The organism is Pseudomonas sp. ES3-33, assembly GCF_000952175.1.
GTDB lineage: Bacteria > Pseudomonadota > Gammaproteobacteria > Pseudomonadales > Pseudomonadaceae > Aquipseudomonas > Aquipseudomonas gregormendelii.
In genome coordinates this window covers 57,672-115,342 of record NZ_JZRI01000066.1, presented here as the reverse complement: position 1 = coordinate 115,342, position 57,671 = coordinate 57,672, and the positions used below count along the sequence as shown (strand labels likewise).

The window sequence follows — 57,671 nt, the reverse complement described above, 5'->3', positions numbered from 1 at the left end:
TCGGCGCCAGGTCGTCCACCCGCGCCACACCGCGCTCGATTCCCTGGCGGGCCAGGCCCTTGGGCAACTGGACAATTGCCGGAACACTGATGCCTCCTTCGGCGGTGGTGCCTTTGAACAGGTGAAACGGAGCGGCACTGACTTCAGCCCAACGCAGGCCGTAGTCAATCTGCGAGCCCGGCTGCCCCAGGTTGGCGAAGCTGTTATCGGTGTGCGCTCCAGGCGGATAAAACTGCGCGTGATTCTCCGCTGCCGCGCCGTTGTCGGACATGAACACGATCAGGGTGTTGTCGTACTGGCCGCTTTGACGCAGGTATTGCACCAGGCGACCAATGTTGTGATCGAGGTTATCGACCATGGCGGCGTAGATTTCCATCTTGCGCGCTTCGACCTTCTGTTGTTCCGGGGTCAACTGGTCCCACCCCGGCAGCTTCGGGTTGACCGGTAGCGGCTGTGCTGGCTGGACCTCACTGGCGAGCACACCGAGTTTTTTCATACGCTCCAGACGCGACAGGCGGACACTGTCGTAGCCTTGGTCAAAACGTCCGCGGTATTTGTCCAGGTACTCTTTAGGCGCTTGCAACGGCCAGTGTGGCGCGGTGTAGGCGGCGTAGGCGAAAAACGGCTTGCCGTCCTTCTGGCTGTTTTGCAGGTAGCTGATCAGCTTGTCGGTGTAGAAGTCCGTGGAATAGAAGTTCGCCGGCAGCTCCACTGGCTGGCCATTTTCACGGTAATGCACCTGCTCGATTTTGCCTGGGTTGGTCGTCGCAGGCTTGAAGTGCGTCGCGCCGCCCTCCAACAAGGTGAAAGATTGCTCGAAGCCGCGCTGGTCCGGGCCCTGATCCGCTTCCAGACCCAGGTGCCATTTGCCGACCATCAGCGTGTTGTAGCCGCCGGTCTTGAGCAATTCGGCAACCGAATACGCCCGCTGGTTCAGGTAGCCCTCGTAGCCTGGCTTGCCCCGTTGGAACGGTTGCAGGGCTTCGGCCATGGTACCGAGCCCGGCCAGGTGGTTATCGGTGCCCGACATGAGCATGGAGCGCGTGATCGAACAGGTCGGCGCGGCGTACATGCTGGTGAACTGCAGGCCTTGACTGGCCAACTGATCCAGCGTCGGGGTCTGGATATCGCCGCCATAACTGCCCAGGTCGGAATAACCCAGGTCGTCGGCCAGAATCAGCAGGATATTGGGTTGCCTTGCCTCACCCGTGGCCGCCATGGCCAGGCCGCTACCCAGTGACAGCGCGCAAAAAAGTGCCGCCGGCGGCATCCGCAAAAGACCCATAAATCCTCTCTTATCGTGTTTGACCAACGTTGATTGATACCGCGGCTTACTCTTCGAAAATCGCCACCGCCCGCACGAATCCTGCCGAGGCGTGCCGGATCTTGTAGGGGAAGCAAGACACCACAAAACCCTTGTTCGGCAGGGTTTCCAGGTTGGCGAGTTTTTCCATTTGCCCGTAACCGATGTCTCGCCCGGCCTTGTGCCCTTCCCAGATGATGGCCGCGTCGCCGTCGGCTGCGAAGCGCTCGCGAGTGTATTTGAACGGCGCATCCCAGCTCCAGGCATCGGTGCCGACCACCCGCACTCCGCGCTCCAGCAAATACAAGGTGGCCTCGCGCCCCATGCCGATGCCGGCATCCAGGTAACCCGGCTGGCCGAACAGTGCACCGGCGCGGGTATTGACCAGCACGATATCCAGCGGCTGCAGCAAGTGCTCAATGCGCGCCAGTTCGGCGGCGACCTCGTCGGCCGTCACCACATGCCCATCGGCCATGTGCCGAAAGTCCAGCTTCACACCCGGTTGCAGGCACCAGTCCAGGGGTAATTCGTCGATGCCAAATGCCGGTTGGCCGCCATCGGTGGTGGATGCGTAATGCCAGGGCGCATCCATGTGCGTGCCGCTGTGCGTGGTGATTTGCAGGCGCTCTGCCGCCCAGGATTCGTTGCCGGGCATCTGCTCCAGTTGCAATCCGGGGAACATGGCAGCCATTTCCGGCCAACCCTGTTGATGGTCCATGTAGTCGATCCTGGGCAATAGCGGAGGCGGATCGGTGTAGGGATTGTTGTCGAGGGTGACCGACAGGTCGACGAGGCGACGTTCAGGCTTCATGAAGGGTCTCTCCGGTGAGCGGTAAGTGCCTGGGAGGCGCTGGATTGAGGGAATTGCGAATGAGCGCTGCTGCGTTGCCGTCATGGTTGAAACCGGCAGCACGGGCGAGCGGGGTTTTCAGCGGCGGCAGGCGCCCGAATAAAGCTTCCAGCCGGGCGTCGGCGGCGTAGGAAACAAGTTCGCGGCGTTCTTGCCCATAACTGGCCGCCAGGGCGTCAACCACCTGGGCGATGGACAGGTGCAACACCGGTAACTGCCACACCCGCTGACTCAGCAACGGGCCATCGATTTCGGCCGCGTGGATCAGGTTGTTCACGCAACAACGGGCCGACATCCACCAGGCCGTCGCCTCGGGCGATACCGGACACTCGTAGGCTGCACCGTCGGCAAATGCGCGCAGCAGATCGCTCATGAACGCCGAGCGCAAACCGTTGGGCTCCCGCGGGCGCGCCACGATTCCGGGCAGGCGCAGCACCCGACCGTCCACTTCGCCACGCCGGCCGAGGTCGCTGACCACACGCTCGACCATCGCCTTATGCGTGCCGTAGGACAATTGCGGGCGCAACTCGGCCTGCTCGTTCATCTTTGCCGGCAAATGGCCGCCGTACACCGCGACACTGCTGGCATACACCAGCACCGGCGGCACGGCCTTGTTGCGCAGCTGGTTGAGCAACTCCAGACTCGCCAGCAGGTTGACCTGATAGCCCAACTCGTACTGATCTTCCGCCGCCCCACCCGGAATGCTCGCCAGGTGAAACACCACATCGATGCCGTCGGCCAGCACACGGCGGATCAACGCCGCTTGCGTGATACTGCCGACATGACGGCGCAGCCGCGAATCATCCGGCAAGCCCTGCAGATCGGTATCCAGCACCAACAGGGAACGGATGACCCGCCCCCGCAGACTGCCCCGCGCCAGCAGGCAACGCACCAGCTCGCGGCCGACGAAGCCATTGGCTCCGGTAATCAACACACGCATATGGCGCTCCTCAACCCTGGGCTTCAATGACGCGCTGGTCGATCGCACCGAACAACGACTGACCTTCACTTCCCAGGACGTCCATGCGCACGCGGTCACCAAAGCGCATGAAGCCGGTTCGCGCAGCGCCGTGCTCGATCATCTCGATCGCGCGACGCTCGGCAATGCAGGCCGAACCGGCACTGCGCTCGGCATTGGATACCGTCCCCGAGCCGATCAGCGTGCCGGCGCGCAGCCGTCGAGTGAGTGCGGCATGGGCGATCAACTCGCCGAAGTTGAAGTTCATCTGTCCGCCGTGGGGGTGGCCAAACCACTGGCCGTTCCACAGCACGTGCAGCGGCAGCTGTACGCGACCCTCGCACCAGGCCTCACCCAGCTCGTCCGGGGTAATGGCCAGTGGCGCGAAGCTGGAGGACGGCTTGGCCTGCAGAAAGCCGAAACCAGTGCGCATTTCCCGTGGGGCCAGGGCCCGCAGGCTGACATCGTTGATCTGCAGAATCAGCTTTACATGCGTAAGCGCCTGACCCGCCCCGCACCCCATCGGCACATCGTCCACCAGCACCACAAACTCGCCTTCGAAGTCGATACCCTGGCTCTCGCTCGGCAACGGAATATCGTCGCGCCCGCCAATGAAATCGTCACCGGCCCCCTGGTACATCAGGGGCGTGCGGTCGGCGCCGTCGATGGGCTCGAGGTTGAACGCCTTCTGCATCAGCTCGCCGTGGCTCAGGAACGCCGAGCCGTCGCACCACTGGTAGGCGCGGGGCAGCGGCGCCATGGCCTGGGCGGGGTCGAAGGCGACCGCGGTACTGCGTTCACCTTGCTCAAGCTGACGGGCCAGCGCCTGCAGGCGGGGTTCGACGCTGTCCCAGTTCTCGATGGCCTGCTGCAAGGTGTGCGCGACGCAGCTGGCGTCCAGTGCCCATTGGTGATCCTGCGAGACCACAACCAGTTGCCCGTCGCGGCTGCCGTTTTTCAGGGTGGCGAGTCTCATGCAGAAGCCTCCGGGCCGTTGCGCAGTTCTGCAGCGAAGCGCCCGTCAAGAAGAATGAAGACCATGCGAGCCATGGCGTTGGTACGGTTGCTCCAGGCGTGGTTGGTGCCTCGTTGCACCACGGCATCGCCGCGCTTGAGGTGCACTTCTTCCTCGTCCAGCACCAGCCACACCTCCCCCTCGGTCACGATGCCGTAGTCGAGGGTTTCGGTGCGGTGCATCAGTTTGTGCCGGGCATTGGCCTGGCCAGTGCCTGCGTGGGACTCACCGATTTCGGCAAACACTGCCGCCGCGTTTTCATCGCTGACCTGGTTCTGCACGCTGTCCGGCGGGATGTCTACCACGCGGATCACGCTGCCGTGCGGGTCGGGACTCAGTTGCAGCGGCTTGCTCGTGGGGTCGTCGGCGTTATCCAGCAACGCCGGGCTGGCGCTGCTGTTCCACAGTTCATGAAACACCGTGCCGGGCACGGCCAGCAGCGGAAAGACACTGGGCGTAGGCCCGTTGCTGACCACGATGGCCTGGCCGTCTGCTGCGTGGCCGGTGACCACGCGTTTGAAGTGGGGAAGCGCTTGCATGGAAAATCCTCGTTCAATGGCCGTTGCCAATGGTGTTGCGCACGTCCGCGTTGGCGCTGGCCAACAGGCCACCCAACCTGGGCACCGCCAGGCAAAACAGCGCGATCAGAATCTGCAGCCAACCGACGATGGCCAATGCCTGGGGTAACGCTGAGCTGTCGCCAGTGGTAATGCCCAGCACCGCCAACGGGCTGATGAATTCACCGGCGAAAATTGCCGCGGTAAAACAGCCGGCCGCGCGGCCACGTTGATCAAACCCGACCTGGGCCATGATCCAGGTGATGAGGGTGGGCAGCATCAGGCCGATTCCCAGGCCATTGACCAGCACCGCCACCACCACCTGCGCATGGCTGCCGGCGTTCGCCATCAGCAAGCCGCCGACACCCGCCAGCACATAGGCAATCAGCAGCAAATGCTGGCTGCGCACGCCGCTGAATAAACGAAAGCTCAGCGCACCGACCAGTACGCCCAGCTGATTGGCGCCCATGGTCATGCCGATTTGCTGCGGGGCGTCGACGTGCAGCAGGTTGAGCAGATACCCGGCCTGTACCGGTACGATAAACAGGCTGAGACCGGCCAGCAGCGCCAGGGCATACATGGGCGTGAGGGCACGCCATGGGAACTTGCCCGGGACGATGCTCGCCTGGGCTTGCTCGGTGCGCGCCAGGGGTTGGGCTTGAGCTTGGGGCTCCCAGAGTTTCCACGCCATCAACGGCAGAAAGATCAAGCCCACGGCATACAGCGCGAATGGGGTACGCCAGTCGTTCTGCCCGAGGAAGCCACCCAGGGCGATAAACACCGCAGCGGACAGCGACGTGGCGACCATCTGCAAGGCAAACAGGCGCTCGCGCCTGGCCCCGCTGTAGTAGTCGCCCATCAGCGTGGTGCAGCAGGTCATGATGCCCGCTTCGGCCAGGCCGATACCGGCGCGACTGGCCACAATGGCGGGCAACGACTCGAGCCACAGCGGCAGCACCCCGCATATCACGTACAGCGCCATACTCACCAACAGCAGTGGCTTGCGCCCAAGGCGGTCAGCGAGCAGGCCGGCAAACGGTGCCAACAGGGCGATCACCAGCGCCGGCAACGTCAGCACGATCGGCACCATGACAGCGCTGCCCGCCACATCGGCAAAGTGCGCCTGCATCCGCGGCAGCACCGGGGCCAGCAACACCGCCCCCAATACGGGCAGGCAGCTGCCCAGCAGCAGGAGCGAGGATTGCGGCAAGCCGGCGTGCCGAGGGGTGTTGGAGACAGAATGTTCAGCGACCATGGCAAGGCTCCTCGGCGCGCAGGTGATTAACGTCAGCCACTGGAAGTTTTGCGGCGCTCGTACTCACCGGCACGCCGGCATTGGCTGCAGCGCTGCGCGCGGGCAACAGGAAGTACGCCAGCGCCGGCAACAACACCAGGGCCCCCACCATGTTCCAGACGAACATGAAGGCCAGCAGCACGCCCATGTCGGCCTGGAACTTGATCGGGGAAAAAATCCAGGTGGCCACGCCAATGGCCAGGGTGATACCGGTCAGCATCACCACCTTGCCGGTGGAAACCAGTGCCCGGTAATAGGCTTCGGACAAGCTCGCGCCCTGGCGCAGGTGACCCAGCAGAATGCTCATCACATACAACGCGTAGTCCACGCCAATGCCGACACCCAAGGCGATCACAGGCAACGTGGCGACCTTGACGCCGATGTTCAGCCAGACCATCAACGCCTCGCAGAGAATCGAGGTCACCATCAACGGGATCACCGCGCACACCGTCGCACGCCAGGAGCGGAAGGTAATCAGGCACAACACGATCACCGCGCCGTACACCCAGAACAGCATTTCGCGATTGGCCTGCTTGACCACGATATTGGTGGCGGCCTCGATGCCGGCGTTACCTGCGGCCAGCAGGAACTGCACCTCATCGGTGTTATTGGCGGCGGCAAATGCCTCCACATGCTCAACCAGGCGCGTGAGCGTCTCCGCCTTGTGGTCCGTGAGGTAGGCATACAGGGTCAGCAGGCTGCAGTCTTCGTTGTACAGGCCACGGGGCGCGCTGGCGGTGATCATGTTGAGCATCGCCTGGTTGTTCTGCAGCTCATACCACTTCGGGCTGCCTTCACTCAGGCCCACCAGCATGCGGCGGTTGAGCAAGGCCAGCGAGTTGGTCGAATCCACCCCTGGCAACGCGCGCAATTGCCAGTCCAGGGCATCGACCTTGGCGAGGATGTCGTAGCGCGCACATTGGCCGGCGGGCGTTTTCACCATGACTGCAAACAGATCACTGCTGGCGCCGTAGTGCCGGGTGAGAAAGGCGTCGTCCTGGTTGTACCGCGAGTCGGCCCGCAGCTCCGGCGCACCTGCATCAAGGTCGCCAATCTTCAGCTGCAGGCTGACCAGAAAACCCACTGCTGCCAGGGCCAGGCTAATGGCGATGCACAGGGTCGCCCAGCGGCGCCGGGTGAACAGGTCGAGAAAGCGCCAGAAGGCATGGCGACGCTGGCCAGCCTGTTCGGCTTGTTCACTTTTGAGGCTCAGCTGCGCCGCCCGGGGCGTGACGCCGACATACGACAGCAACACCGGTAGCAGGATCAGGTTGGTGAAGATCAGCACGGCCACGCCAATACTGGCGATCACCGCCAGGTCCTGGATGACCTGGATCTTGATCAGCATCAGCACCGCAAACCCCACCGCATCGCACAGCAGCGCGGTCAGCCCTGCCAGGAACAGGCGTCGAAAGGTGAACCGCGCCGCCACCACCCGGTGCATGCCGCGGCCGATGTCCTGCATGATCCCGTTCATTTTCTGCGCGCCATGGCTCATGCCGATGGCGAACACCAGAAACGGCACCAGCACCGAGTACGGGTCCAGCTGGTAATTCAACAGCGGCAGCAAGCCTAGCTGCCAGACCACCGCCACCAGGGAGCACAACACCACCAGCAAGGTGCTGCGCAGGCAGCGGGTGTACCAGAACAGTACGGCGGTGGTGATGAGGATGGCGACGGCAAAGAACAGCAAAATCTGCTTCAGGCCGGCAATCAGGTCGCCGACTTTTTTCGCGAAACCGGTGATATGGATGTCGATGCTATCGCTTTGGTAAGTGCTGCGCAGCGACTCCAGCTGCTCGGACAGGGTCGAGTAATTGAGCGCCTGACCGTCGCTGGTGTTGGCCAACAAGGGCACGTAAATGATGCTGGAGGTCTGGTCCAGGGCCACCAGTTGCCCCAGTTCATTGGAGCGCTGCACGTTGCGTCGCAGTGCTTCAAGGTTGGCTTGCGTGCCACTGTAGTCATCAGGAATCACTGGCCCGCCATCCAGGCCGTCCTCAGTGACCGCCACCCAGCGAGTGGCCGGCGTCCATAAGGACTTCATGTACGCACGGTCGACACCTGGCAGCAGGTAGAGCTTGTCGCTCAAGGCCTGCAGGGTCTTGAGGTACTCGGCGTTGTAGATATCGCCCTGACGGTTGGCCACGACGATGCGCAGCGCATTGCCCAGGCCACTGAGCTGTTTCTGGTGCTCAAGGTAATTGGCAATGTACGGCTGCTCGGTCGGGATCATTTTTTCGAAGCTGGCGTTCAACTCGATACGCGTGGCCTGATAACCCAAGACCAGCGTGGTGACCACACACACCAGCAGCACCCACAACCGATGGTTGAACAAGGCGCGTTCCACCATCGAGCCGGAGCGCGGATCGAAATTCGCCAGGCTTGCCGTGGCGTTGTCGAAAGACTTCATAACCTCACTCCGAAGCAATGGCAGATGGTGGCGATACGCGAGTCAAACCGGTGAAACCTGCCAGCACCAGGCTGCCGTCGGCAGCCTGGACCACGCTGGCGACCGGTTTGCCCAGTGGCTTGCCATAAGGCACCAGCGGCGCACCTGGCCGGGCACCGGTGCGAAACAGCGCGCCGCCCTGATTCACCAGCAGCAACTGGCCATCGGCGGTGCGAATCGCATCGCTGAAAGAAACCGGCATTGGCGCGGGCGCAGGTTGGAAGCTGTCGCCGAAGTCGGTCGAGATGAACGCGTTACCCTTGAGCCCGGCCGCCAGCGCAGTGCCGTCCTGGCTGATTTGCAGGGCGAAAAAACTCCCGGGGTACGGGCTGTCCAGGGCGGCGAAGGTGTTGCCGCCATCGTCCGAGCGAGCCAGGTAACCCTGCTCCCCGGCGATCAGCCAGCGCTCGCCCTGGCGTGCAATGGCGTAGAGGTGCGCGCCCATCGGATTGTCGATGTGGCCGACCAGCGACTGCCAGCTGCGCCCACCGTCACGAGTCGCAAAGGCCAGGCCATAGGCGCCGACGATCACGACGTGCTGTTGATCGACGACATTGAGGGCCAGGAACGGTTTGTCCGGCCCGTCACTCACCAGGCGTTCTGCCGTTTGCACTCTTGCAGCAGCGGCGTCCTGGTCGGTTGCACCGGGCAGGTCGTCGCGGGCCGCTTGCACCTCAAGTTGCGCGGCACGGCGCCCGTCCAGTTGCACCGCCCAGTGCTCGCCACCGTCATGGGAAACCAGCACCACACCGGCATGCCCTACCGCCCAGCCGTTACTGGCATCGGCGAACTGCACCGCCGTGAGGCTCACCGAGACCGGTACTTCGGCCTGACGCCAGCTGCCGCCGTTATCGTCGGAAAGCAGCACGATGCCCCGCTCGCCGACCGCCACCAGGCGCTCGCCCGCCCGGGCCAGGTCCAGCAGCACGGCGTGCTGTGCCTGGGGCGAACGCATCGCCGGGGTGCTCAAGGTGTCGCCCACCGTAGCGGCCTGCACCTGGCCCAACGGACACAGACACGGCAGCGCCAGAAGGCACATCAACCCGATTCTATTCATCACTGACCTCGAAAAACCTGTGAACCGGATCACGGTTGACCCCACCGTGATCCGGTCTGACTCAGCGAACCCCGGCACCCGCCATTGCCGCTGGCGAAAACTCCGAAGCCTTGTACCGATCCACCAAGCCGTACTGTTGCGGCAGACCGGTGTAGACGTTCTGGATGAACCAGGCGCCGGAGGTCAGGTCGTAGAAACCCGAGGACAGTTGCGCCTGCGCCGGCAAATCCGGGAGCACGGCGGGCAGCGACCAAAGCGTCTTGGCCAGTTGGCCATTGGCGTCCCAGCGATCGCCCAGCATCGCTTGCCAGGTGTCTTCATCGAGGTAATAGCGGCCCTTGGGCAACTGGTGACGCTTGCCCGGTGCCAGATCGGCTTCAACCACCCACACCCGGTGCAGTTCCCAGCGCACGAAGTCGGGGTTCATGTGGTGAGCAAGAAACAGGTCTTCGGGTTTGGCTGCGGTTTGTACCTTGTTGGTGTTGTAGGGGATGTACATCTCCTGCTTGCCCACCAGCTTCCAGTCAAAACGGTCCATGCGGCCCTGGAACACGCTCAGTTCGTCGAACGACATGACCCCTGCAGTCGCCGGTGTCGGCGTATCGCAGCAGGCATTGGGCAGCTTGCGCACCCGACGCTGGCCCGTCAGGTAGACGTGGGCCTGGGACTTGTCGCCGTTGATGTTGGTGCGCCCCATGATTTGCTCGCCGGCACGCAACGGTGGCCCGACGTTGAGCAGGCGAAACAGCCAATAGTCGCCGGCGAAAGTTTCAGGCGAACCGTCCTGGTAGTAGTACGGCATCTCCTGGATCGCCTGGCCGTCGGTGGTCATCACCTGCTTGCCGTCGGCGGTCATCAGGTAGTGACGAAAATGCATCGACAACGAGGTGCCGCGCCAGTTGAGCAAGTGGTTCCACATGGCCTCTGCGCCGTTGTGTGGCACAGGGAACGGGATGCCGCCAAAAGCGCCTTCAGGCACCGGCCCGGCGCTGCTCTGTACCAGCTTGGCGCGGGTCGCATTTTTCAGCGTGTTGTCATACACCCACTGCGGGGCTGCTGCCGACCGGCGAGTCGGGTAGACGTCGACGCGATAGGTGTCGGGGAAACGCTTGAACATTTCCTTGGTGCCGTCGGTGAGCTTGCCGGCGTATTGCGCAAGGTTCTTGGAGGTGATGCTGAACACCGGTTTGTCCGCGGCAAAGGGATCGCTGCGTTTACCACCGGGTTTGTACGAAGGATCGACCTTGGTGTAACCGCCGTCCCAGGCCGGAATGGTGCCATCGGCGTTGCCGGCCCGTTCTGCACCCATGGGCGTCAGGGTCGTGCCCAATTTGGCCGCTTCATCGGCCGTGGCGGCCACGGCCCACTGGCTGCAGATAGCCAGGCTGCCAAGCAGCGCGAAACACAGGGCCTTGAGCTTGAATGCCGGATTGTTTTTGTTGGAGGTCATGCGCAAGTCCTCTTAAAACGTGGTCTTGACGGAAAAGGCCAGGTAATCCCGATCCTTCAGCGATTGCTTGTAATTGAACTGGCTGAGCGCATTGAGGTTGGTGTCCTCGGCGCCGTAGTAATGCGTGTAGGTCAGACCCGCAGTGACGCGATCCAGGTAAGTGGCGGTGATGCCGATGTTGATGTCGCCGCCGTTGTCCGGGCCAAACGAGCTGACCACCGCCGACTTGCCCAGGGGGAAGTAGCTGACGCCCAGCGGAATGCTGATATCGATGCCGGAGAACAGTTGGCGATAGGTCGGGGTGTAGACCATCTTGAATCCAAGCCCGTCATCCGTGGCATTCGGGTCCAGGGCGGCGCGGTTTTTCGTGACATTGAGCAGGCGATTCCAGGCGATTTCGCCGACAAACCCCGACTCCCGCGCCAGGAAGTTCGGCCCGAACGAAGCCAGCACGTTGAGGTTGACGTGGGCAGTGCGTCCAACGGCGTACAGCGCGTCGTCATCGTTGTCAGCCACCACACCCGGCAGCACGGTTTGCCCGTTGGACACCAGCGGCATGTTCCAGCGCATCGACGCTTCACCGGCGAAGCTGTATTCATCCATGGTGGTGGAGAAACTCGCCCCCAGGGCGCGAATGTCTTCGGGGTAGACCCAGTAGTACTCACCGATTTGCCCGGTGGCGAAATTCGGTGCGCCGGTGGATGGCTTGAGATACAGCTTGGGCGTCTTGTCGTGGTACTGGATCGCGTACAGGCCGTATTCAACGGTTTCGGCGCTGTATTTCAACTGCAGGCCGCCCTGCCCCGAACTGCGCGCTTCCTTGTCATTGCCGTGGAAAAACGCCGCCGGACTGCTGGGATTCCCACCCAGGAATGCGGGGAACGGCGCGCCGACGATCAGGCGTTCATTGCCTTCGCCAATGGTGTCACTGGTGGAGAAGTAGCTGCCGGCTCCGGGCAGGCGCGTCTGCTCCCATTCGAGCTGGTAGAAGGCGCCGAGCGACACGTCGTCGGTCAGCTGGAAAGTCCCCGACAGCTGGTTGACCGGGCGAGTGATTTCCTTGAACTGCGTGTTGGGCACCGACTGCGCTTTCACCACGTCCACCGGGGCCATACCGCCGGCAATACCGTTGGCGCCGAAGAACAGGCTCTCACCCCAGATCAGCCCGTGACGACCGGCCCGCACGGAGGTGGCGCGCTCGGCGACTTCGCCGTTCCAGTACACAAACGCATCGAGCAATTCGCCGTCGCCGCCATGCAGGTGCCGGGTGTCATCGGTGAACTCGTCGTACGCTACCGAGCGCTGGTTGGCACGCGCCGGGTCATCGTTGTCATTGTCGTGCTGGTACTCGGTGTCGTACCACGCCGCGCCACTCAACCGTGCGCCGAAACTCTGGAAGGACAGGTCCAGCTCGGAAAGAATGTCGGTCCGGTTGGAGATCAGGCCCTTGTTGAACGCCCGGTCGCCATCGTCCTGATTGAGCGCAACCTGGCCTTGGGTCAGCTTGCTGCTGGGGTTCTGGGTGCGCCATGCTGCGCTGTACTTGACCGTATTATCCCAGCGTAATTTGAAATCGGGATTGCCGGTGTCGACCTGAAAGGCATGCGCCGCCTGGCTGCACAGCACCAGGGCCGCGGCCAAACTGAAACCAAAGGGTGCAGACGAGCTGACCTGGCGGCGCGCGAGCGCCGCAGTCTTGGAACTAACCATCGCGTTAACCTCTTGTTTTTATAGTGGTAACTGCTGTGGAAGAACGGCTGGATGGAATCAGATCGGCTCGGCCGTTCGCGAGAGCATCTGCTTGACCAGGCCGATGCGATCGAACTCGCGGTCGTGCTGCATCTCTTTGTCGCCGGCCAGCACCGAGCTTTCGCTGATGTACTTGCAGCGCTCGAACCGGCGTTGCATGAAGCGCTGCAGCTGCTGCTCGACGCCTGCATCGGTGGTCAGCTCTTCACTGAGCACGATGGCGTCTTCGATCGCCATGCCCGCGCCCTGGCCCAGGTGCGGCGTGGTGGCGTGGGCAGCGTCACCGATCAGCAGCACTCGACCGCGATACCAGGGCTCGTTGACGAAGACCACTTCCATGGGTTTGTAGACCACCTGGCTGCTGTCGGTGATCTGCTCGCGCAGCTCGCCGATCAGCCCGGTGAAACCCTTGAGGCGCTCACGCATCTGCTCGGCCATGGTGGCGGGCGCCATCCATGGATTGGACGGCTCGTGAGAGGTCAGGAACATGTACATCAGGTTGCCCGCCAGCGGCACCAGCCCGGCATTGCCGGCGGCACTCTGGTAGTTGGCCAGGTGATCGATCTGCGGGTCGCGCGGAAAGTTGTAGCGCCACACCGCCTGACCGGTAAAACGCGGCGTGTAGGTGTCGCCAAACACCAGCTGGCGCACCTTGGAGAACAGGCCGTCGGCGCCGACTACCAGGTCATAAACCCCGCGACTGTCGTCGGTAAACAGCACCTCTACATGGTCACCCTGATCCTCCAGGGACTCCACGCTGAGCCCCAGGCGCACCTTGGCGCCAAGCTCAAGGGCGGTTTCACTGAGCACCTTGTGCAGCGCCAGGCGCGAGATACCAACGTTGGCCGGGTATTGCGGCCCCGCCAGGCGCTGGCCCGGAATGCGCGCCAGCTGCTGGCCGGCCGGGCCGTAGATGGCCACATCTTCGAAAGCAAAAGCCGCATCGAGGTAGCCGTCCAGCACCCCCAACTTGGCCATCTCGCGGACCACGTTGCTCTGCTGGATAATCCCGACGCCGTACACCGTCCACTCGGATTTGAGTTCGATCAAATCCACGGCAATCCCTTTGCGGCGCAGCGCGATGGCCGTACACAAACCGCCTATACCACCGCCCACGATCAGAACGTTGTTCACTGCACTCATGGCATTCTCACTTCTTATTCTTGTGATTCGATGCAGCGTCGGGCACTGCGTCGTTGGGTCCAGCTTCCCGGCAAACCAGGGATTTGACTAATCGCGAGTAAGGATGCGATGTATCGCCGTACGCGATACCTCGATCTGTCCCCGCTACGCTGTGCAGCCTGGTGTTTTCAACACCAGCCAGCCCTCCTCCACACTGCACGCTAGTGCCTCCAGTTTCTGGCCCAGGCACGGGCCGTAGACGCATTCGCCGGTCTGCGGAAGAAACTGCGCGCCGTGGGCGTAACACACGATCAACTGGCCGTCGGCACTGAGAAAGCGGTCTTTGCGGTACTCCATGCGCACGTCCAGATGCGGACAACTGTTGCGATAAACCCGCAGCTGTCCCTGATGCCGCACGGCGAACACGCTGTCCTTGCCGCACTGCCATGGATCAAACCCGCGCGCCTGCCCTTCCTCCAGTTCATCCGCGCGGCATAACCCAATCGCGCGCGGGTTCATCGCTCAAACCCGCCTTCAACCGAGCTTGGGTGGCGGGCCACCGGGCGCCCATTTCTCTTTCGAGTTGAACAGGAACAACTGCGAGTTATCCGCCGACAGCGGCGCGCGGCGCGCCTCCCAGGCGTCATCGTGCTTGTCCATGTCGGCGTCGTATTCGATGTGGCAACCCAGCGGGCTGTTGAAGTACCAGAACCAGTTGGAGCCAAACAGGTGCCGGCCCGGGCCCCAGAAACTGGTCCAGCCTTTTTGCTCGAAGCGGGTGCCGGCCAACAGCACTTCGGTGCCGCTGCCCATGTGGAAGGTGAAGTGTTCGCAACCTTTCATGTGCGGCGGGGTCTGGATCATGAACAGGCAATGATGATCATCAGAACCGGCCGGGCGCATGAACGGCCCGGCACCGATGAAGGTGTCGGTGGTCTTGAAACCCAGGCGCTCGGCGTAGAACGCCTCGGCCTTGGCCGCGTCCGGAACGAAATACACCACATGGGACAACGTGCGCGGCGCCGCGCTCATGTCGAGGGTGATCCCCGGCTGGTTGAGAGGTCGCTGCGGCGCGTGGCCGGCGGCATTGGTCAGGTCGTCCGGGGCGGTATACGCCCTGCGCACCGTGACTTGGAAGGCGATGGCAAAGCCCATGTCATCGACACTGTGCAGCACGCCATCGGGGCTGCGGCTGACCTGGCGATCCCGGGCCAGTTCGTCTTCGATCGCGTCGAGGTCAGCGCTGCTGGCGACACCGTATACGGTTTCGCGAATTGACGGCGCCGGGCCGATGGCCGCCGGCAGCCCGGGGTCGTCGGCTCGGCGAATGATCACGGCAGTGCCGTCCAGTGCTTCAAACCGCCCGCCCTCACTGCTCACGGCAACCGGCTCAAGGCCGTAGTCACGCAGGCAATCGGTACAGGCTTGGATGTCATCGACGCCAAAAATCAGGGCATCAAGGCCAATGATGTTCATGGCAACCACTCCATTGAAATTATGATCCGGGAACGGCAGCTGAACGCTCAGCGTCAGGATCAGCGTGGCAACGAACCCGGTGGTGGTGTCGGCTCAAGGCCCGACTGCGGCGAAGATTGACTGGACCCTGGGCAGCTGACTAATCGCATGTCGGGATGCGACCTATCGGCAAACGCGATACCTGATGCAACGGCAGATCGACTTGAGGCAGGCTTGACGCGGCACTGTATTCGTCCGAATGTATCGCGAAAATAAATACAACAATGGACGTGCCCGATGCGCTTCAATCACCTGGACCTGAACCTGCTGGTGGCGCTCGATGTATTGCTCGAAGAGCAGAACATCACCCGCGCCGCCGAACGCCTGCACATGACACAGTCCGCCACCAGCGGCGTATTGGGACGCCTGCGCAGTTACTTCGAAGACGAATTGCTGGTGCAGGTGGGCCGCAAGATGCAGCCCACCAATTACGCGCTGGAACTGGCCAAGCCGGTGCGTGAAGTGCTGCTGACCATCCAGTCGTCCATCACCGCCAAACCGGTGTTCGACCCCGCGACCAGCAAGCGCCACTTTCGGCTGGTGACCTCGGACTACCTGATCAGCGTGCTGTTCGCCCAGGTGATTCAGAAAATCCACCAGGAAGCGCCCAACATCACTTTCGAGATGCTCGGCCCCAGCGATAACTCCGGCGAGTTGCTGGTTCGCGGCGAGGTCGACCTGATGATCGTGCCGGAGCGCTACACCCTCGACAGCCACCCTTCCAAGCTGCTGTTCGAGGAAGAACACGTGTGCGTGGTGTGGCAGGGCAATACGCAAGTGGGGGACAGCCTGACGCTTGAGCAGTACATGGAAATGGGCCACGTCTCCGTCGGTTTCGGGCGCACCCGGCACATGAGTATCGAGGAATGGTTCATGAACCAGTACGGCTTCAATCGCCGGCTGGAAGTGATTACCAACGACTTCAACACCCTGCCGCAGCTGGTCGTCGGCACCCAGCGCATCGCGACCATGCACCAGCGGCTGGCGCGGCTGTACGCCCTGCATCTGCCGCTGCGGATCCTGCAGCCGCCGGTGAAGATACCGGTGATGCGTGAAGTGATGCTGTGGCACCGCAGCGTCGACGGCGACCCCATGCATCGCTGGCTGCGCGATCGCATCAGCGAATTCATCCAGCACCTTGAGGAGCATCCTATCGCCGCTCGCGATACCTCCCATCCCGCGTCACGATTGGCCAAATAGTCGGGTCGTCCTTAACGTGCCGTGGGAACGCCAAGGCAACCACAAGGACAACAAAAACCATGTTCCGCTATTTCCCAACCAACTACGTGTGGAATCTTTCTGTCAACCTGGCCATCGAGATGGGCGCCCGCATGGGCGAAATCGAAGAGATGTGCGCGCCGCTGCAGGAGGCCGCCCGCCAGCCCGACGCCGCCGGTACCAAGGCCTTCCGCGAGACCTGGGCGAGAATGGCCGACAAACTCTGCGGGCTGGCCGAGGAAGACGAAACGTCGGGCCGGCTGTTGTCTGCAGGCGAAAAATACAACCGTGCCGCCACCTACTACCTGACCTGCGAGCGCCTGCAGGCCCATGGTGCAGCGGGTCGTACCGAGCTGTACCAGCGGTTCCTGCAGACGTTCAAACGCGGCATCGAACTGTCCCGGGAGAACTGCGAGCGAGTGGAAATCCCCTACGAGGGCGCACATATTTCCGGCTTGCTGGTACGCGCCGAAGGCGTGAGCGGGCCGGCGCCGATCCTGGTGCAGGTCAACGGGCTGGATTCGACCAAGGAAATGAAATACCGCGTCGGCCTCCCCGCCTGGCTGGCCAAACGCGGAGTGTCTTCGCTGATCATCGACCAACCGGGCACCGGTGAAGCCTTGCGCCTGCACAACCTGATTGCCCGTTACGACAGCGAGCACTGGGCCAGCCGCGTCGTCGACTGGCTGGAAACCCGCAGTGATGTAGATGCCCGGCGCATCGGCATGGAAGGTGTCTCGTTGGGCGGTTACTACTGCCCACGCGCCGTGGCCTTCGAACCGCGCTTCGCCTGCGGCGTGGTATGGGGCGCGAACCACGACTGGCGAGATGTGCAAAAACGTCGCCTGGAAAAAGAAGGCAGCTTCCCGGTACCGCATTACTGGTCGCACGTGTGCTGGGTGTGGGGCGCGAACGATGTCGACGAGTTCATGAGCATCGCCGAGAACGTCCACCTGGACGGCGTGCTTGACCGGATCAAAGTGCCGTTCCTGGTGACCCACGGGGAAAAGGATTCACAGATTCCTTTGAAGTGGGCACATCGCACCTACGAGCAACTGGTCAACAGCCCCAAGCGCGAGCTGAAAATATTCACTGAGCGCGAAGGTGGGGTGCAGCATTCAAGCTTTGATAACAGCATTAACGCCGGGCAGTACATTGCAGACTGGGTGGCTGAAAACTTGGGTGGGCACGTTGGCTGACAGATTTTAACGCCCCGGACGTGTAGCAGCGAGCTTGCTCGCGATAAACGTCAAAGACAACGCGGGAAACCTGGGAAAACGCGCTGCCTATGGGTTCTTCGCGAGCAAGCTCGCTCCTGCAAAAAGCCTCAACTGAATAGGCGAGTAGCGTGGAACGAGCTGATCTGCCATCCATTCTCCCCCAAGGCCCACACCTGTGTGGCAAACCCTTCACCTCGAATCAGCTGGTCACCGCCGCGCTTCTGCAAGGTGTTGCACTGTGGGCCGGTCATGACCGCCAGGCGCTCGCCATAAAAGCGAATCTGCAATTCGCCGCGTTCGATGGCCAGGTATTGCACCGCGCTCCGGGCGTAGTCCAGGTAGTCGGCCTTGCCTTGCACCAGGCCGGTGGTGTGTACGTACACCAGGTCATCGGCGAACAGCTCGGCGACTCGCGCATAATCCTCTTCGACCAGCGCCCGGCGGCGTTCGGTTTCCAATTGCAGCAGTTGGGTTTTCACAGGCATCTTCCTGACTCTCGGTGAATTGACAAGCGCGCACCATAAACGCCGCACCTGCGCAGTAAAAATCGTCGATGAAGATGCCTGCCATCGTGACTCGCGATACTCTCCCTCCGACACCATCCATCGTCCACAAGCCCAGTAAACCAAGGCTTGCAGACCTATTGACCCGGTCAATACGTCGCCATCGATGCAATCTGTTGGTGTTGAACCTGCCCGCGCCCCTAGCCTCTTTTCGCATAACAATCAGCCAAGCGAAAAACCCCATGCCTAGCCTGCACCTGAAATGCCAGACACTGTTCGACGGCACCGGCCTCGACACCCGTCAGCAACAAACCCTGGTGGTAGAAAACGGTCTGCTGAGTTACGTCGGCCCGACCTTGTCCGCGCCTGCACCTCGACCCGGCGACACCGTGGTGGATGCCGGTGACAACTTTGTCATGCCAGGCCTGGTGGATGTGCACACCCATCTGGCATTCGGCAATGCGCAGAGCGAAGAAGACATCGATATCTGGACCAGCGACGAGTTCCGCGCCCTGCGCGGCATGTTCTTCGCCCAGCATGTGCTAGCGGCCGGCGTCACCAGCATGGTGTGCCCCGGCGACAGTGGCCAGCTCAGCATCGCCGTGCGCAACGCCATCGGCGCCGGGTTGTTCGAAGGGCCGCGAATTGCCGCCAGCAGCCGGGTCATCACCAATCGGCAGAGCCTCAACGACTGGTTCCCGAGCCGCATGGGTGCCCCGGAATTTTTCACCGCATGCCTGGTGACCAGCCGCAGCGATGCCTTGGCGGAAATCCGCAAACAAGCCAAGGATGGCGTCGACCTGATCAAAATTGCCATGGACGGCACCCATCGCCGCCCCAACGGTGAAATCATCGCGGCGTTCACCGCCGAAGAAACTTACGAAATGGTGGCCGAGGCCCATCGCCTGGGCTGCAAGGTCGCCACCCATGCCTACGGTCGCGAGGCGGTGATGTACGCCGCGCGCGCCGGCGTCGATCTGGTCTTCCACGCGTTCTACATGGACGACGCGTGCATCGAAGCCTTGCTCGAAGCCGGCAGCATCCTGGCCCCCACCATGACGTTTCCGCAGAACACCGTGGATTTCTGCCAGCCCCACGACCCGGCCATCACCACCGGTTACGCCGGTTACTGTGCTCGAACCCTGGAGATCGGCTCGGCCGTGCTCAAACGCGCGAAAGCGGCCGGCATCCCGTTCGCCTGCGGCAGTGACAGCGGCTTTGCGGTGACGCCATACGGCGAGTGGCACGCCCGCGAGTTGGAATTGCTGGTGACGCGGCTGGGATTCACCCCGGCCGAAGCCCTGCATGCAGCCACCAACGTCGGCGCGCGCTGCATGCCACGGGGCGAGACCCTGGGCACTCTGGAAGTAGGGAAACAGGCCGACTTCCTGCTGCTCGACGGCTCGCCATTACAGGACATCCGTCTGCTGCAGGATCGCTCTCGCCTGAAAGCCGTGTACAAGGGCGGCCAGCCGGTAAGCATGGAGCGCAGCCCCTACAACCCCAAGCAGGTCAGCGACTTCAACTCTTTGAAATGGACCGATCTGTACACTCGCGACCGCGTAGCCCAGTTGGACAAGTGGGCCTTATGAGGACTGCTGCCATGCAACAACTCGATCTGCTCACCGCCACAGACCTGGCGAGCCGTGCCATTCGCCTCGCCCGTCAAGCGGGCTTCAAGCCCATGGCCGCAGCCGTACTGGACACCGCTGGTCATCCACTGGCCGTACTGCGCGATGAACACGCCAGTTTCCTGCGCCCGCAAATCGCCACTGGCAAGGCTCGGGGCTGCCTGGGCATGGGTTTCGGCGGACGTGAACTGGCGAGGCGTGCGCAAGCGATGCCGGCATTTTTTGATGCGATCAACAGTTTGACCGGCGGCGAAGTGATTCCCGTGGCAGGCGGTGTACTGATTCGTAATGCCCAGGGGCAACTCATCGGCGCCATCGGCATCAGTGGCGATACCTCGGACAACGACGAACGCTGTGCAGTGCAGGCCATCGATCAGGTCGGCTTGATAGCGGACACCGGCGATCAACCTCCAGGCTGATCGAGCATCGCCGCCTGCTCTACCAGCAGTCGGCGCAACCAGCGCATCGCCGGATCATGTTCCTGGTAAGGGTGCCACTGCAGCACCTGGGTCGAGGCGGGAAACGCCAGCGGTGCGGGGTGGATGCGCAGCGGGTAACGCCGGGCAAAACCCTGGGCCTGACGGCGAAACACCGTAGCGATACGAGCGGTACCCATCACAAACTCCGGAATCAGCGCAAAGCTTTCCACGGCCACCGCGACTCGCCGTTGCACGCCAAGCTCCTGCAGGTGCACGGCATCCATCGCCAGGTTTCGCCCGTCGGAGAATTCGCGCACCACATGTTCCGCCGCACAGTAGCTGGCCAGGCTCAGGCCATCGGCAAACTGCGCCTGCCCCGCGCAGACGATGCAGCACAACTCATCGTTGAGCAGCGGCACGTGGGGATACGCCGGATTCAAGCGGCGCTGCGGCACTATCACGGCATCACTGCGACGGTAATCCAGCGCCTCGCTGACCACGTCACCGTCGCGCGGTGCAGGCAGGTCGCGCAGGCTCAATCGCACCCCGGGAGCGACTCGTGCCAACTCAAGACTTACGGCAGGCAGGAGTACTCCCACCACATAATCCGAGGCCACCAAGGTGAATTGGCGGGTACAGGTGGCCGGGTCAAACCCGACCGGCGAATCGACGATGTCCCGTGTCAGCGCCAGGGCCTCACGCACTTTCGGCAGCAGCTCCAGGCCCAGCGCTGTCGGCTCCAGCCGCCGCCCAACCTGCACCAGCAACGGGTCGTTGAAGTGTTCGCGCAGGCGCCCCAGCGCTGAACTTGCCGCAGACTGGCCCAGGCACAAGCGCTCCGCCGCACGGCTCACGCTGCATTCGCTGAGCAAGGCGTCCAGGGCCACCAGAAGGTTCAGGTCGAGACGTCGATAACGCATACAGTTCCACTAAGGCTGAGAATTGCTGCAGCAACCCTAAACAGACGTTGAGCCGAGGACCAATCGCAAGCTCCGTTACGAGCTATCAGGAAAAACACTACATTGCCTGCCAGGGTGCGACTGCGCCGTTACCCCGCCAGGCTCGGCACTTCAAGCCCGACCTTTACCCGGTCCAGTGCCACGATGGTCTTGAACCAGGTCACATTGGCGTTTTCGGCAAACAACCGCCGCGCCAGGGCCTGATATTCCTGCATGCTGGCGACGGTCAGAACCAGCACAAAATCGACCTCGCCGGTGACGTAGTAGCACTGCTGCACTTCGGGCACGGCAAAGTGCGCCTTCATGGCCTCCAACGCTTCAATGCTGGTGCGCTCGGCCATCACTTCGACAATGATGGTGATCGGCCGGCCGACGGCCGTGGGGTCAACGATGGCCACGTTGCCGGTGATTACGCCCTTCTCTTCCATGCGCTTTATGCGGCGCTGCACCGCGGCCGTGGACAGGTTGACCTGTTCGGCCATCAGCCGCAGCGGCGTGGTGTTGTCGCGCTGGACGAGGTCCAGGATCGCACGGTCAAATTTATCCAGTGATTCAAATGCAGCGTCCTTGTTAGCCATGCGAGCCCCGCGAGAAAATTTCCCGAAAACTAGCAGAAAACCGCGACCCTTTATCTAGCCACGAGAAATATTATCTTGCGTGCAGCCTGCCTTCGCAGCCTGACCGGCCACTCACACAGGATATTCGGCATGCTCGCATTGTTTCATCTTTCCCCCGTCCTGCTGGTCACTGCAATGCTGGTGGTGCTGCGCCGCCCGCCGGTGCACGCCGCCCTTGCCGGCACGTTACTGGTAGTGGTGTTGTGGCTGGCCGGTGCTGCCGACGCGTGGCACCTGGGCAGCCTGCTGGCCGCTGCGCAAGACACCGCCGTACTGTTTGCCAGCACCGCGTTCGTGATCGTGCCGGGGCTGGCGTTCGTGATTTGCATCGAGCGCCTGGGCGTCAATGTGGCGCTCAGCCAATGGGTGCAATCCCTGAGGCTGCGTCGCGGCGATCAACTGGTGTTCATTGTCCTCGGCCTGGCGCCATTACTGGAAGCAATGACCGGTTTTGGCGTGTCGCTGATCGCCACCGTGCCACTGCTGCTGAGCCTGTTCGAACGCCAGGTCGCACTGCGCATCGCCTTGGCCGGCATGGCGATCATGCCGTGGGGCACCCTGGGCCTGGCCTCGGTGATCGGCGCCTCGCTGGCACATCTGGACGCGCCGGCCCTGGCTGCGACTTCGGCCCTCACCAGCGCCCCGGTGTTTCTTGCCCTGAGTGCCATGGCGTTGTACCTGGCAGGCGTGCGCGAGCTGCGGGAATGGCAGGCGCTGGGCGTCTTCTGGCTGCTCTTCGTGGCCGTGCTCTACGCAGCCAGCCGCTGGTTGGGCCCGGAAGTAGCCGGCGTTGCCGCCGGCCTGTTAACCGCCAGCGCCGTACTGGCTGCCGGCCGGTGGCGGCTGCGGCGCAGTGCAACCACTCGCAGCACGGTGCAATGGCCGCGCCAGGCCTGGCCTTATGTGCTGCTGATCGTCTTTATCGTCGGCTTGAAAACGCTGTGGAGCATCACCGGCTGGCAGGATCTCTGGATCGTCCAGGGCGCCCAGGTGACGTGGAAACCCTTGGCTTCACCGGGCGTGGCGCTGATCCTGGTGCTGATCGGCCTGGGCTTCTACACGCGCAACACGCCACGCCAGACGGGGCCGCACGTTGGCTTGCTGACGGCATTGTCGGCTCGGGCGAAACGGCCCTTGCTGACGATTTTCTTCTTCCTGGCCATGTCGCAGATGATGGTAAAAGCGGGCTTTCTGGCGGGCTTGATGCAACTGCTGGCAGGGTTGTCGCCCACCGCTGCGACTTCGCTGGTGGCCCTGCTCGGCGGGCTGTCCGGCTACATGACCGGATCGAACGTAGGCGGTAACGCGATCTTCATGCCGGCCATCGCGATGTTGCCGGAAACCTCCCGCCTGTTGCTGGCCGCCGTTCAGAACAGCGCGGCAGGACATGCCGCACTGGGTTCGCTGTCGATCGTCATGCTGATCCTGGGGCTGGCGAAGACCCAGGCCAGCGAGGAAAGCGCACTGGTGAGGTTTGGCTTCGGGCTGGTTTGCCTGAACACGGCGTTGGTGGCTTTGAGCGCGATGCTGTTGGTGGAGTGGCTTGGGTAACAGCGAACGATCGCCTCAAGCCGCTCTGTCACCCAGATTCCTCAAGAGAAAATGCGAAAGAGCAGGAATCAGGATCAACGCCCCGACCATATTCCAGATAAACATGAACGTCAGCAGGATGCCCATATCGGCCTGGAACTTGATTGGGGACCAGGCCCAGGTAATCACGCCAGCGGCCAGGGTAATGCCGACCAGTGCCACCACCTTGCCGGTGAACGCCACGGCATTGCGGTAGGCCTCGGTCAGCGACAGGCCGGCACGCTGCTGCGCCAGTTGCACGCTCAGCAGGTACAACGCGTAATCCACGCCGATGCCCACCCCCAGTGCTATGACCGGCAAGGTCGCCACTTTCACACCCATGCCCAGCCAGACCATCAAGGCTTCGCAGAGGATCGAGGTCAGCATCAACGGCACCACCGCCACCACTACCGCCCGCCAACTGCGGAAGGTGACGAAGCACAGAACGATCACTGCGGCGTAGACGTAAAGCAACATGGTGCGGTTGGCGTCGCGCACCACGATATTGGTCGCAGCCTCGATGCCGGCACTGCCAGCGGCCAGCATGAACTGGCGTTCGCCATTGCTGTGCTCGCGGGCGAAGGTTTCGGCCACCTGGACCACACGGTCGAGGGTCTCGGCCTTGTGGTCCGACAGGTACGCCACGATCGGCATCATCGAACAATCGTTATTGAACAGGTCCGGGCTGCTCACGGAGGCCTGTTGTGCGCCGTAGTTCAGGACATTCTGATTGCGGGCGATGGTCAGCATTTTCGGGTTTCCTTCATAGGAACCCGCCGTGATCTGCCGCACCGCATTGACCAGCGAAACGGTGGTTTGCACGCCTGGTTGCTGCTGCAAGAGCCAGCCCAGGCGATCGGCCTCCACCAGGCTTTCGTATTTCAGACAGCCTTCCGTGGGCGTCTTGAGCATGATTGCGAATTGGTCGCTGGACAGCGAATAGTTGGCCGTAATGTAGGCATTGTCGCGGTTGTAGCGCGAGTCCGAACGCAGCTCGGGCGCGCCGGGATCAAGGTCACCGATCTTCAGGTGATGGCTGACGACTATCCCGCCCACCGCCAGCAAGCCGGACACCACAACGGCGCCGGTCGCCCAGCGACGCTCGGTGAACCTGTCGAGAAAGCTCCACAGGGCACCCATGCCTTTGCCGCGCAGTTCCTTGTTCTCTGCGCGCAAACTGCGTTCGGCGGCCTTGCGACTCACTCCCCAGTAAGACAGCAACACGGGCAGCAGCACCAGGTTGGTGAAGATCAGAACCGCAACGCCAAGGCTGGCAGTGATCGCGAGGTCCTGGATGACCGGAATATCGATCAGCATCAGCACGGCAAAACCCACGGCATCGGCCAGCAACGCGGTCAGGCCGGCGAGAAACAAACGGCGGAAGGTGTAACGGGCAGCGACCAGCTGATGAGTGCCACGTCCGACATCCTGCATGATGCCGTTCATCTTCTGTGCGCCGTGAGACACGCCGATGGCGAACACCAGGAACGGCACCAGAATCGAAAACGGGTCCAGGGCAAAACCGCACATCGCAACCAGGCCCAGCTGCCAGACCACCGCAATCACCGAACACATGATCACCAGCGCGGTGCTGCGCACGCAGCGGGTGAAATAGAAGATGATCAAGGTGGCGATCACCGCAGCGACGCCGAAGTACAGCATCACTTGCACAAGACCATCGATCAGGTCGCCCACCAGTTTGGCGAAGCCGATCACGCGGATCTTCAGCGGCCCCTTGCCCTCTTCCCCCGTCACACGGGCGCCGCCTGCAAACTCGTACTTGTCGCGCAGTTTCTCTTCCAGGACTTTCGAAAACTGGTGGTAGTCGATGGCCTGCCCGGTAACCGGGTCTTTCTCCAGCAGCGGTACGAAAATCATGCTCGATTTGAAGTTGTTGCCAATCAGGCTGCCGACGATCCCCGAACGGGCGATGTTCTGCCGCAGTTGCTGCACGCCCTGCGCTGACCCGTCATAGGAGTCGGGCATCACCGGCCCGCCCTGAAAGCCTTCCTCGGTGACTTCGGTCCAGCGCACGGCCGGGGTCCACAGCGACTTCATCCACGCCCGGTCAACGCCCGGAGTGACGAAGAGTTCGTCGTTGATTTCCTTCAGCGCATCCAGATAGTGCGGGTCGAAAATATCGCCGTCGCTGCTCTCCACCACCACCCGCACCGCGTTGCCCAGGCCACGCAGGGCCTGACGATTCGCCAGGTAGTTCTGGATGAAGGGCTGGCTCTGCGGAAGCATTTTTTCAAAGCTGGCGTTGAGCGTCAGCCGCGTGGCAGCGAAGTAACCCAGCACTACCGTGACCAGCAGGCAAGCCAGCACCACCCACAGGCGGTTGTTGAAAATCAGCCGCTCCAGCAGGTTCCCGGAGCGCGGGTCAAAGCCCTTGAGCTCGCGCACCACCGGCATTGTTTCGAGTTCGTAGTGACCCATCATGTTGTTCTCTTATTGGTGCCAGGCTTATTCGAGGGGCAGTTGACGCAGGCCGCGAGTGCCTGCCAGTACCAGTGAGCCGCCACTGTCCACCTGCGCGGCGGCCACCGGAGCCAGCACGGTGTTAGCCTGGAGTTGAAAACTGCGTCCCTCATCGGCGCTCACCAGCACATGGCCGGCCTGGCTGACCAGCAGGATGCGGCCGTCGCTGGTGACGCTGCTGGCGGTGATACTCAGGGGCAGGCCGAGCTCGATCCTGGTCCAGTTCGTCCCGCCGTCGGTGCTGCGAAAAACGTTGCCGCGCAAACCAAACACCAGCGCCATACCGGTTTTACCGGTGACGCCGAACAGGCTGCCGTTGTAAGGCGTACGAGTCGCCATGAAACGATCGCTGCCGCGATCCAGCTTCATCACCAGGCCTTGCTCGCCGACGATGTACAAGTCATCACCGGCAGGGCGCACGGCGTAGAGATTTAATGCGCCGGGGTTATCGGTACGGTCGAGCAACGGCGTCCAGTGCAGTCCACCATCGTCGGTACGGAAGATCAGATTGAACGCACCGACGATGTAACCCACCTGCTCGCTGGCAAACCACACATCCAGGAACGGCTTGTCGGCGCCCTCCTCGACCATGCGCTGCGCTTCTGCGACCTTTGCCTGCAGGTCGGCGTCCTCCGGTTGGCTGGCGAGCTGCTGGCGGTAGTAGTCGAGCATGATCGGGCCGACCTGGCGTCCGTCCAGTTGGCGGACCCAAGTTTGGCCTGCATCGCTGCTGTGCAGGACCACGCCATCATGCCCAACCGCCCAGCCTTGCTGCGGGACTGGAAAGTGCACGGCCACCAGGTCGGAACTGACCGGTACCTTGGCCTGCTGCCAATGCTGGCCGGCGTCATCGGAATACAGAATGTGCCCACGCTGGCCCACGGCAACCAGGCGCTCGCCGGCTCGGGTCAGACCGGTCATCTGGGAGTGCGCCGCCAATTCACTACGCAGCGCTGGCGTATCGAGGACATCGACAAAGTCGCCGGCAATCACCGGACGGGTAAACGGCACCGCCATTGCCGCTGACAGTGCCACCAGCAGGAACCACTTGATCATCGTCATTATTATTATCTCGTATGCACACCACAGCCCCCTGTCGGAGCTGCCGCGTGAAGCGAGGCTGCGATCTTTTAATGGTGCAACATCAAAAGATCGCAGCCTGCGGCAGCTCCTACAGGGGCGTAGGGGTTTAGCGGATACCGGTTCCCGCAAGCGACTCGGAAGACCATTGCGCCTTCGACAGTGGCGCGATGTATTTCAGGCCGCCGTAAGGGCCGTAGAAACCGTTCACGTTGTAGGCGCCGGATATCAGGTCATAGAGCATGTGGTTGATAGTGTCCGGCGCCTGTACGTCATAGCTGTAGGTCAGGTGCGAGAAACCACCGCGGTACAGCTGGCCACGGCCGTCGTATTCATCGGAAGCCAGGACAATCCAGCTGTCTTCGTCGAGGTAGAAGGTGCGCTTGCTGTAGATGTGGCGTTTGCCTGGCTTGAGCGTGGCTTCCACCACCCAGACCCGATGCAACTCCCAGCGCAGCAGGTCAGGATTGACGTGGTTGGCTTTCATCACGTCGGCCGCTTCCTTGTGGTAGCTCAACTTGTAGGTGTTGTACGGCACGTAGAGTTCTTTCTTGCCGGCCAGCTTGAAGTCGTAGCGGTCCATCGCACCGTTGAACAGAAAAGCGTCGTCGTAGGTTGCGGCACCCACAGTGCCTGGGTTCGGCGTGTCATACGCCAGGTCCGGCGCGAGTTTCACCCGACGCTGCCCCGGCAGGTATTGCCAGGCCCGGCGTGGCTGTTTCAGCGGATTGACCGAGTCCAGCAGCAGCAGCGCTTCACCGGCACGCCGGGCCGGCCCGGTGTAAGTCAGCTTGATCTTGTAGAAGGTTTCATCCGCTGCGACCGGCCCTGCCGGACGCCCGGGCGCGTATAGCGGGTATTCGATGTTGAAAACGCCCGTGGAGCTCAACGACGCCGCACCGGAGGAATCAACGTTCCAGGAGTCGTACTTGTTCGTCATCGCCTGCCCTTGATAGCGCAGCAGGTGGTTCCACATCGCTTCGTTACCGTCGGCAGGGATCGGAAACGGCACGCCCGGCAAGGCGTTTTCCAGGCCCAGGCCACCGTCAGTGGTCTTGGCGGTCAAGGCGTTTTTCGCGGTGTTGTCCAGCACTGCTTGCGGCAGTGCAACGGTGCGATGGGTTGGGTACACGTCGAGTCGATAGCTCGGGTAGCGAGTGAGCAACGCCTGGGAAGTGGCGGTAAGTTTGTCTTTCTGCTGGGCGAGGTTTTGCGCGGTGATCACCAGGCGCGGCTTTTCTGCATCGAACGGGTCGGGACGGAACGAGTCGCCGGCTTTGAATGCGCCAGGGATCGTGGTCAGGCCGCCGGTGTAGGCTGGAATGCTGCCATCGGCGTTAGCCGCCTTGTTAGCGCCGACTGCCGTCAGGCTGGTGCCGAGTTTGGCCGCCTGGTCGGCGCTGACCGCTGCGTGGGCGGAGCTTGCAACCGCCAACGCCAGGGCGCTGGCCAATACGGATTGAATTAAATTCATGGGTGTCTCCTGTTAACGCACGGCTCGAGGATCAGAGGGTGGTTTTGAAAGTGAAAGTGACCATGCCGCGATCCTTGAGCTGGGCCACGGTGCCGGCAAACGCAGTGGTCTGGCCCGGAACGCAGTTGTACTGACCGTTTGCGCCCGGTGCGGCACCATCGCCTGGCGCGCCGGCGCTGCCGGCAGAGTCGCAGGTATCGAAATCGCCGAAGTTATCGACATACTTGAGGTCGAAGCGATACTGGCTGCGCACGTCCATGCCGACGCCGACCGAATAGCTGCCGGTGCCCTTGTTGCCGCCCAATTGCACGGAGGATTGGCCAGCGAGGCCGACGTTGTAGCTGACCGGCATGAACATATCGATGCCGGGAAACACCTGATACCAGGTCGGGTTGAAGTTCATCCCCAGGATGTAGTTGTCCTTGGAGACCTTGTCGACCCCGTTGTACCAATCCTCCCCCTTGAACAGTTGCTTGTTCTCGGTTACGTCCAGCCAGCGGCTGTAGCCGAGCTCGACCAGCAATGAGGAGGAATCCCACAGGGGCGTATCGCCAAAAGTCGTCAGGCCGTTGAGTACCGCGTGCACGGTGTTGCCGCGCGCCACGCCGTTTTCGCCGTTGAAGCTGGCGATAAATCCGGGAGCCTTCGCCGCACCCAGTGTCGGGTTGACGGTGGCCGGAACGCTGGACAGCGGCATGTTGTGGCGATAGTTGAGGTCAAAACCGACGCTCACGCCTGCGACGTTTTTCGACAGGCTGAAACCGTAGACGTCGATGTCATCCACGTAGAACTGGTTGTAGCTGCCGACGTTGCCCGAAATCAACTGCGGTAATCCGACTGCTACGGGTTGCAGCACCAGGTTGGGCAGGATGTCCGAGGTTTTGCGGTAGTACAGGCCCAGGGTGCCATCGAGCCAGGCAGGACTCCACTTGGCCATGAGCCCGAAGTCGCCGCTGTTATCAGGGGTGGAGGTGTGACCATTGGAGAGACGCAGGAACTGATTGGCACCGGCCGGGCCCGGAACACCGAACAGAGGATTACGCGCAGCGATCAGAGACAGGTTGTGACCGCCATTCTGGATGCCGTCGTTGAAGCCCAGATACGTACCGGACTCCGGCAGGCGTGCAGCGTCCCAGTCGAGGAAATACTGTGCCGCCAGGGTCAGCTCCTGATTGACCGTGAAGCTGCTGGACAACTGGTTGCGCGGAATGAACAGCTCTTTGGCCTCGGTGCCAGGAACCGCGAGCGCCTTGGACAAATCCAGCCCCGACTGGCCATAGCTGTTGCCATGGGCGAACGCCAGCACACTTTCGCCCCAGTAGAGGGTGTGCTTGCCGGCCTTGGCGCTCAACAGCGATTCATCACCGATCTCGACGCTGCCAAACACGAAGGCGTCGAGGATCTCCGAAGACGGTCCGTTGTAGTAGCGATCGGCATAGCCGCTCAGGTGACGCGAATCGGGCTGGCCATTGTTCAATTGGTTGGTCGCGGAGTTTTCGCTGCCGACATCATCGTAGGCGTGGTCGTACCAACTGTTGGCGCTGACGCGAAAACCCATCTGTTTGCGGTACACCACGTCCAGCTCAGACATCACATCCAGGCGCTGGGTAACCGGGCTGCCAGAGGAAAAATTACGATTACCGTCGTTGTTGTTCCACGAATTCGCCAGCTTGCTGTTGGGCGCTTCGACCCGCTGGGCGTAGTTGAACTTGAAGGTGTTGTCCAGGCGTACTGACAAGTCCTCGTTGCCGGTATCCAGCTCCAGCGCCTGTACAGGCGACAGTCCCAGCCCGGCAAGCACGGCTGATGCCAGCAGCCCACGCCGCAGATTTGGATGGCAGATCTTATTGTTGTTATTCATCTAGCGTGCTCGCCTTCTCTGTGGTTTCACGAAAAGTCATTCAGGAAAAATGCCGACTACGGCACCGCACCCTGCTCCGGAAGAGCAAGGACCGAATCGGTCGAGGCTGTTGTATCGCGAGGGGTGGGGAGGTCGCCGGTCAATTGCGCCAAATCATCGGTCAGCGCAACGTGAGCACGACAAAGTGCTCATGTTGCGAGGCCGTTGCGACACGTTTAACCTTGCTGACGAAAATCCGTCGGGGACAAACCGGTCCAGCGTTTGAAGGCGCGGGTGAAGTTGCTGGTGTCGCTGAAGCCCAGCAGGAAGGTGATTTCCGTGACCGGTCGGGAGGCCTGGCTGAGGTAGCTGCAGGCCAGTTCCTTGCGGGTATCATCGAGCAATTGCTGGAAATTGGTGCCGCGTTGGGACAGCTTCAGTTGCAGCTTGGTCGGGCTCATGCACAAGGCACTGGCCACCTTGTCCCGAGTGCAATCACCGTCAGGGAGGAACTCGATGATCTTCTGGGTCACGCCGGTGATCACATCGCTTTTATCCAGGCGCGCCAGGTAACTGATGATGATGTTGTCGTTGACCTGTGCCAGTTCCGGGCAGGAGCCGCTGAGTGTTTGCGCCAGATCATCCTTGTTGAACACCAGCAGGCTCGAAGCCTGGCCGAACAGCACAGGAGCCCGGAACAACGCCTCATAAGGCCCCGCCCCTTCATGAGGCATCGGGCGGCACAACTCCACTCGTACGGGCTTGAACTCCTGCTTGTAGAGCAGGCGCATGGTGCGAATCAGAAAGCCGAAGAATGCATCTTCGGTTTCGCTGCTTAGCCCGATCAAGTGATCAAAGCGCATCGAGACCTGATCGTCAGCCTGGGTGACACTGGCGTGGGCGACTTGGGACACCAGGCGGAAGTAGCGCTCCAGCCGCCGACAGAAATCCATCAGCGTGCCGCTGGCTGCCAGGGAATAGCCCAGGGCGTGCAGGTGAGTCAGGTGTATGTGCTTGGCCACGGTGAGCCCGAAATACGGGTTGTTGGTCACATCGACGCAAGCTCGGAACAGGCGCGTCATCGTCGCGGCGGGCACCCGGTTCATCGGATCGGTCGAGACATCCAGCGCAATACCCATCGCGGTGAAGATCCGTTTGCTGTCCACGCCACTGGCCTCCAGCGCCCGGGCAATGGCTACTGTGTAGCTGCCGATGGTCGTGGGCTGCAGAGTCTCTTCACTCGATGATACCGAGTGGCCGGGCGTATCCATTTTCGAACCTGACATGGGCCTGCCTGTTAGGGTTGAGAGTGGCGATACTCGCTCTGTGTTCGGTATCAGGTCAATCACCGACAGGGGGCTCGTGCCTGATGTTCCGGTGCTTGGCGCGATAGTCACCTGTCGCAGTGACCGTCGAATTGATTCTATTGACCAGTGGCGCTGCGCTCTTCTCCCCACAATGCATTGAAGTTGTGCATCGAACAAAGAGAAGAACGCATGAACGAGAACACGCTATTCGATTACATCGTAGTTGGCGCTGGCGCTGCCGGCTGCGTGGTTGCCAGTCGCCTGTCGGAAGATCCGGACGTTTCGGTGTGCCTGCTGGAAGCTGGCGGTCCTGACCCCCATGTGCTGGTGCACATGCCCGCCGGTGTCGCGGCCATGGTGCCCACCTCGATCAATAACTGGCAGTACCAGACAGTGCCGCAAGCGGGTCTGAACGGCCGTATCGGATATCAGCCGCGGGGCAAGACCCTCGGCGGCAGCTCTTCGATCAATGCCATGGCCTATCACCGCGGTCATCCCGAAGACTTCAATCGCTGGGCAGCACTGGGCAACCACGGCTGGGGCTATCAGGACGTACTGCCGTTCTTCAAGCGCGCCGAGCACAACGAACACTTCAAGGATGAGCTGCACGGGCAGAACGGCCCGCTCAACGTGCGCTTCCACTCCTCGCCCAATCCGTTTGGCGAAACCTTCGTCGAAGCCGGCGTACAGGCGGGCTACCCGCCCTGTCCCGATCAGAACGGTGCGAGCATGGAAGGTTTCGGTCGTGTGCAGGTGATGCAAAAAGACGGGCAGCGTTGCAGCGCGGCCAAAGCCTATCTGACGCCAAATCGCCACCGGACGAACCTGCACATCGAAACCCATGCCCACGCCACACGAATAGTGTTCGACGGCAAACGCGCAGTGGGCATCGATTTCGTGCAAAACGGGGTGAAACGCAGCGTGCAGGCGCGCCATGAGGTGATTCTGAGCTCTGGTGCGTTCAACTCTCCCCAGCTGCTGTTGCTGTCCGGGGTGGGGCCCAGCGACGACTTGCTCAAACTCGATATCCCGGTGGTGCATGAATTGCCCGGAGTGGGCCGCAACCTGGTGGATCACATTGACTACGTGCACTCCTACCGGGTCAATTCACGCCGCCTGATCGGCCTGTCACTGGCGGGGGGCTGGGACATCACCAAAGCCGCATTCAGCTACTGGCGTCGGCGCACGGGGCCGCTGACCAGCAACTTTGCCGAAGCATGTGCCTTCGTCAAGACATCCCCGGAACTGGCCCAGGCCGACATTGAACTGGCGCTGACCATCGCCATGTTTGCTGACCATGGCCGCACCCTGTATCGCGGCCACGGCCTGAGCGTGCATGCCTGCCTGCTGCACCCCAAAAGCGTTGGCCAACTGAAACTGGCGAGCGCTGACCCGCTGGTTCCACCGCTGATCGACCCGGCATTCCTGACCCATCCTGACGACATCAAGACGTTGATCAAGGGCTATCGGGTGATTGCAAAAGTCATGGCGACCAAGGCCTTCAAGGCGTTCAATCCTCGAGACGTGATTGAAACACCGATGAATACCGACGCAGAAATCGAACAGGTCCTGCGCAACCGCTCCGACACCCTTTATCACCCGGTTGGCACCTGCAAGATGGGCAGCGATGACCTGGCGGTCGTCGATGCCCGCCTGAAGGTCCACGGCCTTGAGGGCCTGCGAGTGGTCGACGCCTCGATCATGCCGACTATCATTGGATGCAGCACCACGGCGGCCACCGTGATGATCGGTGAAAAAGCCGCCGAATTCATTCGGCACGCGCGTGCCGCCAGCGCCGCTGAATCATTGGAGGACGATCATGAATCAAGCGCGCGTCATCACCCCGCATAAGCTGCTGACGGTTTGCGTCGTGGTGGAAATTGCCACCGGCGTGGCCTTGCTGCTCACTCCCGGTCTGTTCAGCCATCTGTTGTTGGGCATTGTGGCAACCGAAGTGACCAACCTGTTTGCACGGTTCTTCGGCCTGGCCCTCATCGGCCTCGGCATTGCCTGCTGGCCGCGACCGCAAAGCATTGCCGCCATGCGCTCGATGCTGTTCTACAACGGGGCCATAGCGTTGTACCTGGCGTATGTCGGCGTGTTTGTCAGCACTGGGTTGTTGCTGTGGCCCGCCGTGGTTTTGCACGCCGTGATGGCGGGCCTGTTGTCGCGACGTTAACCGCAAAAAATGGCGGTCTTCGCCAGCTTCTGCACGGATTCGTCCACGCTTCTACAACGTGGATGTCCCGCCCCCCGCAGGAGCTGCCGAAGGCCGCGATCTTTTGACCTTCCCCCTCATTTCTGTTGATCCAAAGGAGTACTCACATGGGTGTACTGGACGGCGTTCGCATCGTCGAAATTGCTGGCATCGGCCCAGGGCCGTTCTGCGGCATGTTGCTGGCCGACATGGGCGCCGAGGTGATTCTGGTCGAACGTGCCGGCACCAAGGACGGCGACATGCTCGACCTTGGCAAGCACGCCATCGTCAATCGTGGCAAACAGTCGATAGCCCTCGACCTGAAGGACCCTGACGCCGTCGACGCGGTGCTGCGCCTGATAGAAGGCGCCGACGCGCTGATCGAAGGCATGCGCCCGGGCGTCATGGAGCGCCTGGGCCTGGGTCCCGACGTCTGTCTGGCGCGCAACCCAAGGCTGGTTTACGGACGCATGACGGGTTGGGGCCAGCACGGGCCATTGGCGCAAGCGGCCGGCCACGATCTCAATTACATCGCGCTGTCCGGCGCCCTGTGGTTCAGCGGCGAGGCTGGCCAGCCACCGATGGCGCCGCCAACCCTGGTGGGCGATCTGGGCGGTGGCGCGCTGTACCTGGCGATGGGCATTCTGGCCGGGATCATCAGTGCCGGTACCAACGGCATCGGTCAGGTCGTTGATGCGGCGATCGTCGATGGCAGCGCCAACCTGATGAACCTCTTGCTGTCGGCGCACTCGGCCGGGCAACAGCCGCTGGAGCGTGGTTGCGGGTTGCTCGATGGCGCGCATTGGGCGCGTACCTATGCGTGCGCCGACGGGCTGTTCATCAGCGTGCAAGCCCTTGAACCGCAGTTCAACGCGTTGCTGTTCAACAAGCTTGGCCTGGGTGAAGACGTGGATTTCAAAAGCCCATACGATCCGCGATTGTGGGGCGCCCTGCGTGAACGCCTGGCCGCGGTATTTGCCAGCCAACCGCGCCAGCATTGGGTCGATCTCCTGGATGGCAGCGATGCCTGCTTCGCCCCGGTGCTGACACCCGCCGAAGCCCTGACCCACCCGCACATGCTCGAGCGTGGCGTGTATTCGCGCGAAGGAGGCGTGCTGCAAGCGGCACCGGCGCCACGCTTCTCGTCAACGCCCTCTTCAGCCGGCGCGGTACCCAAGCGGGGGGAACACACCTTACAGATCCTGCAAAAAACCGGATTGAGCGACGCGCAGGTTGAACGACTGACTCATGCTTGAACAACAACGCGTGCAGGAGCTGTGATCTTTTGCGTGGGATTCAAATGCGATTGAAAAGATCGCAGCCTCGTTTCACTCGACAGCTCCTACGCAGCTCCTACACAACGCCGACACAGCCCCGACACAAACACCATCCAAGGTAGGAGCTGCCGAAGGCTGCGATCTTTTGATCTTGCTTTTGAATACCTATTTTTTCAGGAAAATGGCAACGGGGCTGTCTTCGCGCAACGCATGACAGGTATTGATCAGTTTGCCGGTGGCGTTGCGATACGCCTCGGTATCCTGCGCCGTGCGGGGCGCTACCATCGCACGTGCCATTGGAATGGTCTGGAACGCTGTGGTGGCGATCGGCAGCAGCAATTCGGTCAAATGCACGCAGCCGCCGATTCCGCCAAACAGGGTCTTGATGCGTCGCGAGAACCCCGGACCGATTTGCTCGCCGAGCAGTTGCTGATACGCCGCTGCCGCGCCACGGCATTCGCTGGTGGGAACGTCCGGCATGCCCACTTGCACCTCACGCACAAAAAAATCATCGTCCAGGGTCAGACGAATCAACATGCCGTGATAGATCTGCCCCGCCGCTACTGTCCGCCCTTCAGCCAAAGTCACCGGGTGCGTCTTGCTGTCGCTGAGCCGGCCTTCGATATCCCACAATCCGTCGGCACGCAAAAAACCCTGGCATTGCACCGTGCGCCGGTGGATCAGGCGACGACCCCACTCGTCCACTTCATCAATCATCACTCAAGCCCCCCTCTTGCGCCGACGGCGCCATACCCAAACACCGACCAGCAACCCGACGACCACCCCGACTGGCGGTGCGACCGCTTTAAGCTTGGGGATCACCACGTGTTTGAGGGCATACATCTGCCCCTGGTGCATGTAGTCATAACCGACGGGCATCGGCAGCACACCGTTGGCGCGGGCGTAATCGGCGTAGTCGGCCTGCATGCTTTGGAAGCGCTCCGGCATCTGGGCCTGCAAATCGACCGTTTCGCCGGGGTCGGCAACTATGTTGAAGAGGTGCCACTGTTCGTCACCCACCGGTTTCAGGCTTTTCACCAGTTTGTAGTCACCCTTGAACAGGGCTGCGCTGCCTGAGAGCTCATAACCGATGGCCTGGTCAGCTGGATGCACGCGCTCAGCCATGCCTTGCAGCACAGGCACCAGGCTGCTGCCAATCATCGGCTCCACGGCTTGCCCCTTGTACTCACCGTTGTGCGCCGAAACGCCGGCCACCTCCAACAAGGTCGGGACTATGTCGGTGACATGGGTGAAGGCTTTGGCGATGTGGTTGGCCTGCATGTCGGGCACGCCAGCAACGATTAACGGCGTGCGCAACCCGCCTTCGCCGGCAAAGAACTTGTAACCGCTGAACGGCGAAGCGGCGGCGCTGGCCCAACTCGGGCCGATGCTGGTGAACGCGCCCTTGCTGCCCAGACGCTCCAGCTGGCGGGTGTAGTTCATCTCCAGCCACAAGCGGATGGCCGGTATCGCGTAAGGATCAGTCGGCTCGCTGCCGTTATCGGACAGGAATACGAATACCGTGTTGTCGTACTCGCCGTTGGCTTTGAGGTGGGCAATGAAACGGCCGATTTCCTGGTCCATGGTTTCGGCCATGCCGGCATAGACCTCCATGCGCCGCGCTTCGTAGCGTTTTTCCTGTTCGTCCAGCGCATTCCAGTCCGCGGTGCTGGCCATGGTCTGCAGGCCGACGCCCGCTGGAATCAGCCCCAGCTCCACCGCCCGGTCGCGACGCGCGGTGCGCAACGCCGTCCAGCCTTCATCATAGCGACCGCGGTATTTGTCGATGACCTCCCTGGGTGCCTGGACCGGCACGTGATTGGCCTGAAAACCCAGGTAGGCGAAAAACGGTTTGCCGTCGTGGCGGTCTGCGGCGATGTAGTCCATTGCCTTGTCGACGATGAACGTCGAGGAGTAATAGTCCTTGGGCAGATGGGCTGGCTGGCCATTCTCGAACCAGGCGGCCTTGTCGTAGAGCGGCACATAGGGCCGTTCTTGCCAATTGTCCGAGCCGCTGTCGGCCTGGATGAATGATCGCTCGAAGCCACGATTGCCAGGCAAGGTGTCCGGGGTTTTACCCAGATGCCATTTGCCGGTGATGTAGGTGTGATAACCGCCGTCCTTGAGCAGGCTGGCGACGGTGATTGCGTTGTCGTTGAGAACGCCGCTGTAGCCGGGTTTGCCCAGGTGTTCGTCAGGCATGGTTTCCGGCATGTTGCCGACGCCGTTGCGATGATTGTCGACGCCAGTCAGCAGCATCGAGCGCGTCGGCGAGCACGAGGCGGTGACATGGAAGTCGGAAAAGCGCACGCCCTCACGCGCCAGGGTGTCGATATTCGGCGTGGAGATTTCACTGCCGAAGGCGCCGACATCGCTATAGCCCCAGTCGTCGGCGACCAGTACGACGATGTTCGGGCGTTTGGGGGCGGCGAAAGCGTGAGTGCCGAAGGCGAAACACACCATCGCCAGAACAAGCGGTTTCAACGGGATCATTCACGAAATCCTTTGTGCGGTGAAGATCAAGAGATCGCAGCCTTCGGCCGCTCCTACAGGGGATCGCATTCCATGTAGGAGCTGCCGCAGGCTGCGATCCCTTGATTCAAGGTTTCAACAGAGCGCCGACCACCCGGCGAAAAAGCCTGCCATATGGCGGCCGCAGCAGCCCCATGACATCCCAGCGCGGCGGCGTGAATACCGAACGCTCCAGACTGAACGCCTTGAATCCATACCCGCCGCGATACCGACCGAAGCCCGAGTGGCCACAGCCTCCAAAGGGCAAATCAGTCTGGAACAGGTGCTGCATGACTTCGTTGATGCAGGCACCACCGGAATGGGTGCGCTCCAGCACATGCCGGGCTTCGGCGCGGTCTGCGCCGAAGTAGTACAACGCCAATGGCCGGGGATGAGCATTGATGTAGTCGAGCACCTCATTGATGTGGCGATAACCGCGAATCGGCAGCAACGGGCCGAACACTTCTTCCTGCATCGCCAGCGAGGTGTCCGGCGGATCAACCAGCAGAGTCGGCGCGATCTTGCGCGAAGCGCTCAAGTCCTCTCCCCCCGGATTGACCTCGATCACGCGCACGCATCGCTCACGGGCATCTTGCAGGCAGGCTTGCATGCGCCGGTACTGCGCCGGCGTCGCCATCGCCGTGTAGTCCGGATTGTCCAGCAGCGTGGGGAACATCCGCCGCAGTTCGACCTGCATGCAGCTCAACAGGCGTTCACAGTCATCTTCATGCACAAACACATAGTCCGGCGCGATGCAGGCCTGGCCGGCGCTGACACCCTTGCCACCCCAGATTCGTCGGGCGGCGTTTTCCAGGTTGGCACCGCGCCCGATGATGGTCGGCGACTTGCCGCCCAGCTCAAGAGTCAGCGGCGTCAGGTTTTGCGCCGCAGCGCGCATCACCAACCGCCCGACCCGTGGGCTGCCGGTAAACACCAGATGATCGAGCGGCATCGCGGAAAACCCCGCGCCCAACTCGGCACCGCCGACAACCCCCGCCACTTCGCTGTCATCGAACTGCTCGGCGAGCAATTCGATCAACAGACCCGCGGTGGCCGGTGACTGGTCGGAGAACAGGATGATGGCGCGATTCCCCGCCGCCAGCGCTTCGGCCAGTGGCCCCAGAGCGATCGCTATCGGGAAATTCCACGGCGAAATGATGCCGATGGTGCCCAGGGGCTGATAGTGAATGTGCGCCCTCGCGCCCAGCCAGCCACCGCCCAGTTCGGCTTTGCGGCGCTCTGGGCGCATCCAGCGGCGAACATGATCACGGGCATATTGGAGCCCGCGGATCGGCAACAACACATCGGCCATCAGCGATTGGTCATGGCTGCGCCAGGTAAAGTCCTGGGCCAGCGCTTCACACAGTCGCTGCTGGTGATCGACCAACAATTTGATGACCCGGTTGATGCGCTCGATTCGCAACCCGGCCGAAGGCGGCCCCTCAATCCGGGATGCCGCCTGCTGCCGGGCCAGCACCGCTCGGACGCCGTCAATCGCGGCATTGGCCGTGGTCTGGGTGTCGTTTTCGTTGTCGTGCAACGCAGAGTGCATGGTACGGCTCCTATTGTGCAGGCGGATTGGGCCCGACCAGCTCAAAGTCCGGAGAGAATTTGTCCAGCGCGCCCAGCACCTGGTAGACAGCGAGCTTGCTGCCGTCGATTTTCAGATCGCCTTTGAACACCGCCTCGATCGGCGACACTGTCTCCGCCAGAATCGCATTGAGCGTCTCGCGCGTCAGGGTCAGGGTGGCATCGGCTTTTTCGGCGTTGTAATCGGCGATGTAGGTCAGCGCCGAGTTTTCCAGATTGAGCATGTAGCGCGTGCCCGAGGGGCCGACGTCCGTGAAGTTCCAGTTGAGGACAATGTGCTTGCCCTCGACATCCGCGGCCTTCAGGCGCACACCCAGGTAATCGAAAATATTGTCGAGGGTCAGCGCCCGAAGCATGTCGGGGCTGGCCGTGCGCAACGGCGAGGCGAGCGTCTTGCCACCGCTGCGGTGCTCCATGGCGGCCGCCAGGTAGCTATTGCGCTCAACCGCCGATTCGGCCTGGTATCCCAACTGCTCCAGGGCATCAGCGGCCAGTTCACGCGCCGCGCTGTTGTCTGGTTCGGCGAAAACCAGATGACTCATCGCCTGCGCCACCCAACGGTATTCACCCTGGGCGAAATCGTTGCGCGCACGGGCCAGAACAGCGTCGGCACCGCCGCCATAGGCCACGAACTTCTTGCCGTAATCTACGTCGGACAAGGCATCCATATTCGCCGGATTGGCGTCATACCAACCCATGTATTGCTGGTACACCGCCTTGGAGTTGCGCTGCACCGAACCATAGAAACCATGGGTGAAGGTTTCATTGGCAAGGCTTGCCGGGACGTGACTGCGCATGTACTCGGCGATCTCGACCGGCTTGTAACCTTTGTTGATCAGCCGCAACGACTGGTCGTGCAGCCACTTGTACATATCCCGCTGTTTGGACAGATAGTTAACCACGCGCTCATGCCCGAACACCGGCCAACCGTGCTGCCCCACCAGGATGTCGGCACCTGGCGCGAACTGATGCAGTGCTTCGTTCAGGTACTTCGACCAGGCCAGGCCATCGCGAATGGTTGCGCCGCGCAACGTCAGCAATTGATGCTGGGTCGGCAGCGCCAGTTCGCCCGTATCGAGCACCTTGAATTGCGGAAAATAGTGGATGAACTCGGCCGGCGCCTCGGTGCCCGGTGTGAGCATGTTGACGATTTCCACGCCATCGATGGTCAGCGTCTGCACCGGTTGACTGAGCTCGATGGTCGGCGGGATCAAGGTGATGGTGCCGTTGGACAGCGCCTTGGCGCCCCCCAGGTCGATCTGGCCCTGGGCGCTGCGCGGCAAGGTCGTACCGAACTGGTACTCGGCGCGGCGGCTCATGGCGTTGCCGGCCATGACGTTCTCGGCGACCGCCGTTGCCATGAAGCCTGCCGGGGCGATGATCTGCACTTTGCCCGACTTCACATCCGCCTCATCGACGATGCCGCGAATCCCCGCGAAGTGATCGACATGGCTGTGGTTGTAGAGCACTGCCACCACGGGTTTGCGGGGCCGATGCTGGTAATACAGCTCAAGGGAGGCACGCGCCACCTCGGTGGCCAGGTTGCAGTCGACAATAATCAGGCCGGTCTCGCCTTCGATGATGGTCATGTTGGTCAGGTCCAGGCCGCGCACCTGATAAAAGCCGTCGGTGACCTTGAACAGGCCGTTGGCCATGCTTTTTCGTGCCTGCTGCCACAGGCTCGGGTTGACCGTTGCAGGCGCATCGGGGTTGTCGAGGAATTCATAGCCTTTGAGGCTGTAGACGACGTGACCATCGGCAGCGGTGGTTTCGGCATCGGGGAGGCTGGCAATGAAGCCGTGCTGGATATCGGCTTCCACATCGTGGTCGACGGGGGGCATGTTGTGCGCCGTATTGGCGTTGACGGCAATGGTCGCTGCCGTCGCCACTTTCGCACCACCCTGCCCGGCGCTGGTTTCGGCGGCTTGCACCTGAACCCCGGTTTGCCCTCGCGACCATTGCAGCGCCCCGACAATGCTGGCGGCCAGCACTGACACTGTCAGCACTACACGGATTTTCTTCATCGCACGGTCTCTCATTGATTGTTATTCGAATACCGTTTCGATGGTGCAAGCAAGAGCGCCCGACGTGCCGGTCTTCTCAATCAATTCATCTGTCTTCACAGGCCTGCAGGCGCCGACGCAGGCTATACGATTCCTTTTTTTTAAGATCAAAAGATCGCAGCCTGCGGCAGCTCCTACAGGGGGGGCTTGGTTTGCGCCTCCCCCTACCCTGCGGACCACCGCTTTCGTTGCAATGACCTGCGACCGCCCCGTGCGCATTCCTACTATCGGCTCATCGACTACGCCAACTACGCGACTAACAATAAAGGGGAGTTGTGATGAGTGAAGATGTCCTGCTGTATGAAATCGTTGGCCCGGTGGCGCGCCTCACGCTCAACCGGCCACGGGCCATGAACGCGCTGAACCTGGCGACCCTCGCCGAGCTCGAGCGCTGCCTCAACGACATCGCCGGCAACGACGAATTGCGGGTGGTGATCCTCACCGGCAATGGCCCGGCCTTCTGCGCCGGCGCCGATTTGAAAGAAGTCCTGGCCGGCAGCAGCCTGCCCGCCGGCGAAGCAGACTTTCTTGACCGTGCCAACCTGGTGTTCGGTCAACTGCGCAACTTCCCCAAACCAGTCATCGCCGCCCTGAATGGCGTGACCATGGCCGGTGGTCTGGAACTGGCGATGTGCGCGGACATAGTGGTGGCGGCGCACACCGCGACCCTCGCCGATGCCCACGCCAATTTCGGCGTCTACCCCGGTGCCGGCGGCGCGGCAGTGTTGCCACGCCTGATTCCATTGAACATCGCGATGTACTTGCTGATGACCGGAAAATCCCTCTCGGCCAAGGAAATGAAGGGCTACGGCCTGGTGTGCGAAGTTCACGCCGACGCCGAACTCGCCGATGCGGCCCTGATACTGGCCAATCAGATCGCGAAGAAAAGCCCGATTGCCCTGCGCCGCATGAAGGAAGTGGCCCGTGCCTCGGCAGACAAGTCCCGGGACGACGCCCTGCAGCACGAGCAGGTGATGCTGCGTCAACACCTGCGCACCGCCGATTTCCAGGAAGGCCTGCAAGCCTTCGGCGAAAAACGCGCGCCGAATTTCAAGGGCCGCTAGGCCCCAATTGCGTTTCTATCAGGAACAGACAATGAACGATATTTACGTAGTGGGCGTCGGCATGACGCCGTTTGGCCGCTTGCTGGAGCGCAGCGTGTACGACATGGTCGGCGAAGCAGTCGGCCTGGCATTGCAGGACGCTGGCGCGACCAACGCCGACATCGGCTCGGTGTACTACAGCACCATGACCAACGGCATGTTGCAGGGCCAGACCGGCATCCCCGGCCCGATCGCCATGCGCCGCCTCGGCATTGAAGGCGTACCGGTATTTTCGGTGGAAAACGCCTGCGCCTCCGGTTCCTCGGCGTTCAACCTCGCCACGCTGGCGTTACGCGCAGGTCAGTGCGATATCGCCCTGGCAGTCGGTGCCGAGAAGATGAATGTCCCGGACAAAGCCAAAATGTTCGCCGTGTTCGACGGCGGCTGGGACGTCTCTACCGTAGAGGCCAACAAGCACCTGCTGCTGGCCATGGGCGAAGGCATCGAACCGCCGCCAGGCACCGTCTCCGAGCGTCCGTATAGCATTTTCATGGACGTGTATGCCGCGATTTGTCGCAACCACATGATGCGTTACGGCACTACGCAGCGGCAGATCGCCGCCGTCGCGGCGAAAAACCACCAGCATTCGGTGCACAACCCCCTCTCGCAGTTCCGGCAGGCATTCAGCATTGACGAGGTACTGGCCTCGCCCCCTATCTGTTACCCGCTGACCACCCTCATGTGCTCGCCGATCAGCGACGGCGCCGCCGCTGTGCTGCTGTGCAACGCCGAGGGCCTCAAGCGCCTGAAAAACGCCGGCGACCGCGCCGTTCGCGTGCTGGCCAGCGTGGTGCAGACCGGCACCGACCGACGCCTGGATGAGCCGGAAAAAATCGTCGCGCACCTGGCGGCAAAAAAAGCCTATGCCCACGCCGGCATCGCCCCATCGGACGTGGACGTCGCCGAAGTACACGACGCCTCTGCCATCGGCGAAATCCTCAACGCCGAATCGCTGATGCTGGTGCCCTTTGGCGAAGGCGGCCCGGCGGCCGAGCGCGGTGATTTCACCGTCGGTGGCCGCATGCCAATCAACCCGTCCGGCGGCCTCGAATCCAAGGGCCACCCAATCGGCGCTACCGGTCTAGGGCAAATCCATGAGCTGGTCACGCAACTGCGCGGTGAGGCCGGCAAGCGCCAGGTCGAAGGTGCGCGCATCGCCATCCAGGAAAACGGCGGCGGGCTGTTCGGCATCGAAGAAGCCGTGGTCGCCGTCAACATTCTCGCCAACAAGAAAATTTAAGGAGAACCCTCATGGGACACGTCATGCGCACCCCGGAACAACTCGAAGCGGTCGAGAGTTTCCGTCGTTTCCTGGCCGACAAGATCGACCCGGTATTCAACAAGGAATACCGCGATAAATTCATGCCCAAAGAGAAAATGGCCGAGATCATGCGCCAGCTCTCCGAGTTCGGCATGGTCTCCGGCGCGGTCAGCGAAGCCAACGGCGGCCTGGGCCTGGACTGGCCTACCATGACCATGTTGTTCGAAGAGGTCGCGGCCTGCTCCGTAGACCTGTCGACACCCGTGGTGATCAACTCCTTCGGCGCGCAGATGCTGGAAAAGCTCGCCCCCGATCACCTGCGCGAGCGTTATTTGCCGGGCCTGATCAGCGGCGACTCGTTCGTCAGCGTCGGCATCTCGGAACCGGACGTCGGCTCCAATGTGCTGGAAATCAAGACCCGCGCACGCCGCGACGGTGATGACTACATCATCACCGGCGAGAAAACCTGGATCAGCAACGGCTCTTACTCAGACTTTTTGATCTGCACCTGCCGCACTGGCGATGACCCGCGCAAGGGCCTGACCCACTTCCTGCTCGACCGCAAAGAACACCCGTATGAAGTGCAGAACATCCACAAGATGGCCTGGAACAGCCAGTCCACCGCGCAGATCTTCCTCAACGACGTGCGCGTTCCGGCCAGCAACATCATCGGCGGCGAAGGCCAGGCACTGAAAAACACCCTGTCGTTCTTCGAGCGTTCGCGGGTGTTTGTAGCGGCTCAAGGCCTGGGCATCGGCCGTCGCGCGCTGGAAGAAGCGGTGCGTTATGCCAAGGAACGCAAGCAACACGGCAAGTTGATCGCCGGCCACCAGTTGATCTCCGCAATGCTCGCCGAGATGGCCACCAACGTCGACGCCGCCCGCCTGCTGACCTACCGCGCCGCCGAGATGATCGGTGCCGGTATCCCGGCCGAAATGGAAGCCGCCATGGCCAAGTATTTCGCCTGTGAAGCCGCGGTGACCATTGCCCGCCAGGCGGTACAGATTCACGGCGGCGCGGGTGTCACCACCGACTTCCTGGTCGAGAAACTCGCCCGAGAAGCGATCATCGTGCCGATTCCGGAAGGCACCACGCAGATCCAGCAACTGATCATTGGCCGCGCCCTGACCGGGGTCAATGCGTTCTGATCAGCCGCCTGTTCCATCTCTAACAATAACAACCCGGCTCCGTCGAGCCGGGCAGCGAACAAGGACACACTCATGCGTATTCAAGACAAAGTCATCGTGATCACCGGCGGCGCTTCAGGCCTGGGCCTGGCTACGGCGCATTACATGGCGGGCGAAAAAGCCGCCAAAGTGGCGATTTTCGACCTGAACATCGAAGCCGGCGAAAAGGCCGTGGCCGAGATTGGCGCGGACCGGGCGATGTTCGTGCAAACCGATGTCAGCGATGAAACCTCGGTACAAAACGCGGTCAATGCTGTGGTCGCGAAGTTCGGCGCTATTCACGTCTGCATCAACGGCGCTGCCGTACCGAACGGCTTCAAGGTGCTGGGCAAGGAAGGCAAGGCAGCGCCGCTGTCGAAATTCGCCCTGGCCACCTCGATCAACCTCAATGGTGTATTCAACGTCATGTCCAAGTGCGCCGAGCACATGGCCAACAACGAAGCAGAAGCCGGCGAAGAGCGCGGCGTGGTGATCAACGTGTCGTCCGGCGCCGCCTACGAAGGCCAGGTCGGCCAGTGTGCGTACGCGGCCACCAAGGCTGGCGTGATCGGCATGAACATGCCCGCCGCGCGTGAATTGGGCGCCATCGGGGTGCGGGTCAACGCCATCGCACCGGGCCTGTTCCTGACCACCATGGTCGCGGGCCTGGACGAGAAAGTCCTGAACTCGCTCAAGGAGCAAATGGAAGCGCCCAAACGCCTGGGTGACATGCGCGAGTTCGCTCATTGCTGCGCCTTCCTGATTGAAAACGCCTACGTCAACGGCGAGACCATCCGTCTCGATGCCGCCTCGCGCATGCGTGCCCGCTAAACGCGTTGCGGTCTTCTTGAGCCACTAGAGCAACTCACCATGAAAATGAATTTTTGCCGGATCATGCGCTTGCTCGCGCTGCGCCACCGCGATCATGAGGCGATCGTCAACGTCGAGCGCAATCGGCGGTACACCTACGATCAATATCACCTGCTGACCAACCGCATCGCCGATGTCCTGCGCTCGAAGTTCGAAATGCGGGCGGGCGAGCGCTTCATGCTGATCCTGGAAAACGACAACCTCAGCCTGATGATGTTTCCCAGCACCTTCAAGCAGGAAGGCACGGTGGTCATGACCAACCTGCGCGACCCGCTCGACGAGCACGCGCGGCAGATCGACCTCGTCAAACCACGGGTGGTGTTTCTGGAAACCCGCTTGCTGGATAGCTACTACGGCATGCTGCGCAGCCGCAATTGCGAGATCGTGGTGATGGACCTGCCCACCGACGAGCAAGCTACCCTGCCCGGCGTGCACACCTTCTGGCCACTGGTAGAAGCGGCGTCGGATCTCGATAACGACGTGACGCTCGATACCGACCAACACATTTGCATGTTGCGCTTTACCGGTGGCACCACCGGCAAGGGCAAGTGCGCGATGTATTCGATCGACAACTGGATGGCCTGTCGCGACGCGGCGTTTATCAATACGGATCTGGGCCTGTCGAGCATGACGCGGCTGCTGCACGTCTCGCCGTTGTCCCACGGCACACTGATGCTGTTCTTCCCCACCGTTTTCGGTGGTGGCACCAACATCACCCTGAACCAGCTGGACATGGAAAACTGGCGTCAAATAGTCGAAAGCGAGCGCGTCACCCACTCGTTCCTGGTACCGACCGTGCTGTATCGCTTGTTGGAACTGCAGCGGGCAGATCCGAAAGACTTCTCGTCGCTGACCACGCTGATATACGGCGCTGCGCCGATGAGCCCGGACAAGCTTGGTGAACTGGTCGCCTGCTTCGGGCAGATCTTCGTCCAGGGTTACGCCGCCACCGAATCGCCGATGATCATCGCTGCCCTCGGCAAGGCTGCTCATCAACCCGGTGATGCCGCCGCCCTGCAACACTTGTCATCCGCTGGCCAGCCGACCCCCGGTGTGGAAGTGTTTATCGCCGACCCGGATGGCAATCCGCTGCCCGTTGGTGAGACCGGCGAAATTCGCATTCGCTGCAAAGCCATCATCAAGGGTTACTACGAGAATCCGGAGGCCACGGCGGCCGAGTTTGACGATGGTGCATGGAAGTCCGGTGACCTGGGCTACATCGATGCTAGTGGCTACCTGTACATCGTTGACCGTCTGAAGGACATGATCATCAGCGGCGGCTTCAACGTGTATGCGGTGGAGGTCGAAGCTGCGCTGGCGGCGCACCCGTCGGTGCTGATGGCCGCCGTCATTGGCATTCCACACCCTGAATGGGGCGAAGCGGTGCATGCCGAAGTGATCTTGCGCCAAGGGGAAACGGTTACTTGCGAAGAGCTGATCGCGCAGACCCGCGCTCGACTGGGGGGCTACAAGGCGCCCAAATCCCTGGTGTTTGTTGAAGAGCTGCCAACGTCCGTTGTCGGCAAGGTCCTGCGTCGCCAGGTACGGGAGAAATACTGGGAGGGGTCTACGCGCAAGATCAGCTGATAGCCGGCGTGCGCCGGCAGGCGGTCCTCTGCCGGTTGCACCGCCTGTTTCACCCCCCTCAACCAGGTTCCAACATCAGCGCATGCCGGCGTTTTTGGCTGGAACCCGGCGAGATTAAGTTTCACTTAAGGTCGCTTAATTACTCTCGCGCCCACTCACACCGCTGCACAAACCAAGCGCAAACAATAACTGGGCATTCAGGTTATGAAGCATTTTTCGGACAGCACGAACCCACCTTTCAGCATTGTTCTGGTTAATTACAAAACACTCGACATCACCAAAGCCTGCCTCGACCTTTTATATAAACACGTGGGGCACCGAAATATCCCGGTCTGGGTCGTTGACAACGACTCCGCAGATGAGAGCGTCCAGTACCTGCGCTCGCTGAACTGGATCAACCTGATCGAACGCAAGTCAGCCGGCCCGGAAGCGGGCCATATGGCGCATGGCAGAGCGCTCGACATGGCCCTGGCCAGCGTTACAACCGACTACCTGTTCCTGCTGCACACCGACACCTTCATCTACGATGAATCCGTGTTCGACATGATGTTGAGCAAATGCATCAACAATCCGCAGGTCGCGGCCGCAGGCTGTGTCGAGCAACTGGATCGCGGGGTGATCAGGTCTTCATGGCGTTATGCTTCGCGGCTGTACAAACACCATTACCGCCGCCTGAAACAAACCTTGGGGCTGCGCTCCAAAGACCCGAAGCCTTGGCGTGAAGTCCACCTGAAGAGTTTTTGCACCCTGTGGAACTGTGGGCTGATGAAGCAGCATGATCTGCATTTCCAGCTGGATGATCGTGTGCCTGGGTACACGCTGCAAGACCGCATGGTCGAGATGGGATACACCGTCGAATTCATTTCGCCCGGAACGATATTCAAGTACCTGGACCACATCCAGGCCGGCACAGTCGCTGCCGCCGGCGGCTACGAAAACACCCACCGCCGCAGCAAAATGTATAACGACATGCTCAAACGCATCGGCAAAACCGGCTTTGCGCAATAAGCACAGACCAACCTCATCAACGTGCGCACTTCGGGAGGACCTGACTCAAGTCGCCCCACTCAAGCTTGTGGGTCACTTGGGAAACAGAAACGTCACAGCCGCCCGTACGCCCCAGCCTCTGGCGCCGTCTTCCGGGCTTTCGGCCCAGTAACGTGGGCCGACCTGAAGGGTCAGTGGCTGCCCTGCGACCTTCAGCAGTTGAGTGACCGTCACATTCACCGGCACGGCCCACTCCCGGGACTGCCAGTTGTAAACCGACTCGGTGTTGACCCCGAAGGTGGTGTAGGTGGACGTGGTGTACGACAGGAACGGTTGCAGGAACGTCTGGTTGACCTTTTGCGCGCCATTGGAGCCCTCTCCGTCCAGACTCCAGATATGATTGGCCAGGATGCCTCGGGTCCAGCCGTTGGATTGCTTCAAGGCCACAACCGTGGGCCCCAATCCCCATTGGCGACTGCTCAGCAGTGCATCGCTGCCGGTGGGAATCAGCAGCGCCGGTCCGCCGCCCAGAATCCAGCCACTGGCCGTAGGCGCCTTGGGCGAGAAGAAAAAGCTCTGGGTAACGTCGCCGATGCCGGATTTGTCCGCTACGCCATTCGGCGCCAGGCCATGTTGGTCAATCACCGGCAAAATCGTCCGTGAAATCAGGTTCCATTCACTGTTCAGTTCGAAGGGCAACACCGGCTGAATGTTGGTCACGCTGTGCATGCCCTCACCCGTCGGCCCCATCTTCTGGTCCCAGGTGTACTGGATCGGCAGGCTGTACATCGCGGCAATCGGATTGAGCGCCTTTTTGGCCAGCTCAGCAGAATCCTCGGCGAGGGCCAGTCCCATCGGAGCCAGGCACAGACTGCAACTGAGCAGAAGGTATTTCGGTTGATGCACCAGCATGCTTCAACTCCCGATGGAATCAACCGCTATCGATCAGTGCCCTCTTGTGTGAGGGCACCTCGCGATAACCGCTTAACCAGAAACTTTAATGCTGGCTAGTGACTTTTAGAATATCGGTGTAGGTAACCCGGATACTCTGACCTACCTTCAGGTCCTTCAATTTCGCCTGGATTTCAGGTCTTTCGATATCAATGACCTTGGACTGTCCGGCAGGGTTTTCGAAGGTCAACTGTTTTTTATCGAGGTCGATGTGGGTAATTTTTAACTGGACCCGCACCTGGCGGTAAGCCTCGCCTCCGGGATTCGGATTGTTTGGGGTGGCGCGAATATCGCCGACGGTTTCGCTATTCTCTGGCAGCCCCTTGTCCACATCTGTGTCGAGGTAAGCCGCTACCGCATGAGTAACTTCGACGCTGACACTGTCACCTACCTTGAGGTTGCCCAGGTCTTTGGCCCTATCTGTCAGTTGTACATGGACCTGCCTACCTTCGGGGCCTTCAAGGACGACCTGATGTTTGGCAGCATCAACCGCCAGGACCTTGGTCACCATCCGATCCTTCAGCACCTCGGCGGCTAACGGAATATCCGCGGCAATGGCGCTGAAGCTGGCGACCGACAGCAAGGTAGTCAGCGTAATTGCTTTAGTCAGTAAGTGTAGTTTCACCGGCTTTCCCCTATCTATAAAGTCCAGGCGGATTGCACACTTGCAATCCATTTCGCTGGAGTATTGACCAACGAATCGATAGTGTTCCCGCGCCGTTATCCATCAAGGCTCGAACGCGAAGACACGCTTCCAGTCAGTTTTCATTTTTATGATCGTCCAACCCTGCTTTTCTGCCTGGTCATACAGGGACTGGGGGAACGTGCCTACTTTGCTGTCCGGTAATCCCTGCGCGGGCCCATAGGCGTACTCTCGCTCCTTATCGTCGTGCAGCAGCAACATGGCCAGGCGAGCCCCCTTACCCGCGCTGGCGTACTCCAGCATTTGCTGATCGCCTGTGGAGTTGCCGAATGCTGCCTGAGGGCGGCGCCCGATCATCAAATGGATACCTTCGGGTTTTCCGACGTCATTGTTGTTGAGGAGCAACTTGGGTTCCTTGATCAGTTGGGGTTTGCCATTCGCATCGTACCCGTAGGAGGTGGTGCCGGCTGTGCCGATAACCTGCTCCGGGGGAATGCCATATACCTGCTCCGAATAGACGCGAGTAAAATCCTGTCCGCCCCCGGTCACGATGTAGGTTTTGTAGCCGTTCTCGCGCAGATAACTCAGTACTTCCTGCATCGGCAGGTAAGCAAGTTCGGTGTACGGACGCTTCCAACGGGGATCGCGCGCTTTCGCCAACCATTCTTTGGCCTGCGCCTCAAACGCGTCCTCGGACATTCCCGTCAGCGTAGCAGCGGCAATTTTGACGATGTCGGGCAACGTGAGTTTGGTAAGCGCTTCACGGTTGCCGGACATGACTGTTTTGAAGGGTTCCACCTCTGCTAGCGCAGGCTTGGCCTTGACCAGCGCGGGCACCTGTTCGAGGCAATACATCAGCAATGAGTAAACCGGTTGTTCAACCCACAAGGTGCCATCCTGATCGAACGTCGCGATGCGTTCTGACACTGGTACAAACTCTGCGCCACCTTCGGTTGTTGTGACCTTCACGAAGTGGATGATTGCTTGCTTGGCGGCCCCCTCATTCCAGGAAGGCAACGGTTCGGCATGGACACCAGCGCCCGCGAACAGCAGCACCCCGATCAGACAGGTATGGCGTAAGCGAGCAAACACTGCAGTTACAGTCATGCTGAATCCTCTCATGGAGGTAAAGGAACCATAGCGCCGTATCCGGCTTCTCCTACGGCATTGGCACCACGGTATAGAACACACCATTGGCACCGTACGCAGGTTTTACCCACGAATTTCCACATTGATAGTAAGTACGGCTAGACACGGTTCTGAGCCCGCATCCCGTGGGAAGACTGACAAAGGTTGTCCCCATGGGCATTGTCGACGGCGCGGACGCCGTCATCCCTGCGTTGTAACCTGCGCCGTAGGCATTGTTGGTGGCATTGTTATTGGCCGCTGTCGCGATAGCGGCACCGGCCACCATCCCTACAGCTGCCGCGGCGGCGGGATTCACGTCATTGTTATAACCACAGTTGTAGCAGCCGCTGCTGGCATAAACGGCGGTCGGTGGATGGTAGTAGCTGGTGCCGTACGTCGCTGGATGGTAGGCCGTGGTGCCATACCCGTCCGCGTGATAGCCGCTGGCGCTTGCGCCATATTCGCCTTGGGCGTGCCATGCACCTCCCCCACCGGAAGCCGTGCCGCCTTCGGCGCCAGTCCCATGCCATGATCCCTCGCCGCCGGAGGCTGTTCCGCCGTTTTCAGCCTTGCCACTCCAGCTGCCCCCGCCACCGGAAGCCGAGCCGCCGCGATAACCTGAGCCGCTCCAGCTGCCGCCACCGCCTGAAGCCGATCCGCCGCGATTGCTTTCGCCACTCCAGCTGCCACCACCGCCTGAAGCAGAGCCGTACTCTCCGGAGTGGCTCCACGAGCCGCCACCGCCGGATGAGCGCCCGAAGCTGGAAGCATGCGACCAGGCCACCGCTTGATTACAACTGAGCAACGCGACCAACAGGCCTGCGAACGTCACGATAGATCTGTTCATGGTTCAGCCTCCTCGCTCAGGGTTTTGTCACCGGTTCTTTAACCCCGTCCGGGGCTCGCAGGTCCGGCGGTGGAGAAAACTCGATCCGGTGCGCCGTCTCGGCATGCTCGGGTTTGAAGAAGTCCGCCGTCAGCGCAGATTCAAGTTTCCAGTCACTGAAGGCGACCTGATGCCGGGACTGGGTCGGGTCATCACGGAACACCGCACGCAGCATGCGGGGCAACTTGTCCTGTGTGCCGATCCAGGCCTGGACGAATACGACGTCGTTGGCGTAGGCAATCACATCCGTAGTCGTATCGCCGACCACCGTCGACTGACCAATGAAAAACGCCAGTCGCATGTCCCGCGCCAGATCCTTATAGGGATCGGTGACGATCACATCGGTAAAGGGAAAGTAGATGGCTGCACGTTGGTACGCGGCCTCAAGGGTTGCATCTATGGTAGGCGGCGCGTCTGCCTGCGCCAGCAGATTTTGCTTGGGCTCGAAGGCATAGGCCTGCTTGCCGTCATAGTAAAACTCGGTCGCCGGACCATCGCCCGAGGTCAGCACGCGCAGGCGGTCGGGCCGCTGCACATTGACCAGCGCTACCGTGTTGTAAGCCAAGGGTGGCCCGAGTCGACTGGGTTTCTCATAGGTAGTAATGGCGGTGAAGCTCATACCCTGGGTGCCGGCCAGCTTGACGCTCATGGCCTTCAGAATCTCCAGTGCCTTGGGCTCCAACTGATTGGTCGGCGCATCAACGGCAGCGGGTTGGGCCGCCTGCAAGGGAACGGCAATCGCTCCCATGATCAAACTAAGAGAGAACAATCGGACACGCTGCAATAGGTGCGACATCTTTTGTTCTCCGCAGAGAGCCAGTCAGGTTTTAAAGCGTAGCAACGGATTTAGCAGCAAGCGGACTAAATTAAGCAGCAGATTCCGGTTTTATGACGATCGCCATTCGAATCGCTGACGCCTCTGTAAACCCTGTGAAACAACGGACATCCGACGGCCAATTAATTACTGGATATTTCAAAATTCATACCTACGCTCTTTCGCGGGGGATCCCAATTTTCTGGATGGCCGGGGGGCTGTCCTAATGGTGCTAACGCAAGTTCGCAGGATTTCGACATGAACCGGACGAAGCTATCCTTGATGTTCGCTATTCCCTTACTGTTGTCTGCAATGATTCTACCGGCCGTGACGCAGGCAGCCGACAAGCCACCTCCGAACATTGTCGTGATCATGGGCGATGACATTGGCTGGTCCAACATCGGCGTCTACAACCAGGGCATGATGGCCGGTCGGACGCCGAACCTCGACCAGCTTGCCGCTGAAGGCATGCGTTTTACCGACTACTACGCCGAGGCCAGTTGCACGGCGGGTCGCGCCAACTTCATTACCGGCGAGCTGCCGATCCGTACTGGCATGACCACAGTGGGCCAGGCGGGTTCACCGATCGGGATTCCCAAAGAAGCGGTCACCATCGCCACCGCCCTCAAATCCATGGGGTACGCCACCGGCCAGTTCGGCAAGAATCACCTGGGTGACCTCAACCAGTTCCTGCCTACCGTTCACGGCTTTGACGAGTTCTTTGGCTACCTCTATCACCTCGATGCCATGGAAGACCCAGCGCACCCCAACTACCCGCAGGATCAACTGGAAAAATTCGGCCCGCGCAACATGGTCCACAGCTGGGCCACCACCACGGATGACGCCACCGAGATGCCGCGCTGGGGCAAGGTCGGTAAACAGAAGATCGAAGACGCCGGTACGCTCTATCCGGAACGGATGAAAACCGTCGACGACGAAATCCGCGACAAGGCCTTTGCCTTCGTCGACAAGGCCAAGCAAGACAACAAACCCTTCTTCCTGTGGCTCAACCCGACCAGGATGCATATCGTCACGCACCTTTCCGAAAAATACGAAAAACTGCGTAATTCGGAAAACGGCTGGTCCGAGCAGGAAGCCGGCATGGCGCAGCTGGACGATATCGTCGGCGAAGTCATGGCCAAACTGAAAAAAGAAGGCATGGATGACAACACCATTGTGGTCTTCACTACCGACAACGGCGCGGAAAACTTCACCTGGCCAGACGGCGGCACGACCCCGTTCGCCATGGGCAAAGGCACAGTGATGGAAGGTGGCTTCCGGGTTCCGGCCATTGTTCGCTGGCCTGGTCAGGTGCCGGCCAACACGATCGGCAACGGCATCATGTCGGGGATGGACTGGTTCCCGACCTTCGTCGCGGCGGCGGGCAACCCGAACATCGCGCAAGAGCTGCTCAAGGGCAAACAACTGGGCGACACCACCTATAAGGTTCACCTGGACGGTTATGCCCAGACGCCCATGATTACCGGCAAAGGTCCGTCGAATCGCCATGAGATTTTCTACTTTGGTGAAAGTACTCTCGGCGCGATCCGCATCGATGACTTCAAGTACCGCTTTATCAATCAGCCTGGCGGTTGGCTCGGCGCCAAGGAACAACCAGACATGCCGGTGCTGACCAATCTGCGGCTCGATCCGTTCGAGCGCATGGGCTGGTCCGAGAACCTGACGGCCAACGGCTCGCTGTCCTACTTCGAATGGTTCAAGTACCAGTTCTGGCGCTTCGTGTTCGTGCAGGATCAAGTCGGCAAGCTGGCAATGACCGCGGTTGAATATCCGCCGATGCAAAAAGGCGCGAGCTTCAACCTCGAGGCGGTCAAGGCCAAGATTGAGGCCGCTCGGGCGGCCATGGGCAAGTAGCTCTTCAGGCTGATCGCGGGTGGCTGTCATGAGCCACCCGTTTTCCTGACAGTCATAGGGAAAAGTCCATGCAGATAAAACCCGCAGTGGTTTCCGCCCTCCCCTTGCTGGTGCTGTGCTGCCAGCAGGCTTTTGGCGGCGGCATCATGCTTTACGAAATCGGCACCGATAACGCCGGCCTGGCCAACGCCGGTGCCGCCGCCCGGGCCCAGGGCCCTTCAACGATTGCCAGCAACCCGGCAGGCATGAGTTACCTGCCAGGCACGCAGATCACCGGCGGTTTGCAGGTGCTGTACGGCAATCTCAAATTTGATCGCGACAACGACACTAATGTCGCCGGCAGCGGCAGTGGCAATGGCCTCGACCCCATTCCCGGCGGCAGCTTCTTCATCACCCATCAACTCGACGACCACTGGAGCGTGGGCTTTGGCCAGTACGGCGACTTCGGCCTTGCCGTCAACTACGACAATGATTGGTCCGGACGCTACTTCGCGCAAAATTCCAGCCTGCTCGGCTTATCGATGGTGCCCAGCGTGGCGTATCGCTTCGATGAGCAATGGTCGGTAGGTGTCGGCGTCAAAGCCATGTACGGCAAGATTCAGGCGCAGACTGCGATCGACCGCTCACCGTTGGGCCTCACCGACCGTGGCGACGGCCAGTTCAAATACAAGGATGAGGACTGGGGTTTCGGCGCCAATGTCGGTGTGATCTACGCCCCGCAACCCGGCACGCGCATCGGCGTAACCTACACCAGCAAGGTCGACCTGGACTTCGAGGACGGGCTGGACGTCAAAGGCAACGGCCTCGCGCTGAATCGCTTGAATGGCCTCAATACCCAACTCGACATGACGGTGCCGCAAACCGTCACCCTGAGCCTGTTCCAGCAACTGGACCGGCAGTGGGCCCTGCTCGCTTCGGTCAATTGGCAGGACTGGTCCGAGTTCGGCGATGTCGGCGTTCAGGTCGACACGGCGGTAGCCGGTACGCAATCGACCACCATCGACGCCAACTACAAAGACACCTGGCAACTGGCACTCGGCGCGCAGTACCAGGCCACCGAGCAACTGTTGTGGAATCTGGGCGTGGCTTACGACAGCAGCGCGGTTTCGGATAATGACCGCACCGTCACCGTACCCATGGCCGAATCCTGGCGCCTGGCGACGGGGGCCACCTATGCGCTGAACAAAGATACTGACATCAACCTCAGCTGGGCCTTGGTCTGGCTGGGCGACATGCCGGTGGACCAGACCAAATCCCTCTCAGGTGATCGAATCTCCGGTCAATTCGACAGCGCCTGGATTCAAGCCGTGACCGGAAACATGACTTGGCGTTTCTGATTGCCCATATAAAAAACGACTTAATCCACGGAGCACCGCACCATGAATTTTTCACAAAAAATGCTGATCGGCAGCGCACTGAGCGTTGTCCTGCTCAGCGGTTGCACGTCCCAGGTTACCGAGCGCGAGCAGTATTCCGGTTACCTGTCCAACTACAACAACCTGCAGCAAGTGACCACCACCACCGGTGAGAAAGCGATGCGCTGGGTGAGTCCTTCGTGGAATGCCAATGCTTACGACACGGTCGTGTTCAACGGGTTGGAGCTCTATCCGGCACCGAAACCCGATGAGCGAGTCAACCAGCAGACGCTCAATGACATCCGCAACTACATGAGCGACAAAGCCAGTGGAGTGCTGGGCCAGAAATACCGTGTGGTGTCCAGCGAGGCCAAAGCCCCTCGCGGCTCAAAACCCCTGATTCTGCGTGCGGCCATTACCGGGGTAAGCGCTTCCAATGAAGGGATGAAGTGGTATGAAGTCGTTCCGGTAGCCGCCGTGGTCGGGGCGGCGCAAGCGGCGACCGGCCATCGCGACCAGGACACCAACCTGTTCATCGAAGCCGAGTTCATCGACCCAAGCAACAATCAGACGGTGGCCAAAGTGGTGCGTAAGGTGGCCGGCAGCCAACTGTCCAATGCCAGCCAGCAAATCACCGCCAAGGACTTCAAGGCAGCGATCGACAAAGTCAGCGCCGATCTATGGGCCTTCATCCGCAGCTAGCCAGTGCGCAATCACCGACTTCGGTTGGTGATTGAATCCCTTTCAATCAGAGGACATTCGACATGCTGCCTCCATCACCAGGATTGTCCAGCGTATACCGCCCCCTCTTGGGCGCAGCATTGATCGCCTGCGCGCTCGCTCTCACGGCGTGCGCCACCGTCGATGCGCAAACCACGGCTTATGTCGGCGTGGAGCACCCGGCACCGACGCTGGCCAGCGAAGTTCAGGTACTGCGTACCGAGCCCACCCGGCCACATGTGCGCCTGGGCGAAATCATGATCGATGCCAGTGTCGACCCTGCGCCGCCCATCACCCAGGTCGAACAGAAACTGCGTGAACAAGCCGCCACCCTCGGCGCAAACGCGGCAGTCGTCGTGTACGACAATATCCAGCCCGTCGCAGCTTACGTGTCAGGCCCCCTGTGGAGCCGCGACATCGAAACGATCCAGGGCCGCAAGCTCAAAGCGATTGCCATACGCTATCAATAACGAGGTGCACGCAAATGAAAGCAATCCATTCCTGGCTGACGCTGACGTTAATGGCAGTGCTCATCAGTGCCTGCTCCGCCGTGAGCTCCACCGACGGTGGTGCCGGTGAGGTCGAGATTCGCTCGGGGACCATCGAGCAGATTTCCTTGACGCAGATGCAGACCAACCACGACAGCGGTGTCGGCGCCGTACTTGGCGGCCTTGGCGGTCTGGGCATAGGCAGCCTGATCGGTCGCGGTACCGGCCGCGATGTCGCCATGGTAGCCGGCGCGCTTGCCGGTGCGGTCGGCGGTAATTACGCCGAGAAGAAAAAATACGATCAGCCGGTAGAGGCGCAGCAGATCATCGTGCGGGTAAGAAGCGGCGTGCTGGTATCGGTGACTCAGCCGATCAATTCGTCCTTGAGCAAAGGCATGAAGGTGTACATCCAGGGGTCGGGTAATGACGCGCGGGTGGTACCGCAAGGTGGCTAGGGTTCACACGGAGGGTTGCCGTGACAAAAGTCGATGTGAAATCGCGCTTCGAAGCAAAGCTCCTTCGCCCGGCGAAGCCCGGTAATTACTGGGACTTCCCGGCG

The 57,671-nt window shown here is 61.2% G+C and carries 49 protein-coding genes (1 of these 49 only partly in view); 19 read left to right on the top strand and 30 right to left on the bottom strand.

All coding sequences use genetic code 11. The annotated features are described in order from the left end of the window. The 13 genes from UB23_RS12350 to UB23_RS12290 all read right to left on the bottom strand — a co-directional run. Positions 1-1,285: the 5' portion of an arylsulfatase gene (locus UB23_RS12350; RefSeq protein WP_045059587.1), read on the bottom strand. Its footprint begins 365 nt before the window's first position; only the first 1,285 of its 1,650 coding nucleotides appear in the window; the start codon lies at positions 1,283-1,285; its stop codon lies beyond the left edge, outside the window. 46 nt (positions 1,286-1,331) lie between these two features. After that, entirely contained in the window at positions 1,332-2,114 is a 783-nt protein-coding gene (locus tag UB23_RS12345) for a cyclase family protein (protein ID WP_045059586.1), read from the bottom strand. After that, a complete protein-coding gene (locus UB23_RS12340) occupies positions 2,104-3,093 on the bottom strand; it encodes an NAD-dependent epimerase/dehydratase family protein (RefSeq protein ID WP_045059585.1) in 990 nt (329 codons plus the stop codon). Before UB23_RS12340 ends, UB23_RS12345 begins: the two co-directional genes overlap by 11 nt. 10 nt (positions 3,094-3,103) lie before the next feature. Next, a complete protein-coding gene (locus UB23_RS12335) occupies positions 3,104-4,087 on the bottom strand; it encodes a fumarylacetoacetate hydrolase family protein (RefSeq protein WP_045059584.1) in 984 nt (327 codons plus the stop codon). After that, the gene (locus UB23_RS12330; RefSeq protein ID WP_045059583.1) at positions 4,084-4,665 is read right to left on the bottom strand and encodes a cupin domain-containing protein; all 582 of its coding nucleotides are present in this window, start codon (positions 4,663-4,665) and stop codon (positions 4,084-4,086) included. Before UB23_RS12330 ends, UB23_RS12335 begins: the two co-directional genes overlap by 4 nt. 13 nt (positions 4,666-4,678) lie before the next feature. Continuing rightward, on the bottom strand, positions 4,679-5,938 hold the full coding sequence (locus UB23_RS12325) for an MFS transporter (protein ID WP_045059582.1): 1,260 nt from the start codon (positions 5,936-5,938) through the stop codon (positions 4,679-4,681). Continuing rightward, positions 5,928-8,390, bottom strand: coding sequence for an efflux RND transporter permease subunit (locus tag UB23_RS12320; RefSeq protein ID WP_045059581.1), 2,463 nt, complete (start codon positions 8,388-8,390; stop codon positions 5,928-5,930). The genes UB23_RS12325 and UB23_RS12320 overlap by 11 nt, the downstream gene beginning before the upstream one ends. A gap of 4 nt (positions 8,391-8,394) precedes the next feature. Then, a complete protein-coding gene (locus UB23_RS12315; protein WP_045059580.1) occupies positions 8,395-9,486 on the bottom strand; it encodes a WD40/YVTN/BNR-like repeat-containing protein in 1,092 nt (363 codons plus the stop codon). A gap of 61 nt (positions 9,487-9,547) precedes the next feature. Continuing rightward, a complete protein-coding gene (locus UB23_RS12310; RefSeq protein WP_045059579.1) occupies positions 9,548-10,936 on the bottom strand; it encodes a DUF1329 domain-containing protein in 1,389 nt (462 codons plus the stop codon). 12 nt (positions 10,937-10,948) lie between these two features. Continuing rightward, positions 10,949-12,646, bottom strand: a complete 1,698-nt coding sequence (locus UB23_RS12305) for a DUF1302 domain-containing protein (RefSeq protein WP_045059578.1) — start codon at positions 12,644-12,646, stop codon at positions 10,949-10,951. Positions 12,647-12,703: 57 nt separating this feature from the next. After that, positions 12,704-13,828 (bottom strand): FAD-dependent oxidoreductase, encoded by a 1,125-nt coding sequence (locus UB23_RS12300; protein WP_045059577.1) that lies wholly within the window; start codon positions 13,826-13,828, stop codon positions 12,704-12,706. 144 nt (positions 13,829-13,972) lie between these two features. After that, entirely contained in the window at positions 13,973-14,326 is a 354-nt protein-coding gene (locus tag UB23_RS12295) for a Rieske (2Fe-2S) protein (protein ID WP_045059576.1), read from the bottom strand. A 15-nt stretch (positions 14,327-14,341) separates the two neighbouring features. Continuing rightward, positions 14,342-15,283, bottom strand: coding sequence for a VOC family protein (locus tag UB23_RS12290; protein ID WP_045059575.1), 942 nt, complete (start codon positions 15,281-15,283; stop codon positions 14,342-14,344). 276 nt (positions 15,284-15,559) lie between these two features. On the opposite strand from UB23_RS12290, the gene UB23_RS12285 reads away from it, so the two are divergent. Both UB23_RS12285 and UB23_RS12280 read left to right on the top strand, forming a co-directional pair. Next, the gene (locus UB23_RS12285) at positions 15,560-16,522 is read left to right on the top strand and encodes a LysR family transcriptional regulator (protein WP_045059574.1); all 963 of its coding nucleotides are present in this window, start codon (positions 15,560-15,562) and stop codon (positions 16,520-16,522) included. Positions 16,523-16,581: 59 nt separating this feature from the next. Continuing rightward, a complete protein-coding gene (locus tag UB23_RS12280; RefSeq protein WP_045059573.1) occupies positions 16,582-17,739 on the top strand; it encodes an alpha/beta hydrolase family protein in 1,158 nt (385 codons plus the stop codon). A gap of 128 nt (positions 17,740-17,867) precedes the next feature. On the opposite strand, the gene UB23_RS12275 is transcribed toward UB23_RS12280, so the two are convergent. Further along, complete coding sequence (locus UB23_RS12275) at positions 17,868-18,239, bottom strand: nuclear transport factor 2 family protein (RefSeq protein ID WP_442963625.1); 372 nt, start codon at positions 18,237-18,239, stop codon at positions 17,868-17,870. A gap of 266 nt (positions 18,240-18,505) precedes the next feature. Between UB23_RS12275 and UB23_RS12270 the strand changes: the two genes are divergently transcribed. Both UB23_RS12270 and UB23_RS12265 read left to right on the top strand, forming a co-directional pair. Further along, on the top strand, positions 18,506-19,855 hold the full coding sequence (locus UB23_RS12270; RefSeq protein ID WP_045059571.1) for a metal-dependent hydrolase family protein: 1,350 nt from the start codon (positions 18,506-18,508) through the stop codon (positions 19,853-19,855). Positions 19,856-19,866: 11 nt separating this feature from the next. Further along, a complete protein-coding gene (locus UB23_RS12265; RefSeq protein WP_045059570.1) occupies positions 19,867-20,313 on the top strand; it encodes a GlcG/HbpS family heme-binding protein in 447 nt (148 codons plus the stop codon). On the opposite strand, the gene UB23_RS12260 is transcribed toward UB23_RS12265, so the two are convergent. Continuing rightward, complete coding sequence (locus UB23_RS12260) at positions 20,298-21,233, bottom strand: LysR family transcriptional regulator (RefSeq protein WP_045059569.1); 936 nt, start codon at positions 21,231-21,233, stop codon at positions 20,298-20,300. The two genes, UB23_RS12265 and UB23_RS12260, sit on opposite strands and share 16 nt — an antisense overlap. 128 nt (positions 21,234-21,361) lie before the next feature. After that, entirely contained in the window at positions 21,362-21,850 is a 489-nt protein-coding gene (locus UB23_RS12255) for an Lrp/AsnC family transcriptional regulator (RefSeq protein ID WP_045059568.1), read from the bottom strand. 129 nt (positions 21,851-21,979) lie between these two features. On the opposite strand from UB23_RS12255, the gene UB23_RS12250 reads away from it, so the two are divergent. After that, on the top strand, positions 21,980-23,440 hold the full coding sequence (locus tag UB23_RS12250; RefSeq protein ID WP_045059567.1) for an L-lactate permease: 1,461 nt from the start codon (positions 21,980-21,982) through the stop codon (positions 23,438-23,440). Between the two features lie 15 nt (positions 23,441-23,455). Here the strand turns inward: UB23_RS12250 and UB23_RS12245 are convergent, their stop codons facing one another. From UB23_RS12245 to UB23_RS12225, 5 genes are all read right to left on the bottom strand, one after another. Beyond that, positions 23,456-25,897: an efflux RND transporter permease subunit gene (locus tag UB23_RS12245; RefSeq protein WP_045059617.1), complete on the bottom strand. Its 2,442-nt coding sequence runs from the start codon at positions 25,895-25,897 to the stop codon at positions 23,456-23,458. A gap of 27 nt (positions 25,898-25,924) precedes the next feature. Beyond that, positions 25,925-27,001, bottom strand: a complete 1,077-nt coding sequence (locus tag UB23_RS12240; RefSeq protein ID WP_045059566.1) for a WD40/YVTN/BNR-like repeat-containing protein — start codon at positions 26,999-27,001, stop codon at positions 25,925-25,927. Between the two features lie 127 nt (positions 27,002-27,128). Then, a complete protein-coding gene (locus tag UB23_RS12235; RefSeq protein ID WP_045059565.1) occupies positions 27,129-28,493 on the bottom strand; it encodes a DUF1329 domain-containing protein in 1,365 nt (454 codons plus the stop codon). Positions 28,494-28,524: 31 nt separating this feature from the next. Further along, on the bottom strand, positions 28,525-30,354 hold the full coding sequence (locus UB23_RS12230; RefSeq protein ID WP_045059564.1) for a DUF1302 domain-containing protein: 1,830 nt from the start codon (positions 30,352-30,354) through the stop codon (positions 28,525-28,527). 215 nt (positions 30,355-30,569) lie between these two features. Then, positions 30,570-31,619 (bottom strand): AraC family transcriptional regulator, encoded by a 1,050-nt coding sequence (locus tag UB23_RS12225; protein WP_045059563.1) that lies wholly within the window; start codon positions 31,617-31,619, stop codon positions 30,570-30,572. 210 nt (positions 31,620-31,829) lie between these two features. Here UB23_RS12225 and UB23_RS12220 point away from each other — a divergent pair, with 210 nt between their 5' ends. The 3 genes from UB23_RS12220 to UB23_RS12210 all read left to right on the top strand — a co-directional run bounded on the left by UB23_RS12220 (position 31,830) and on the right by UB23_RS12210 (position 35,093). Beyond that, positions 31,830-33,491 carry a GMC family oxidoreductase gene (locus UB23_RS12220; RefSeq protein ID WP_045059562.1) on the top strand — a complete coding sequence of 554 codons (1,662 nt, stop codon included), beginning with the start codon at positions 31,830-31,832 and terminating at the stop codon, positions 33,489-33,491. After that, entirely contained in the window at positions 33,460-33,819 is a 360-nt protein-coding gene (locus UB23_RS12215) for a hypothetical protein (RefSeq protein ID WP_045059561.1), read from the top strand. Before UB23_RS12220 ends, UB23_RS12215 begins: the two co-directional genes overlap by 32 nt. A 146-nt stretch (positions 33,820-33,965) precedes the next feature. Further along, positions 33,966-35,093 (top strand): CaiB/BaiF CoA transferase family protein, encoded by a 1,128-nt coding sequence (locus UB23_RS12210; RefSeq protein WP_045059560.1) that lies wholly within the window; start codon positions 33,966-33,968, stop codon positions 35,091-35,093. Positions 35,094-35,279: 186 nt separating this feature from the next. Here UB23_RS12210 and UB23_RS12205 read toward each other — a convergent pair whose 3' ends face one another. The 4 genes from UB23_RS12205 to UB23_RS12190 all read right to left on the bottom strand — a co-directional run bounded on the left by UB23_RS12205 (position 35,280) and on the right by UB23_RS12190 (position 41,239). Continuing rightward, the gene (locus tag UB23_RS12205) at positions 35,280-35,831 is read right to left on the bottom strand and encodes a DUF2889 domain-containing protein (RefSeq protein ID WP_045059616.1); all 552 of its coding nucleotides are present in this window, start codon (positions 35,829-35,831) and stop codon (positions 35,280-35,282) included. Positions 35,832-35,834: 3 nt separating this feature from the next. Beyond that, positions 35,835-37,607 (bottom strand): arylsulfatase, encoded by a 1,773-nt coding sequence (locus UB23_RS12200; RefSeq protein ID WP_052672990.1) that lies wholly within the window; start codon positions 37,605-37,607, stop codon positions 35,835-35,837. Between the two features lie 106 nt (positions 37,608-37,713). Next, entirely contained in the window at positions 37,714-39,177 is a 1,464-nt protein-coding gene (locus UB23_RS12195; protein WP_052672989.1) for a coniferyl aldehyde dehydrogenase, read from the bottom strand. Between the two features lie 10 nt (positions 39,178-39,187). Continuing rightward, the gene (locus tag UB23_RS12190; RefSeq protein WP_052672988.1) at positions 39,188-41,239 is read right to left on the bottom strand and encodes an alkyl/aryl-sulfatase; all 2,052 of its coding nucleotides are present in this window, start codon (positions 41,237-41,239) and stop codon (positions 39,188-39,190) included. Positions 41,240-41,556: 317 nt separating this feature from the next. Between UB23_RS12190 and UB23_RS12185 the strand changes: the two genes are divergently transcribed. The 6 genes from UB23_RS12185 to UB23_RS12160 all read left to right on the top strand — a co-directional run bounded on the left by UB23_RS12185 (position 41,557) and on the right by UB23_RS12160 (position 48,273). Then, the gene (locus tag UB23_RS12185) at positions 41,557-42,342 is read left to right on the top strand and encodes an enoyl-CoA hydratase/isomerase family protein (RefSeq protein ID WP_045059559.1); all 786 of its coding nucleotides are present in this window, start codon (positions 41,557-41,559) and stop codon (positions 42,340-42,342) included. Between the two features lie 31 nt (positions 42,343-42,373). Continuing rightward, on the top strand, positions 42,374-43,621 hold the full coding sequence (locus UB23_RS12180) for a thiolase family protein (protein ID WP_045059558.1): 1,248 nt from the start codon (positions 42,374-42,376) through the stop codon (positions 43,619-43,621). A gap of 11 nt (positions 43,622-43,632) precedes the next feature. After that, complete coding sequence (locus UB23_RS12175) at positions 43,633-44,790, top strand: acyl-CoA dehydrogenase family protein (protein WP_045059557.1); 1,158 nt, start codon at positions 43,633-43,635, stop codon at positions 44,788-44,790. A 72-nt stretch (positions 44,791-44,862) separates the two neighbouring features. Beyond that, positions 44,863-45,639 carry an SDR family NAD(P)-dependent oxidoreductase gene (locus UB23_RS12170; protein WP_045059556.1) on the top strand — a complete coding sequence of 259 codons (777 nt, stop codon included), beginning with the start codon at positions 44,863-44,865 and terminating at the stop codon, positions 45,637-45,639. Between the two features lie 39 nt (positions 45,640-45,678). Further along, positions 45,679-47,265: a class I adenylate-forming enzyme family protein gene (locus tag UB23_RS12165; RefSeq protein WP_045059555.1), complete on the top strand. Its 1,587-nt coding sequence runs from the start codon at positions 45,679-45,681 to the stop codon at positions 47,263-47,265. A 204-nt stretch (positions 47,266-47,469) separates the two neighbouring features. After that, a complete protein-coding gene (locus UB23_RS12160; protein ID WP_045059554.1) occupies positions 47,470-48,273 on the top strand; it encodes a glycosyltransferase family 2 protein in 804 nt (267 codons plus the stop codon). Between the two features lie 72 nt (positions 48,274-48,345). Here UB23_RS12160 and UB23_RS12155 read toward each other — a convergent pair whose 3' ends face one another. The 5 genes from UB23_RS12155 to UB23_RS12135 form a co-directional block, all read right to left on the bottom strand. Beyond that, positions 48,346-49,107, bottom strand: coding sequence for a hypothetical protein (locus tag UB23_RS12155; protein WP_045059612.1), 762 nt, complete (start codon positions 49,105-49,107; stop codon positions 48,346-48,348). A gap of 142 nt (positions 49,108-49,249) precedes the next feature. After that, complete coding sequence (locus UB23_RS12150; RefSeq protein ID WP_045059611.1) at positions 49,250-49,828, bottom strand: hypothetical protein; 579 nt, start codon at positions 49,826-49,828, stop codon at positions 49,250-49,252. Positions 49,829-49,930: 102 nt separating this feature from the next. Then, a complete protein-coding gene (locus tag UB23_RS12145) occupies positions 49,931-50,953 on the bottom strand; it encodes an HAD family hydrolase (RefSeq protein ID WP_236695854.1) in 1,023 nt (340 codons plus the stop codon). A 52-nt stretch (positions 50,954-51,005) separates the two neighbouring features. Next, positions 51,006-51,821, bottom strand: coding sequence for a hypothetical protein (locus UB23_RS28490; protein ID WP_082069172.1), 816 nt, complete (start codon positions 51,819-51,821; stop codon positions 51,006-51,008). 16 nt (positions 51,822-51,837) lie between these two features. Continuing rightward, complete coding sequence (locus UB23_RS12135) at positions 51,838-52,656, bottom strand: DUF2092 domain-containing protein (protein ID WP_045059551.1); 819 nt, start codon at positions 52,654-52,656, stop codon at positions 51,838-51,840. Positions 52,657-52,932: 276 nt separating this feature from the next. Here UB23_RS12135 and UB23_RS12130 point away from each other — a divergent pair, with 276 nt between their 5' ends. The 5 genes from UB23_RS12130 to UB23_RS12110 all read left to right on the top strand — a co-directional run bounded on the left by UB23_RS12130 (position 52,933) and on the right by UB23_RS12110 (position 57,567). Beyond that, positions 52,933-54,549 (top strand): arylsulfatase, encoded by a 1,617-nt coding sequence (locus UB23_RS12130; RefSeq protein WP_045059550.1) that lies wholly within the window; start codon positions 52,933-52,935, stop codon positions 54,547-54,549. Positions 54,550-54,617: 68 nt separating this feature from the next. After that, a complete protein-coding gene (locus UB23_RS12125; protein ID WP_045059549.1) occupies positions 54,618-55,886 on the top strand; it encodes an OmpP1/FadL family transporter in 1,269 nt (422 codons plus the stop codon). Positions 55,887-55,928: 42 nt separating this feature from the next. After that, entirely contained in the window at positions 55,929-56,606 is a 678-nt protein-coding gene (locus UB23_RS12120; RefSeq protein ID WP_045059548.1) for a DUF3313 domain-containing protein, read from the top strand. Positions 56,607-56,668: 62 nt separating this feature from the next. Beyond that, positions 56,669-57,094, top strand: a complete 426-nt coding sequence (locus UB23_RS12115; protein WP_045059547.1) for a hypothetical protein — start codon at positions 56,669-56,671, stop codon at positions 57,092-57,094. Between the two features lie 14 nt (positions 57,095-57,108). Beyond that, positions 57,109-57,567, top strand: coding sequence for a glycine zipper 2TM domain-containing protein (locus UB23_RS12110; RefSeq protein WP_045059546.1), 459 nt, complete (start codon positions 57,109-57,111; stop codon positions 57,565-57,567). The last annotated feature ends 104 nt before the right edge of the window (positions 57,568-57,671 follow it).

Coding starts and splice junctions, on each gene's coding strand:
- UB23_RS12270 (WP_045059571.1), top strand. CDS start 18,506: ATGCCTAGCCTGCACCTGAAATGCCAGACACTGTTCGACGGCACCGGC.
- UB23_RS12310 (WP_045059579.1), bottom strand. CDS start 10,936: ATGACCTCCAACAAAAACAATCCGGCATTCAAGCTCAAGGCCCTGTGT.
- UB23_RS12200 (WP_052672990.1), bottom strand. CDS start 37,607: ATGATCCCGTTGAAACCGCTTGTTCTGGCGATGGTGTGTTTCGCCTTC.
- UB23_RS12330 (WP_045059583.1), bottom strand. CDS start 4,665: ATGCAAGCGCTTCCCCACTTCAAACGCGTGGTCACCGGCCACGCAGCA.
- UB23_RS12305 (WP_045059578.1), bottom strand. CDS start 12,646: ATGGTTAGTTCCAAGACTGCGGCGCTCGCGCGCCGCCAGGTCAGCTCG.
- UB23_RS12260 (WP_045059569.1), bottom strand. CDS start 21,233: ATGCGTTATCGACGTCTCGACCTGAACCTTCTGGTGGCCCTGGACGCC.
- UB23_RS12185 (WP_045059559.1), top strand. CDS start 41,557: ATGAGTGAAGATGTCCTGCTGTATGAAATCGTTGGCCCGGTGGCGCGC.
- UB23_RS12175 (WP_045059557.1), top strand. CDS start 43,633: ATGGGACACGTCATGCGCACCCCGGAACAACTCGAAGCGGTCGAGAGT.
- UB23_RS12195 (WP_052672989.1), bottom strand. CDS start 39,177: ATGCACTCTGCGTTGCACGACAACGAAAACGACACCCAGACCACGGCC.
- UB23_RS12320 (WP_045059581.1), bottom strand. CDS start 8,390: ATGAAGTCTTTCGACAACGCCACGGCAAGCCTGGCGAATTTCGATCCG.
- UB23_RS12205 (WP_045059616.1), bottom strand. CDS start 35,831: ATGATTGATGAAGTGGACGAGTGGGGTCGTCGCCTGATCCACCGGCGC.
- UB23_RS12135 (WP_045059551.1), bottom strand. CDS start 52,656: ATGTCGCACCTATTGCAGCGTGTCCGATTGTTCTCTCTTAGTTTGATC.
- UB23_RS12180 (WP_045059558.1), top strand. CDS start 42,374: ATGAACGATATTTACGTAGTGGGCGTCGGCATGACGCCGTTTGGCCGC.
- UB23_RS12230 (WP_045059564.1), bottom strand. CDS start 30,354: ATGAATAACAACAATAAGATCTGCCATCCAAATCTGCGGCGTGGGCTG.
- UB23_RS12315 (WP_045059580.1), bottom strand. CDS start 9,486: ATGAATAGAATCGGGTTGATGTGCCTTCTGGCGCTGCCGTGTCTGTGT.
- UB23_RS12295 (WP_045059576.1), bottom strand. CDS start 14,326: ATGAACCCGCGCGCGATTGGGTTATGCCGCGCGGATGAACTGGAGGAA.
- UB23_RS12225 (WP_045059563.1), bottom strand. CDS start 31,619: ATGTCAGGTTCGAAAATGGATACGCCCGGCCACTCGGTATCATCGAGT.
- UB23_RS12280 (WP_045059573.1), top strand. CDS start 16,582: ATGTTCCGCTATTTCCCAACCAACTACGTGTGGAATCTTTCTGTCAAC.
- UB23_RS12245 (WP_045059617.1), bottom strand. CDS start 25,897: ATGGGTCACTACGAACTCGAAACAATGCCGGTGGTGCGCGAGCTCAAG.
- UB23_RS12120 (WP_045059548.1), top strand. CDS start 55,929: ATGAATTTTTCACAAAAAATGCTGATCGGCAGCGCACTGAGCGTTGTC.
- UB23_RS12240 (WP_045059566.1), bottom strand. CDS start 27,001: ATGACGATGATCAAGTGGTTCCTGCTGGTGGCACTGTCAGCGGCAATG.
- UB23_RS12210 (WP_045059560.1), top strand. CDS start 33,966: ATGGGTGTACTGGACGGCGTTCGCATCGTCGAAATTGCTGGCATCGGC.
- UB23_RS12220 (WP_045059562.1), top strand. CDS start 31,830: ATGAACGAGAACACGCTATTCGATTACATCGTAGTTGGCGCTGGCGCT.
- UB23_RS12215 (WP_045059561.1), top strand. CDS start 33,460: ATGAATCAAGCGCGCGTCATCACCCCGCATAAGCTGCTGACGGTTTGC.
- UB23_RS12190 (WP_052672988.1), bottom strand. CDS start 41,239: ATGAAGAAAATCCGTGTAGTGCTGACAGTGTCAGTGCTGGCCGCCAGC.
- UB23_RS28490 (WP_082069172.1), bottom strand. CDS start 51,821: ATGAACAGATCTATCGTGACGTTCGCAGGCCTGTTGGTCGCGTTGCTC.
- UB23_RS12115 (WP_045059547.1), top strand. CDS start 56,669: ATGCTGCCTCCATCACCAGGATTGTCCAGCGTATACCGCCCCCTCTTG.
- UB23_RS12255 (WP_045059568.1), bottom strand. CDS start 21,850: ATGGCTAACAAGGACGCTGCATTTGAATCACTGGATAAATTTGACCGT.
- UB23_RS12170 (WP_045059556.1), top strand. CDS start 44,863: ATGCGTATTCAAGACAAAGTCATCGTGATCACCGGCGGCGCTTCAGGC.
- UB23_RS12155 (WP_045059612.1), bottom strand. CDS start 49,107: ATGGGACTGGCCCTCGCCGAGGATTCTGCTGAGCTGGCCAAAAAGGCG.
- UB23_RS12250 (WP_045059567.1), top strand. CDS start 21,980: ATGCTCGCATTGTTTCATCTTTCCCCCGTCCTGCTGGTCACTGCAATG.
- UB23_RS12340 (WP_045059585.1), bottom strand. CDS start 3,093: ATGCGTGTGTTGATTACCGGAGCCAATGGCTTCGTCGGCCGCGAGCTG.
- UB23_RS12265 (WP_045059570.1), top strand. CDS start 19,867: ATGCAACAACTCGATCTGCTCACCGCCACAGACCTGGCGAGCCGTGCC.
- UB23_RS12160 (WP_045059554.1), top strand. CDS start 47,470: ATGAAGCATTTTTCGGACAGCACGAACCCACCTTTCAGCATTGTTCTG.
- UB23_RS12345 (WP_045059586.1), bottom strand. CDS start 2,114: ATGAAGCCTGAACGTCGCCTCGTCGACCTGTCGGTCACCCTCGACAAC.
- UB23_RS12110 (WP_045059546.1), top strand. CDS start 57,109: ATGAAAGCAATCCATTCCTGGCTGACGCTGACGTTAATGGCAGTGCTC.
- UB23_RS12285 (WP_045059574.1), top strand. CDS start 15,560: ATGCGCTTCAATCACCTGGACCTGAACCTGCTGGTGGCGCTCGATGTA.
- UB23_RS12335 (WP_045059584.1), bottom strand. CDS start 4,087: ATGAGACTCGCCACCCTGAAAAACGGCAGCCGCGACGGGCAACTGGTT.
- UB23_RS12145 (WP_236695854.1), bottom strand. CDS start 50,953: ATGACTGTAACTGCAGTGTTTGCTCGCTTACGCCATACCTGTCTGATC.
- UB23_RS12130 (WP_045059550.1), top strand. CDS start 52,933: ATGAACCGGACGAAGCTATCCTTGATGTTCGCTATTCCCTTACTGTTG.
- UB23_RS12165 (WP_045059555.1), top strand. CDS start 45,679: ATGAAAATGAATTTTTGCCGGATCATGCGCTTGCTCGCGCTGCGCCAC.
- UB23_RS12290 (WP_045059575.1), bottom strand. CDS start 15,283: ATGAACATCATTGGCCTTGATGCCCTGATTTTTGGCGTCGATGACATC.
- UB23_RS12235 (WP_045059565.1), bottom strand. CDS start 28,493: ATGAATTTAATTCAATCCGTATTGGCCAGCGCCCTGGCGTTGGCGGTT.
- UB23_RS12125 (WP_045059549.1), top strand. CDS start 54,618: ATGCAGATAAAACCCGCAGTGGTTTCCGCCCTCCCCTTGCTGGTGCTG.
- UB23_RS12325 (WP_045059582.1), bottom strand. CDS start 5,938: ATGGTCGCTGAACATTCTGTCTCCAACACCCCTCGGCACGCCGGCTTG.
- UB23_RS12300 (WP_045059577.1), bottom strand. CDS start 13,828: ATGAGTGCAGTGAACAACGTTCTGATCGTGGGCGGTGGTATAGGCGGT.